This is a genomic window from Mucilaginibacter calamicampi (genome assembly GCF_042676765.1).
Lineage (GTDB): Bacteria > Bacteroidota > Bacteroidia > Sphingobacteriales > Sphingobacteriaceae > Mucilaginibacter > Mucilaginibacter calamicampi.
On sequence record NZ_JBHTHU010000021.1, the window covers coordinates 288,358 to 346,028 of the forward strand.

General features: G+C 42.0%; 39 protein-coding genes and 1 tRNA gene (1 of these 40 running past the window's edge). 26 read left to right on the forward strand and 14 right to left on the reverse strand.

Annotated elements, in window-relative coordinates; genetic code table 11:
* The 5 genes from ACFQZS_RS17045 to ACFQZS_RS17065 all read left to right on the forward strand — a co-directional run.
* Positions 1-321, forward strand: the 3' portion of a protein-coding gene (locus tag ACFQZS_RS17045) for an RNA polymerase sigma factor (RefSeq protein WP_377102167.1). It extends 315 nt beyond the left edge of the window; 321 of the gene's 636 nt are visible here — the last part of the coding sequence; its start codon lies off the left edge, out of view; its stop codon occupies positions 319-321.
* A 45-nt stretch (positions 322-366) separates the two neighbouring features.
* Positions 367-1,557, forward strand: coding sequence for a FecR family protein (locus tag ACFQZS_RS17050; RefSeq protein ID WP_377102168.1), 1,191 nt, complete (start codon positions 367-369; stop codon positions 1,555-1,557).
* Positions 1,558-1,766: 209 nt separating this feature from the next.
* Entirely contained in the window at positions 1,767-4,988 is a 3,222-nt protein-coding gene (locus ACFQZS_RS17055) for a TonB-dependent receptor (RefSeq protein WP_377102170.1), read from the forward strand.
* Between the two features lie 29 nt (positions 4,989-5,017).
* Positions 5,018-6,658 (forward strand): RagB/SusD family nutrient uptake outer membrane protein, encoded by a 1,641-nt coding sequence (locus tag ACFQZS_RS17060; RefSeq protein WP_377102171.1) that lies wholly within the window; start codon positions 5,018-5,020, stop codon positions 6,656-6,658.
* A gap of 29 nt (positions 6,659-6,687) precedes the next feature.
* The gene (locus ACFQZS_RS17065) at positions 6,688-7,872 is read left to right on the forward strand and encodes a CehA/McbA family metallohydrolase (RefSeq protein ID WP_377102172.1); all 1,185 of its coding nucleotides are present in this window, start codon (positions 6,688-6,690) and stop codon (positions 7,870-7,872) included.
* Between the two features lie 214 nt (positions 7,873-8,086).
* Here ACFQZS_RS17065 and ACFQZS_RS17070 read toward each other — a convergent pair whose 3' ends face one another.
* The 8 genes from ACFQZS_RS17070 to ACFQZS_RS17105 form a co-directional block, all read right to left on the reverse strand.
* A complete protein-coding gene (locus ACFQZS_RS17070) occupies positions 8,087-9,124 on the reverse strand; it encodes a DUF5627 domain-containing protein (protein ID WP_377102173.1) in 1,038 nt (345 codons plus the stop codon).
* Between the two features lie 24 nt (positions 9,125-9,148).
* Entirely contained in the window at positions 9,149-10,942 is a 1,794-nt protein-coding gene (locus tag ACFQZS_RS17075) for a RagB/SusD family nutrient uptake outer membrane protein (protein WP_377102174.1), read from the reverse strand.
* A 23-nt stretch (positions 10,943-10,965) separates the two neighbouring features.
* A complete protein-coding gene (locus ACFQZS_RS17080; RefSeq protein ID WP_377102175.1) occupies positions 10,966-13,812 on the reverse strand; it encodes a SusC/RagA family TonB-linked outer membrane protein in 2,847 nt (948 codons plus the stop codon).
* Between the two features lie 19 nt (positions 13,813-13,831).
* The gene (locus ACFQZS_RS17085) at positions 13,832-15,706 is read right to left on the reverse strand and encodes a RagB/SusD family nutrient uptake outer membrane protein (RefSeq protein WP_377102176.1); all 1,875 of its coding nucleotides are present in this window, start codon (positions 15,704-15,706) and stop codon (positions 13,832-13,834) included.
* Between the two features lie 23 nt (positions 15,707-15,729).
* On the reverse strand, positions 15,730-18,822 hold the full coding sequence (locus tag ACFQZS_RS17090; protein ID WP_377102177.1) for a SusC/RagA family TonB-linked outer membrane protein: 3,093 nt from the start codon (positions 18,820-18,822) through the stop codon (positions 15,730-15,732).
* Positions 18,823-19,886: 1,064 nt separating this feature from the next.
* Complete coding sequence (locus ACFQZS_RS17095) at positions 19,887-23,966, reverse strand: hybrid sensor histidine kinase/response regulator transcription factor (RefSeq protein ID WP_377102178.1); 4,080 nt, start codon at positions 23,964-23,966, stop codon at positions 19,887-19,889.
* A 308-nt stretch (positions 23,967-24,274) separates the two neighbouring features.
* Entirely contained in the window at positions 24,275-25,573 is a 1,299-nt protein-coding gene (locus ACFQZS_RS17100; protein WP_377102179.1) for a DEAD/DEAH box helicase, read from the reverse strand.
* A gap of 120 nt (positions 25,574-25,693) precedes the next feature.
* Complete coding sequence (locus ACFQZS_RS17105) at positions 25,694-28,117, reverse strand: glycoside hydrolase family 95 protein (protein WP_377102180.1); 2,424 nt, start codon at positions 28,115-28,117, stop codon at positions 25,694-25,696.
* Positions 28,118-28,513: 396 nt separating this feature from the next.
* Here ACFQZS_RS17105 and ACFQZS_RS17110 point away from each other — a divergent pair, with 396 nt between their 5' ends.
* From ACFQZS_RS17110 to ACFQZS_RS17130, 5 genes are all read left to right on the forward strand, one after another.
* Positions 28,514-29,812 carry a tyrosine-type recombinase/integrase gene (locus ACFQZS_RS17110; RefSeq protein WP_377102181.1) on the forward strand — a complete coding sequence of 433 codons (1,299 nt, stop codon included), beginning with the start codon at positions 28,514-28,516 and terminating at the stop codon, positions 29,810-29,812.
* Positions 29,813-29,861: 49 nt separating this feature from the next.
* Positions 29,862-33,992 carry an NACHT domain-containing protein gene (locus ACFQZS_RS17115; RefSeq protein WP_377102182.1) on the forward strand — a complete coding sequence of 1,377 codons (4,131 nt, stop codon included), beginning with the start codon at positions 29,862-29,864 and terminating at the stop codon, positions 33,990-33,992.
* Positions 33,993-34,227: 235 nt separating this feature from the next.
* On the forward strand, positions 34,228-34,920 hold the full coding sequence (locus ACFQZS_RS17120) for a recombinase family protein (protein ID WP_377102183.1): 693 nt from the start codon (positions 34,228-34,230) through the stop codon (positions 34,918-34,920).
* 21 nt (positions 34,921-34,941) lie between these two features.
* The gene (locus tag ACFQZS_RS17125) at positions 34,942-36,951 is read left to right on the forward strand and encodes an IPT/TIG domain-containing protein (protein ID WP_377102184.1); all 2,010 of its coding nucleotides are present in this window, start codon (positions 34,942-34,944) and stop codon (positions 36,949-36,951) included.
* 3 nt (positions 36,952-36,954) lie between these two features.
* Entirely contained in the window at positions 36,955-37,281 is a 327-nt protein-coding gene (locus ACFQZS_RS17130) for a DUF4907 domain-containing protein (protein WP_377102185.1), read from the forward strand.
* A gap of 140 nt (positions 37,282-37,421) precedes the next feature.
* Here ACFQZS_RS17130 and ACFQZS_RS17135 read toward each other — a convergent pair whose 3' ends face one another.
* Positions 37,422-38,723 (reverse strand): DUF6538 domain-containing protein, encoded by a 1,302-nt coding sequence (locus ACFQZS_RS17135; protein WP_377102186.1) that lies wholly within the window; start codon positions 38,721-38,723, stop codon positions 37,422-37,424.
* Between the two features lie 333 nt (positions 38,724-39,056).
* Between ACFQZS_RS17135 and ACFQZS_RS17140 the strand changes: the two genes are divergently transcribed.
* Positions 39,057-39,314, forward strand: a complete 258-nt coding sequence (locus ACFQZS_RS17140) for a helix-turn-helix domain-containing protein (RefSeq protein ID WP_377102187.1) — start codon at positions 39,057-39,059, stop codon at positions 39,312-39,314.
* A 121-nt stretch (positions 39,315-39,435) separates the two neighbouring features.
* Here ACFQZS_RS17140 and ACFQZS_RS17145 read toward each other — a convergent pair whose 3' ends face one another.
* Positions 39,436-39,705, reverse strand: a complete 270-nt coding sequence (locus tag ACFQZS_RS17145) for a helix-turn-helix domain-containing protein (RefSeq protein WP_377102188.1) — start codon at positions 39,703-39,705, stop codon at positions 39,436-39,438.
* Between the two features lie 280 nt (positions 39,706-39,985).
* Here ACFQZS_RS17145 and ACFQZS_RS17150 point away from each other — a divergent pair, with 280 nt between their 5' ends.
* The 6 genes from ACFQZS_RS17150 to ACFQZS_RS17175 all read left to right on the forward strand — a co-directional run bounded on the left by ACFQZS_RS17150 (position 39,986) and on the right by ACFQZS_RS17175 (position 44,955).
* A complete protein-coding gene (locus ACFQZS_RS17150) occupies positions 39,986-40,231 on the forward strand; it encodes a hypothetical protein (RefSeq protein WP_377102189.1) in 246 nt (81 codons plus the stop codon).
* Positions 40,232-40,348: 117 nt separating this feature from the next.
* Positions 40,349-40,579 (forward strand): hypothetical protein, encoded by a 231-nt coding sequence (locus ACFQZS_RS17155; protein WP_377102190.1) that lies wholly within the window; start codon positions 40,349-40,351, stop codon positions 40,577-40,579.
* 74 nt (positions 40,580-40,653) lie between these two features.
* Positions 40,654-40,884, forward strand: coding sequence for a hypothetical protein (locus tag ACFQZS_RS17160; RefSeq protein WP_377102191.1), 231 nt, complete (start codon positions 40,654-40,656; stop codon positions 40,882-40,884).
* A 90-nt stretch (positions 40,885-40,974) separates the two neighbouring features.
* Positions 40,975-41,205, forward strand: coding sequence for a hypothetical protein (locus tag ACFQZS_RS17165; RefSeq protein ID WP_377102192.1), 231 nt, complete (start codon positions 40,975-40,977; stop codon positions 41,203-41,205).
* 101 nt (positions 41,206-41,306) lie between these two features.
* Complete coding sequence (locus ACFQZS_RS17170) at positions 41,307-42,512, forward strand: HlyD family secretion protein (protein ID WP_377102193.1); 1,206 nt, start codon at positions 41,307-41,309, stop codon at positions 42,510-42,512.
* A gap of 1 nt (position 42,513) precedes the next feature.
* Entirely contained in the window at positions 42,514-44,955 is a 2,442-nt protein-coding gene (locus ACFQZS_RS17175) for a peptidase domain-containing ABC transporter (protein WP_377102194.1), read from the forward strand.
* 26 nt (positions 44,956-44,981) lie between these two features.
* Here the strand turns inward: ACFQZS_RS17175 and ACFQZS_RS17180 are convergent, their stop codons facing one another.
* Entirely contained in the window at positions 44,982-46,421 is a 1,440-nt protein-coding gene (locus ACFQZS_RS17180; protein ID WP_377102195.1) for a TolC family protein, read from the reverse strand.
* A 266-nt stretch (positions 46,422-46,687) separates the two neighbouring features.
* Between ACFQZS_RS17180 and ACFQZS_RS17185 the strand changes: the two genes are divergently transcribed.
* Genes ACFQZS_RS17185 through ACFQZS_RS17205 form a run of 5 tightly spaced genes read left to right on the forward strand, consistent with a single transcriptional unit; the run spans position 46,688 to position 49,203 of the window.
* A complete protein-coding gene (locus ACFQZS_RS17185; RefSeq protein WP_377102196.1) occupies positions 46,688-46,894 on the forward strand; it encodes a DUF3606 domain-containing protein in 207 nt (68 codons plus the stop codon).
* A 35-nt stretch (positions 46,895-46,929) separates the two neighbouring features.
* Positions 46,930-48,225, forward strand: a complete 1,296-nt coding sequence (locus tag ACFQZS_RS17190; protein ID WP_377102197.1) for a L,D-transpeptidase family protein — start codon at positions 46,930-46,932, stop codon at positions 48,223-48,225.
* Positions 48,225-48,413 (forward strand): hypothetical protein, encoded by a 189-nt coding sequence (locus ACFQZS_RS17195; RefSeq protein ID WP_377102198.1) that lies wholly within the window; start codon positions 48,225-48,227, stop codon positions 48,411-48,413. Before ACFQZS_RS17190 ends, ACFQZS_RS17195 begins: the two co-directional genes overlap by 1 nt.
* A 4-nt stretch (positions 48,414-48,417) precedes the next feature.
* Entirely contained in the window at positions 48,418-48,819 is a 402-nt protein-coding gene (locus tag ACFQZS_RS17200) for a DUF5655 domain-containing protein (RefSeq protein WP_377102199.1), read from the forward strand.
* A 21-nt stretch (positions 48,820-48,840) separates the two neighbouring features.
* On the forward strand, positions 48,841-49,203 hold the full coding sequence (locus tag ACFQZS_RS17205) for a response regulator (protein ID WP_377102200.1): 363 nt from the start codon (positions 48,841-48,843) through the stop codon (positions 49,201-49,203).
* Between the two features lie 85 nt (positions 49,204-49,288).
* On the opposite strand, the gene ACFQZS_RS17210 is transcribed toward ACFQZS_RS17205, so the two are convergent.
* Positions 49,289-53,005 (reverse strand): ATP-binding protein, encoded by a 3,717-nt coding sequence (locus ACFQZS_RS17210; protein ID WP_377102201.1) that lies wholly within the window; start codon positions 53,003-53,005, stop codon positions 49,289-49,291.
* A 243-nt stretch (positions 53,006-53,248) separates the two neighbouring features.
* Between ACFQZS_RS17210 and ACFQZS_RS17215 the strand changes: the two genes are divergently transcribed.
* Positions 53,249-53,527: a hypothetical protein gene (locus tag ACFQZS_RS17215; RefSeq protein ID WP_377102202.1), complete on the forward strand. Its 279-nt coding sequence runs from the start codon at positions 53,249-53,251 to the stop codon at positions 53,525-53,527.
* Positions 53,528-53,559: 32 nt separating this feature from the next.
* Here ACFQZS_RS17215 and ACFQZS_RS17220 read toward each other — a convergent pair whose 3' ends face one another.
* The gene (locus tag ACFQZS_RS17220; RefSeq protein ID WP_377102203.1) at positions 53,560-53,736 is read right to left on the reverse strand and encodes a hypothetical protein; all 177 of its coding nucleotides are present in this window, start codon (positions 53,734-53,736) and stop codon (positions 53,560-53,562) included.
* Between the two features lie 531 nt (positions 53,737-54,267).
* Here ACFQZS_RS17220 and ACFQZS_RS17225 point away from each other — a divergent pair.
* Positions 54,268-54,732 carry a CHC2 zinc finger domain-containing protein gene (locus ACFQZS_RS17225; RefSeq protein ID WP_377102263.1) on the forward strand — a complete coding sequence of 155 codons (465 nt, stop codon included), beginning with the start codon at positions 54,268-54,270 and terminating at the stop codon, positions 54,730-54,732.
* 332 nt (positions 54,733-55,064) lie between these two features.
* Here ACFQZS_RS17225 and ACFQZS_RS17230 read toward each other — a convergent pair.
* A tRNA-Met gene (locus ACFQZS_RS17230) sits at positions 55,065-55,137 on the reverse strand.
* 142 nt (positions 55,138-55,279) lie between these two features.
* Here ACFQZS_RS17230 and era point away from each other — a divergent pair.
* The gene (gene era, locus ACFQZS_RS17235; RefSeq protein WP_377102204.1) at positions 55,280-56,158 is read left to right on the forward strand and encodes a GTPase Era; all 879 of its coding nucleotides are present in this window, start codon (positions 55,280-55,282) and stop codon (positions 56,156-56,158) included.
* A 118-nt stretch (positions 56,159-56,276) separates the two neighbouring features.
* Entirely contained in the window at positions 56,277-57,578 is a 1,302-nt protein-coding gene (gene der / locus ACFQZS_RS17240; RefSeq protein ID WP_377102205.1) for a ribosome biogenesis GTPase Der, read from the forward strand.
* The last annotated feature ends 93 nt before the right edge of the window (positions 57,579-57,671 follow it).

Sequence of the window (57,671 nt, forward strand, 5' to 3'; positions counted from 1 at the left end):
CCGGAAATGCCCGTTTACCCTTCAGTAGAAGCAGAATATATCAGGCAAACTACTCAGCAACAGGTAACGCAGATACTGCAAGGCTATATTGATCAATTATCTGATAGCCAGGCAAAGATCGTCTATCAGAAATTCTACCTTGACCTTACTTACGAGCAGATCTCCCTGCTGAACGATATTTCTGTAAAAACGGCGTATAATACGATATATAACGCGGTCGAAAAGTTAAGAAAGCTAATCGGTCAGGATTATGCGCAGATGCTTTCGGCAGCTGTTTCTCTTTTTACAATTCTTTTTTTCATTTTTTTTAAAAAAGCATAGGAAAAATAGAGGGCAACCTGCTCTATTGTCCAAAGCTTGTTACTAATGCCGGATAAAGACATTACGCAATTACTTGATCAGGAGAGTTTCTTGAATTATTGTTTCGGCAGAAGCGATAGCGACGTGCGGTACTGGACCAAATGGATAGCAGATCACCCCGATGAGGCGATGCAGGTTGAGGAGCTTAAACGAACCGTCATTATGATGGCCAAAGCTTCTCAGGTAGCCTTGCGGGATAAACATTTTGAAGAGCTTCAGCAAAAAATAGCCGGCTCGCCTGTAATTGTGCCCATGCGGAAAAAAACATTTCGCATATCTGTATGGTCAGCAGCTGCCGCTGTTTTGATAATTGCGGGAGCCGCTCTGCTTTTTTACGCTGAAAAGCAACCAGAACAAAACAATGTCCTCGCTTTAAAAAAAGAAATTAAGCCGGGTGGTAACAAGGCTATTCTCACATTGGCCAACGGGCAGAAGATCAGCTTATCCGACTCAGATAACGGTCAGATAGCCATGCAGTCAAGCATAAAGATCACTAAAACAGCTGAAGGGGAAATAGTTTACGAAACACCTGTTGGGTTAATAGAAAATAGTGAAGCAAAGCCCGAGTATAACACCATAGAGGCACCGGTTGGGGGGCAGTGGCAGGTTATTTTGCCGGATAGATCTAAGGTGTGGCTGAATGCAAAATCGAGCCTTACTTATCCTACATTTTTTACCGGGAACGAACGGAAGGTGCAGCTTAAAGGAGAGGCCTATTTTGAGATAGCCCATAACGAAAATATGCCTTTTAAAGTGGCCGGCAAAACACAAACCGTTGAGGTGCTGGGCACCCATTTTGACATTATGGCCTATGAAGATGAGCAGATAGCCAGAACAACGCTGTTGGAAGGCTCCGTAAAAATTGCGGATAGTGGCAAGTCGCGCGTGCTGGTTCCCGGCGAGCAGGCGCTGGTTGGCCATGGAGCCATAAGGGTGACTAATAACATTGACCTGGAAGATGTGATGGCCTGGAAAAACGGCTATTTTAAGTTTAATGAAAGCCTGGAAAGCATTATGCGAAAAATTGCCCGCTGGTATGATGTGCAGGTGGTATACGCAGGCAATGTAGATCCTTCTATAAAATTCGGTGGGAAGATATCCCGCTATAAAAATCTTTCATCTGCCTTAAAAATAATGGAATTAACCGGAAACGTTCACTTTATAGTTGAGGGAAGGAGGGTTACCGTTATGCAATAACCTCACCCTGGCAAACGGTAGCTCAAAAAAAAAGCCAGAGGTGCTTGGAACCACCGCTGGCAAATGTTTGGGGCCTACCACCTGTTTTAAAACGGGAAAAATAAGCGCGAACAATATTTTTCGATAAACCCTAATAACAAATGTACAAAACTTTTTTACAAGTGAGGCGCGGTGTTTCTTACCACGTCCTAAAAAAATGCCTGTTAATTATGAAACTCACTATCATCATACTAACAACGGCCATCCTGCATGTAAGTGCCGCCACTTACGCACAAAAAATTACACTCAATAAAACCAAAGGCTCTCTTGAACAGGTATTTGATGATATTCGTAACCAGAGCGGTTATGATTTTTTTTATAACCTGAGGCTTATCAACAGCGCCAAGCCAGTTACGGTAAATGTAAAGAACGTGGACCTGAAGGACGCGCTTACAGAAATTTTCAGCGATCAGCCATTAACATATACAATTACAACTGAAGATAAGGCGGTAGTTGTGAAAGAAAGAATAACACCGGTGGCCCAACGTGCCATTACCGGAAAGGTTACTGACGAGAAAGGCAGCCCGCTGGCAGGCGTTGTGGTAAAATGTAAAGCCAATAATGCGGCAGCATCTACCAATGTTAACGGCGAGTTCAGCATTATGGTCTCTGATGAAAACGCGGTACTGGTATTTACCTACATTGGTTTTAACAGCCGCGAAATAAAGGCAGTCAACAAAATGACTGTGGTTATGCAGGAGGAGGTATCTCAATTGAATGAGGTAGTAGTTGTGGGTTATGGTACACAAAAGCGTGCCGACCTTACCGGTGCCTTAAGTTCGGTATCAAACGAAAAGATTGTAGCTACGCACTTTAGTAACGGTATACAGGCATTGGCCGGCCAAATTCCCGGTGTAGACGTTTCTACGGCCAGCACCAAGCCCGGCGGAGGATTTGATATCTCTATCCGCGGACAGAACACCATTAAATCGGGTACAGATTTAAGCGGTATCAACCCACCCCTTTACGTGTTAGACGGGATCTATGTTAACTCTATTAACGATATTTCGCCTACTGACATTGAGCGAATTGACGTATTGAAAGATGCTTCGTCTACCGCCATTTATGGTTCGCGCGGTGCTAATGGCGTAATCATTGTTACCACCCGCAAAGGCAAGCAAGGCAAAAACTCGGTAGAGTATATCGGCTCGGGCACGGTAAACGCAGTAATGAATCTTCCGCGTTTCACTACTGCCGACGAGTGGGTGCAATATCGTATAGACAGAAGCAAAGGCCAAAACTATACCAACCCTGCCTATCAACCTAACCTGGCAACCGTGTTGGGTGCGGCGGCATACGCTAACTACCTGGCGGGCAAATCAATTAGCTGGCCGGATGAGATATTGAAGAAAGCGTACATACAATCGCATGCCGTAAGTTTGAATGGCAGCGCCGAAAAGCTTACTTACAGCCTGGGTGCGGCAATCAACTCAGACAACGGTGAAATTAAAGGCGACGGTTACACCCGCTACAATTTAAGCGCGGCGCTTAATAAACAGATAAACAATACATTTAAGGTAGGTACTAATATATATTCTGCTTACGAAATAACGACAGGAGCAAGCCCCGAAACTTTTCGTACCATCTATCGCCTTAACCCCTTAACAGATAAGTACAATGCAGATGGAACGTTAAAGTTTTATCCGGACGGTATAACAACCATAACCAATCCGTTTTTAGAACAGGAAAACAGGCACACGCAAACCAACAACACGCATGTTTTTGGTAACATGTACCTTGAAGCGAAACCGCTGAGCTGGTTAAAGTTTACTACCACCTTTGCACCCGATATTAACCATTCGGAATATGCTTCGTACATCGGTTCTATGACCAAAACCGGCGCAGGAGCGCTGGCCAACAGCAGTGCCCAATACCAGGCAGGCCGCACGGTAAAATATACCTGGGATAACTTGTTGCAAGCTGATAAAACCTGGGGCGACCATTCTGTAAACCTGTTGCTGGGCGCATCTCAATACAAATCAGCTATCATGACTTCGGCCGAGGTAGCAAGAGCATTTCCAACAGATGCATACGATTGGTATAACCTTGGCGCGGGCACCATGTCAACCATGTCTACTAATTATATACAGGAACAGTTGAGTTCATTTTTTGGACGTGTTAATTACGACTACAAAGGACGTTACCTTTTAACTGCTACAGGGCGTACAGACGGTAGTTCCAAACTGGCAGAAGGGCATAAGTGGGCATTCTTCCCATCTGCAGCCGTTGCCTGGAGAATTTCAGAAGAGAAGTTTTTGAAAGACAAAACCGCAATATCTAACTTAAAACTGCGCTTTAGCTATGGTGTATCCGGCAATAACGGCGTATCGGCTTATAGCAGCTATCCAACAGTAAGCAATGCCAGGTATCTTTTTGGCTCTACAAGCGTAGCCAACACCTCGGCTATAACGCGCTTTGCAAATAAAAACCTTACATGGGAGCGAACCAGCGAGTTTAACCTGGGTTTAGACTTTGAACTTTATAAGGGGCGCATTAGCGGAACGGTAGATGTGTACAACCGCCGCACCAACGGCATTATCATGAACCGCGTTATGTCTGTACTTAACGGGTTTACCAGCCTGACAGATAATGTGGGTTCGGTTAATAACAAAGGTATTGAGTTTTCCCTGAACACTATCAATATCAAAACCGGCAGTTTTACATGGAATACATCACTCAATGTAACATCTAACAGCAACAAAATTATAAGCCTTTCTGACGGTTCAACCCGCGACGAGGCTAACGGCTGGTTTGTTGGGCAGCCGGTGGGCGTTGTGTGGACATACGACCAGGTGGGCTATTGGGGCGAAAACGAAGCGGCTGAAGCTAAACGTTATGGATTGGCACCGGGTAGCATAAAGGTGCGTGACATTGACGGAAGCGGAACGATAAACAATGCCGATAAGGTATTTAAAGGATCGCTTTTCCCTAAATGGACCGGGGGTATCACCAATAGTTTTACTTACAAAAACGTAGATCTTGCGTTCACGGTGACCACCCGCCAGGGACAATATTCCTATTCGCAGTTCCATGGATCATATTCGATGACGGACAACGAGAATTTCAACATACTGAAGCTTAACTACTGGACGCCGCAAAACACCGGCGGTAACTGGGTGCGTCCCGGCGTACCTTCCGGCCCGATGGAGGTGCTATACTTTCAGAAAACGCCGTATGTAAGGGTAGGCTACATTAACGCCGGCTACAACTTCCCTAAGGCCATGATAGGCAAAGTAGGGTTGAGCAAGTTGCGCGTATTCGCTTCGTGCCAAAACCCTTTCATCTTTACTGATTATGCAGGTTGGGACCCGGAAATAGCAGGCAAAGACACGCAAACCTATGGCTATCCTATGACACGCAGGTTTATGTTAGGACTTAATCTGGCGTTTTAATTCATCAAGAATCACACATATTAATAATCATGAAAAAATTAAGCACTTATATAGCGGCGATTTTGGTACTTACCCTCGCGCACTCATGTAAGCTGGAGGAAGTTAACCCGTCGTCGGTAACGAGTGACAAGTACTTCGTAACGCAAAACTCGTACGAGGAGTTGGTGAACGAAACATACAGATATTTGCGCCCTCTGCTGCAAAACACCGGACATATGTGGTACGGAACAGACATGTACGACAGGACCGGCGTGGTAGATGACACCCAAATGCCTATTAACGATTACACGGTGTTTACAGGCAATGAGAGCCAGAGCTGGTGGACAGACAATTACAATCTGATCACTAAAGCCAATACCGCACTGTCTCGTGGCGCGGCTATACAAAATAGTATCGACCCTAAAATTTATGCTACCCGCACGGGCGAATTGCTGGCATTACGCGCTTATGCCTATTTTAACCTGGTTGAATCTTTTGGCGATGTGCCATTGCTAACCAGCGAGGTTACCGAAGCTACCTACAATTTTACCCGCGCGCCTGAAGCAGATGTGTATAAACAAATGGTAGGCGACCTGAACCAGGCAATTACCCAACTTCCGGCAGATCCGAGTGACTACGGACGCGTAGCCCAGGCTATGGCCCAGCACCTGTTGGGCAAGGTGTTGCTTACACGCAGCTATAAATCGTACGCGCAGGCAACAGATCTGGCAGGTGCTGTTAGCGCCCTGCAGGTAGCTATGGGCAAATCAACCCTTACTACATGGGAAACACTCTTTGGCGACCAATATGCGGTTGGCAATAAAGAAGTGATCTTTGCGGTGCGCTATTCTGCTACCGATGCGAACAACAAAAATGGTAACAATCTTTATCAGCAGTTTAAGTTTTGGACTGACAGATTTGCGGGAGGAGCCCTTACAGCGCCATACTGGAGGCAGGATGCTTCATATCAGCCTAGTTCCTACCAGTTCAACCTTTATTCTGCCAATGACTTTAGGGCAAGCGAGCGGTTTTTGCAGAGAAACATTGTAGCTGCCACCAATTACGCGGCAGGAGCCAATGGAGCCATTAAAACCGGCGACCGGATTATGTACCTGCCCCGTGAGGCAATGACCGCAGATCAGATCACTGCATACAAGGCAGCCAATAAGCCTGTGTATTACGTAGTGAACCCGGATCAGTATCATCAATTTTTTGGATCGAATGTAGTATATCCTATCATTTGGAAATTTTACGACCCAACGGTAGTAGTTTATACCAACGGGGGGGTTGACCCACAAGGGCATCGGGATACCTACATCTTCCGTCGCGCCGAAACCATGATGCTGCTGGCCGAAGCATATGTTAAACAAGGGCAGGGAGCGCAGGCTACAGCACTGATAAACGAGTTGCGCCAACGAGCTAAACTGACAGGAAGTGACCTGTTAACCGGAAATGCCACCATAGCAGATGTGCTTGACGAATCTGCCCGCGAACTGTTTGGTGAATCAAACAGATGGATGGATCTGAAACGCACCGGAACGCTGGCCGACCGCGCTGTGAAATACAATGCCTTTACTGCTCACAACCATGCAACCGCCCTTGATGCTAAGTATTTGGTACGCCCCATCCCCGTAACAGAGATTGTGCGTAGCCCTACGCTGACCCAAAACCCTGGCTATCCTGGTAAATAATTATATAACCACTTAAACATTAAATCAATATGTACAAAAATATTCGAATCTTATTTGCAATGCTGGTTATGATCAGCGTTAGCAACATGGTATCAGCACAACAAAAAATAGCCAAAGACCATATTAACCCCTGGATCAAGCCATTGGGAGCATTGCCTCCGGTTGCCAACCTAACTGAGGGCATATGGCTGAAAGGCGATCTGCATGTTCATTCCAGCTACAGTTCTGAAGGTGGCTACGATCCTAACCGCCATCCGGTTGCCAAAATACTTGCCTTCGCTAAATCAGTGGGTTTTGGTTTTATTGCTATTACCGACCATGATAATCATGTTTTGGGCAATGTAGAGCATAATACCTGGGCCGACCCTGCATTTAAATCAACTGATTCTTTATTGCTGCTTTACGGTGCAGAATGGACCACCACCCGTGGCCATGCCAATACATTTTCGGCAAAGCCATACAATCATCAAAAGTTTTATGATGTGCGCGACCAGCGCGATGCTAACATCATAGCTGTAAAAAAGGAACTGGGTATCTCTGTATACGCTAACCACCCGGCCGGACCAAAAGATCATTTTGGTTTTTCTTATGATCTGGTTGATGGGATGGAAGTATGGAACTCTTGTTTATGGACCAAAAACGCTAATTCTAATTTAATTTGGGAAGACATGCTGGCATCGGGCCGCAGAGTAACTGCCAGAGGGGGTAGTGATACGCATTCGCCAAGTGATGTAAATTATATTGGTACGCCAACCACCTGGGTGTTTGCAAAAAACCGCACTACGCAAGCTGTTATTGATGCGCTTAACAATGGCCGCGTTTCTGTTAGTGCTAACCCTTATGCGCCACGCGTGGAGTTCTTTGCCGACATTAATCAGGACGACAAGATGGATATGATGATGGGTGATAACGCTAAATCAACCGGTAAGCCTATTAAATTCCGCGTTCAGTTAACCGGAAACTTAGTGGCAGACAGTGTTTATACTGTTAATGTAATTAAAGATGGCCGCAAATTTGGCAGCTATAAGGTGACTGCCAAAAACCCGACAGCAGAGTTTACCGATACACCGAAGCTGGTTGACCGCATGTATTACCGCCTTATAGTTGAAGGCCCGTCTACCAATTATCCGCAGGTTCCAAAATCTGCGCAAGTAACCGGTAATATGGTTGCGCTGTCAAATCCTATATATTTTAATTTTGATCCCCAATTTTAGTACCGCCTGAGGTAAGGAGGTCTTAGGAAAAAGGGTTGCGCTTAATTGCGCAGCCCTTTTTTTATTGTTGTCCATTTAACCCAAACCGGTCCATAACCAGCGGGTTGCGACTGAAACTCACGTTTGCAGAAATATAGTAATCTGTAAACAAAAAAGGTCTGGCTTTATGGGCCGGACCTTTTATCATAAATGGTGATGTTAAGTAATGTAATACTTATTTAAGTACCACATCAAAATACTCAGCCTTTATACCCCTGTCACGAACTATAAGGGTATCCTTAGTAGCGTATTTTACGTTCAGGTTTTTAAAGTTAACCGTGTAGTCTAAGTATATAGCGCTGCGGTCTGTTCCTCCGATGCTATTTTTTTCGCCCTTTGAAACGAACTTACCTGTACCCGCAATATCAAAACTGGTGGGATTATCACCTGCTACTGTACAAGTTCCATTATCGGCAAAAGTTAGCACTAAGTTGAACGGTACATTGGTGCCCGCACTGTTCTTAATTGATAGTGGCAGGGTAGCAGTTTTTAACGAAGCGGTTGTGATATTAACTGCCTGGTTATTTTCCACGTACGGCGTGTGCCTGATTACTGTAGAAGGTGTTCCGGTTACCGGGGTAATTTGATCAACGCCTTTCCTTAAATAATCACCGTGCCACGGGTTAACGTATTTAACGCCATAAAGTACATAATCTTTAGGCGCTGTTATCCAATCCGTAGCCTTAACCCGTGATGGTGTTACAACACCCTTGGCACCCCTTAAAATTGAATCAGCGCCCGTTACTTTTGTCATTACCAGCGGTATAACATAGTTTGCTTTTAAAGCCAACGGATCAGCAAAAAAGGCATCGGTCAACTGTACCTCAACACCACCCAGCAGGCTTCCGGCTGGAATTTTTATCTGATTAGATGTTAACTGATAATATTGGGTAGGCATAGCCAGAATTTTAGGGCCGTTGTTGTTGAAATAAAGATTATTCAACAACGTTTCGTCCACATTCACGTTTACCAATACATCTTTTTTATTGTCGTACACGCCGCCTATTGTGGCCTTAATAGAAACCTTACGCTGGTTATCCAAAGAATTATCAACAAATTGATCTTCTCCCAGCTCTACGGTGCGCATTGGGTACTGGCTTGCAAAATAAACGGCGGAGTAAGTAAAATCGGGGTATACTACCGGAGCATTTTTGCACGATGCCAGCAAGCCCGCTGAAGCTGCCAGTCCTATAATTATTTTATTAATTTTCATGTTTTTTAATTTAAACTCTTTTAACTATTTCCAATTCGCGTTTTGTAACAGCGTATTATATTTTAAAATCTCAGAATTTGGAATAGGCCCGTAGTACATATAATTCTGGTAAGCACGGGTCTCTACGCTATTCAGCGGAGTATAAACCGTTCCGTTCACATCCATGCCACGTACAGTCTCATTCAGTTTAGTAATGTCTACTTTCCAGCGACGAAGATCCCAGAAACGGAAGCTTTCAAAACATAATTCTAAACGGCGCTCGTTACGTATCAGCTCCCTCATTTTGCCTTGATCTCCTTTTACTTCTTCCAAATAAGGATCAGAGTTTATACCAAGCGCTCTTTTACGAATGGCCTTGATAACATCATACGCTGAATAAGCTTGTGTACCAACGCCAGTAGGGCCATAGGCTTCATTAGCAGCTTCGGCATAGGCAAGGTACATTTCGGTGTAACGCATGCGGGGGGTATAGTGTGTTTTTCCGTTTGCTCCAACCGAATTACGATTAACATCCATACGCAGGCGTTTTTTCATATAATAGCCTGTGCGTGTAGAAAAACCCGGCCTTTCATTAATGCCGTCACCGGTACCTGCGGTTGTACCCGTCTTAATAACGGTATTGCTTACACCGGCTGTGCTGCCGTTGTATATTATATATTTTGCAAACCTTGGGTCTCTGCCGGCGTATGGCGCGGCGGCATTGTAACCAGAGGCTGCATTATCAATAGGGTATCCATTGGCCATAGGGAAAGCGTCTACCAGATTTTGAGACGGATTCATAAAGCCCGCGCCTGTAGCGTTTGCACCGTTTATTGACGTTGGGAAATTCTGGTTTTCCTGGGTAGCGTCATTAGTTACAATATTCTCTCTCCAGATGATCTCAGGCGGATTGTTACCGCTTGCTAAATTGTCAATTTCTGACGCGTTAGCATAATAAGTAACACCGGTGGCCGGCAATGCAGCTACGCCCCCTTTATAGTTAATTATGGCGGCAGCATAACCGGCAGCATCTGCCCAGGTTGCCGGGTTAGCGCTGTTTTGAAAAGCCGGGCTGGCAGCTAATAAAGCTGTTCTGGTTCTTATGGTCTTAGCAATCAATCCGTTGAATAATTGACGGCCATATTGCCCCATTACGCGGTTATAAGTATCAAAATTTGATGTATACTTTTTATACCGATCAGGAATTTGTGATGCGTTGGCTATATCATTGTACTCAACCGGAAGATAAAGCTCAGCACTATCCAAATCTTTATAAACCTGTTTAACGCAAGCATCAAAGCTGGCGCGGGGCACATTAAACTGAGCGTCAATTGTTTGATACTGAGTAATAATAGGCACACCTAGCAACTGCCCGTTAGCGGCAACTCCGCCGTGGTTGCGTAGCAAATAATACATAAAAAGGCCGCGCAAGCCAAAAGCTTCGCCCCGCATTCTCAGGTTAAAAAGCTTCGCTGCCTCAGGGTCTGCTGCCCATTTAACCTTATTTGAATTTTCAAGAAACAAATTAAGATACTGCATCGCTTCATAACACTGGTTCCATGTAGAAGCCGGGTTGTTTTGAGACGACCACGACCCTGTGGCCAGTTGCAAATAACCGTTACTTAATTGGTTTGTCACCGCGTCATCCGTGGCATATTCCGAGTTATCGTAATAGCCGGGGATATTCCTGTAAGCCGTAACTAAAAAACCCTGAGCAAAGTTTACATCTGTATACATCTGATCGAGTGATTTTAAATCCTCCGGCTCCGGGTTCAGGATTTTTTTGCAGCCTGCAAAAAGCATAACTGCTAATCCAAGAAACATGATCTTTATTTTCATATAATTTTAGCTAATAATCGTAATTAAAAAGAACCTTTAACGCCTAAGTTAAAAAAGCGGGTTTGGGGTGGTATACCTACGTTGGTCTCCATATACTTGCGCTCTTTTGATATAACAAGCAGGTCATCACCCTGAACATACACGCTCAAACCATGAACAAACGAATTCTTAAACATCTTGTCATCAAAGCTGTAAGTAAATTGAACACGGCTTAGATTAAAGCGGTTTACGTTATACATCCAAAAAGTAGAGTTCTGGAAATTGTTAGAGCTGTTTGTACTTGTAAGGCGCGGATAAGTGGCTGTAGCTTTGGTTGCCTCTGTCCAGCGTCCCAAAACAATGTCAGAATATTTAGTGTTACCACCAACCCAGTAACTGGAGTTGTTTTTATAGCCAACAGCACCATTTATACCTGAGCCTAATACAAACATTGTTAAGCGTTTATATTTAACTGTCAGGTTCACTCCGTACGAAAATGGAGATAATGCAAAACCGTTATGCCCTAAATTTACCTGATCCTTCGCGTCAATTACTCCATCTTTGTTAATGTCGCGATACTTAATGTCGCCTGGCGCAACTGTTCCGCCAAATGTTTGCCTTGCAGAATTTGCTATATCAGCCTGGCTTTGGAAAAAGCCTTCGCTTATATATCCAAAATTGGCATCAATAGGTAAACCGGTTCTTGCCTGGTAGCTTTCTGCAGGTGTTTCATCCCTGCGTAATACTTTGGAATTGTAGAACATCCCGGTAACGCCTAATGAGTATTGTACTTCCCCTACCTTTTCATTCAGGTTAATTGCAAAATCAAATCCTTTACGTTGCTCCTTACCATAGTTTATCCATGGACGGAAATCACCCGAACCGGCAAAGTAAGAAGGATAAATGGAAGCTCCGCGGGCAAGCAGGCCGTCTGTAGTTTGCGAAAAGTAATTAAGGTCCAGGCTAATTTTGTTTTTAAACAACGATGCGTCTAATCCAAACGACAACTCATTACGTTGTACAAAGGTTAAATTACGGTTGTCTGCCTGGCCCACAAGTGTTGTACGCCCACCGGCCAAACCATCGCGCCAGGTGTAAAAACCACCAAGCGTAGCATTGTTACTAAAATAACCCTGGTACAAGAATTGGTCAACGGCACCCGTAGTACCTGGCCTTGTGCCCGTAACGTCCAGATCTTGTTTAACAGAAGAGTATGAACTTTTGATCTTCATGTCGCTGATAAACGGCAGATTATCTTTAATGAAATCTTCGTCGCTTATGCGCCATGCGGCAGTAACGGTTGGCGAAAAGCCATTACGTTTTTCTGGTGGCAGTTTTGCAGAATGTACCAGCGCTCCGGAAAAGTCAAGGTAATATCTCCTTTTATAATTGTAACCGGCCTGAACACCAAGATTTGTATTTTTAATAGGCTGGTATCCGCCACCAACATCAGCGGAAAGCTGCGTTGTGTAACCCCAGCCTACTAATGCCGCGGTAACATTATGATCAGTTGCAAAGGTACGATCATAGCCAAACTGCGCTTTTAAAGACACCGTTTGAGAATACGAAGCTGCGCCAATTGCCTCGGTTGTTGAGTTTCTGTCAGCACCGAATTTTGTTAAATTGGTAATTACATCTTTTCCATTAACGGTGGTCCAGGTGGGCTGGTAAGTTGCGTAAGGCAGTGTGTAGGTTTCGGTATATAATGTGGTATAATCTAAACTACCTGTAGTTTTGAAAGTTAGACCTGGCAAAACCGAACTTAAGTCTGCCTGTAAACCTAAGTTATACATAAATGTATTTGACTTGGTTTTAATGTAACCGGCCGCCAACATGTCTGATAACACGTTAGTTTGGTTGGAGCTTGTTCCGCCAAGTAAATACTGCCCGTCAATAACATGATTACTGCCTTGTACAATTGTTTGCAGTGCCGCATTGTTAGGATCTAACATATTTATTGGGATAAGCGGCGAATACTTGTTAAAATTGGGTGCAAGTGTTGATGTTGCGTTCCAGTAGTTTCCGCGTCCTACATAATTGTTGGTACTAACAGCCGCTGCGTCAACGGTTGCAGTTAACTTTTTAGAAATTTTAACGTCCACATTTCCCCTGATGTTGAATTGTAAGTTGGCGTTATTTTTCTGTTCGCCGTATTTAAGCAGGTCATTATTATAGGCCACGCCAAAATTTGTGTAATACCGGGCAGCGTCGTTACCACCAGATACCTCCATAGTAACGTCAGACTTGTTGTACATTTTTTTAAGATAGTCAGAGCCCAGTAAATTAATGTCGGCATACCTGTAAGGGTTTGTGCCTGCACGGGTGGCATTAATTTCATCTGCTGTGTAAGCAGGAGCAATCTTATCGTTAGCTAATGCCTCATTGTAAAACGTCTTGTAATCGGCCGCGTTAAGGTATGTTGGATAAGATTTGGGTACATACACACCGGTATTAGCGCGTACATCAATCTGTAGCGGGTTAATACTGCCTCGTTTTGTAGTTATCATTACAACGCCTTTAGAAGCGCTGCTGCCGTAAAGTACAACGGCGCTGGCTCCTTTTAGCACTGATATAGACTGTACCTCAGTCATCCGTATATCCGAAGCACGACGAGGGATACCATCAACCAAAATTAATGGTGCCTGGCCCCAAACATTTCCGTTATACCCTGCAATAAAGCTTCCTAAATTGTCTAAGCTGTTAGTGCTGTAACTTTTCTTTAGTATCTCGGTTACGTTTACCGATGCAGCGGGAACAATCAGATCCTTTTTTGCAACCGATCGAAACGCAACGTTTACCAAAGTATCTGTGTTTTCTTGTGCATATGCTGTTGATAATCCTGATAGTAAAACAACCAGGAGAGTACAGCATTTTCTTATGTTTTTTCTCATTACTTTTTAGAATTTTTAGTTACCAACCCGGATTTTGCTTAAACTCGCTGTACATGTTTATATCTGATTGCAGGAAAGGGAACCAATAATGCCTTTGAACCAATTGTCTTTCAAACAGTACGGTTTCTCTGTAATTATTAACCTTAGCATTCCGGGGGTCTGCATATACTTGCGCGTTGGGAAGTGCTCTATCGAATTCAATCGCTTTTTTGTAGGTATACGGGCGTTCTGTTAAAAGCAACCAACGGCGCAGATCTACAAAACGATGACCCTCAAACGCTAACTCTACGGCACGCTCACGTCTTACTTCACTTAAAAAATCGGTGGTAGTGCCTAAAAATTTCGCAGCTACATTGGCAACGCCGGCTCTTTGGCGAATTTTATTTACAGCATCAACCGCTGTAAGCGCGTAGCCTGTGGCAGTGCTTTGAGGCGTACCATAACCGGTTGCAGTAGCTTCGGCGTATAGCAGGTATACATCAGATAAGCGCATCAGGCTTAAAACAAACGTGTTGTTTTCCCTGTAGCCGTCAAACTCATTCATCAGTTTGGCTACTATTTTTGAATTCAGGTATCCTGTCCAAACCTTATTGTTGCCATCAGCTGTTCTGAAAAGGCCACCGGTGAAAAGACTGGCATACTGGCGGAATTCGTTGTTGCCTACAGCTCCACCATTTTGCACACATTTTTCGCCGTCAATCATAATATCATTGTAAAAACGGGGGTCGCGGTTTCTCCATGGATATGAAGGATCATAGCCGCTTTCAGGATCTGCCTTTTCCGGATCAACAATAGGTAGGCCGTTAGCCATGCCGTAATTATCTACGTAATTAGCAGTAGGGTAACATTTTATACCTGTTGTTTGAATAACAAGCGGACGGTAATCATTTACCTGATTGTAACGGAAACGGCCGGTTGCGCCGGAAAGACCCTCCAGCATAATTGCCTCTTTCAGACCCGGAATTTTGCCGCCCGCGTTCCAGGTATTAAATAACTCGCGGTATTGCGAAAATGGTGCTAAAGAGTAGCGGCCTGTTGATTCGATAATTTGAAGTGCCTGGGCCAGCGCGTCAGCAGCCTTTTTGCAATAAGCGGCATTATAAGTGGCGCTGCCTGTAGATGACCTGTTCATTAAAGGACTGCCTGCCCACAGGTAATTTTTACCCATATAGGCAAGTGCCATTATTTTGTTGATACGGGTATTATTGTTACCAAGTGTTGTTTTACCGGCAGTGGTAGCGTCCCAGTCAACCGGCAATAGATCAGCTGCCTTTTGCATATCGGCTGCCACTTTATCAGCGCAAGCCTGGTAGCTAAGACGAGGAACTTTGACGATCTGATCTGCCGGATAAACCTGATCCAGATAAGGTAAACCACCCCAATATTCCATTAGGCAATGGTGGAAAAATGCTCTAAAAAAGTATAATTGACCGGCAATCAGGTTTTTTTCTTCCGGGGTTGCGTCAATCATTTTGTCAAGGTTGGCCAGGCCCAGATTGGCCTTGCGGATACCATACCATGATAAGCCCCAAAGCTGTCCTTTATTTCCGGAGTCAGTATTACCCGCGCCGGCGGCGTTGGTGCCAAACATACTATATAAGGTGTTTGACCAGCCCGGATAATTACCCTGATCAACCTGGTACATCATCAATCTGGTTTCACCAACTGTCCAAAATTCTTCTTCGCCAAGGTTCCAGGAGTTGTGGAACTGAGCAGTGCTATTCTGCGGAATGCAATTATACAATTCTTCAGTAAAGCCTTGAAAGTTTTGAAAGTTTTTGTACGGATCTGTTGGTAAAATATCGGCAAGCGGAGACCGCTCAAGATATTTTTTGCAAGAATTAAGCGTGCCGGTACCTAACACAATGGTTACCAGCAACACAATTTTTTTCATGTTATTTTTCATCTTTAAACAGTTTATAATGTTATATCAAGACCCAGGTTGAAACGCTTTAAAGTGGGATATGCTCCACTGGAAGAATCATTATTCGCAGAGGAGAAGTTAGACTCACGGTCATCTGGCATTTTAGTCCACAAAAGCAAGTTATTTCCGTTTACAAATAACCTACAGCTCTTCAACCCTAACTTTTTAACAGCGTTGCCAGGAAGCATGTAGCCTATTTCAACATTTTTTAAACGAACGTATGATCCGTCATAAGCGTAACGGGTACCGGTTGCACCAAACGCATCAAGAACACTCCAGCGGGGCGGAGGTACCTGGCCGCCACCATCTTGCTGAAAATAGAAAGGCTTCTCAACAAACAACACGTTACTCTTTCCTTGAAAATTAGGGAAGTTGATTGTACGTGTAACATTGTTTACCGCGTAGAACTGGGCAAAAAAGGTAAAGCTTTTCCATTCAAAGCCTATAGTTGCATTATAGGTATTTTGCGGATTACCTGTATAGCCGAAAGGTGCCTGATCCTTCGCATCAATCACACCATCGGCGTTAAAATCGGCAATATTATAGTCGCCGGGTAACTTGTTTTGGTTATTGGCCGAGCGGGTTGTGCTGCCAAGCAGGTCATCCCAGCTTTTAAGGAAGCCGTTATCAATGTAAGACCGGTTTTGACCGATTGCATAACCCTGCTGTTTCTGGTAAGAAGGGGTCAAAGCAGGATCATCACGGAAAATGGTTAAATTGGTAGCATGCGTCACTGCTGTGTTTAGATAAACACGAATACCGTTTGCAAACCTGTGGTTCAACCTTACTTCAATTTCGTAACCCTTACTGGTAGATTCGCCCAGGTTGGCACTTGGTGTGCTTCCGCCATAACCAAAAAATGATGGGATAGCGCGGCCTGAGGCAATCATAATCCTGGTTCTTCTGTCGCTAAACACATCTACGCTACCGGAAATATCACCTCCAAGGAAACCAAAATCAAGCGCTATGTTGCGTTTCTCAGCGGTTTCCCACGAAAGATTTGGATTACCGATAACACCTTGGCTATATATTGTGTATGGGGTATTGGCTACAGGGCTGCCCATTTGGGTGTTACCGCCATAGTTGTAGGAATCGCGAAACGTAAAACGACCATTGGTAGGAACGTTGTCATCCCCAATTCTTCCCCAGGAGCCTCTTAGCTTTAACTGATCTATGAAAGTTAGTTTTTCCATAAATTTTTCTTTGCTGATTACCCAACCGGCAGATAGCGACGGGAAGAAAGCAAAGCGATAATCAGGACCGAACTTCTCAGAACCGTTGTAAGCGCCATTGGCTTCAAAAAGATACTTTTGTTTATAATTATAGGTGGTACGGAAAACCCAATCTTCGCGGTAGGTTGGAAAGTTACCTCCGTTTGCAGTGCGCTGGCGCTGCACAACTGCTAAGCCTGTTACGTTATGATCGCCAAAGTTGCGGTTGTAATTAATGTGAAACTGATAGTTTATATTACGATAAACGTTGCGGGTATCCACAGCACCGCCATTAGATGACCAGGCAATAGCATCGTTAAAATCAAACTGCGTGCCTGTGTTTCTTGGCTGCTCGTATGATACCAGGCCGTTAGTAGGATTAATCCACTCGCGCTGGGCAGGGTTAAACTGGTCGTTTATACCCCGGTTGTTTTCAAGGAACGTATTGTCTAAAGAAAGGCTGCCCCTCAAGCTAAGTCCTTTGGTTACCATATCCAGTTGTTGCGTCAATACAAAATCTGTAGTTAACTGTGTTGTAGTACGTTTCTCAACACCTGAGTAGGCCAGCCAAAACGCCGCGTTAGGCTGATCTTGAGTAGATAACGGGTAATAACCATAAGTTCCGTCCTGATATACAGGTTTAAATGAATCAGGAGCTGTACGGTAAGCCGACGACCAGTAAGACCCATCACCGTTAGCCAAACCATAAGGCACCTGGCGCACACCGTTAGATCCAAACAAGTTGGTAGAAAACTTAGTGGTTTTGGTTAGGTTAAAATCAAGGTTACTACGAACGTTAAACCTATTATAACCAAATTGCGACTGATAGCCCCTGTTATTTTGGAAGGTTTTAAATAAGTCGGCTTCCTGGGTTACGTCAACACCGGCAAAATAGGTTACCAATTTTGAACCGCCGGAAACGTTAATAGAGTTATTGTAAGATTGAGCGCTGTTTTTAAATAATTCTTTCTCCCAGTCTACATTTGGATAACGATCTGCCTCATAAGCATTGGCAGGATAGCGGTATTTGTTTACCATATCCATAGGAGTATATCCCGCCCATGTGTTTAAATCGGCGATAGATTCCCTTTCAATAATTTTATTCTTCAAAACCAAACCATCATACGAGTCGTATTTTGCGGGCAGTTTTGACGCAATTTTAGTTGTAGTGTTTGACCTGATAGAAACCTGAGCCTTACCTTCAACGCCGCGTTTGGTGGTAATTAATATTACGCCATTGGCGCCACGTACACCGTAAACTGCCGTAGCCGACGCGTCTTTAAGTACAGACACGGTTTCAACTGAAGATATATCTATAGCGTTTATAGATCTTTCAATCCCATCCACCAAAATAAGTGGAGCGCTATTGTTCCATGATGTTACCCCACGAATTACGATCTGCGGATCTTCTGAACCGGGCTGCCCTGAAGAAGAAGTTGTTACAAGGCCCGGTAAGTTTCCGGTTAAGGCCATGCCAAGGTTGGTAACGCCGCCTGTACGTTGCAGATCTTTACCGGTGGTTTGGGCAATAGCGCCAACTACGCTGGCTTTCTTTTGTTGCCCGTAACCAACAATCACAACTTCATCCATCTCTTTGGAGTCTAATTCCAATTCGATAGTATTTGAGATGTTAGCTAATGCGGTAAACTCCCGCGTTTTCATGCCAAAAGAGGTAATGGTGAGCACGGTATTATTAGCAGGTACAGACAATGTGAATTTCCCGTCTTTGTCTGTGGCTGTTTTGCTATTGTTGTCACCTTTTGCAATTATCATTGCCCCTATAATCGGATCTCCGTTTTTTTCTGTAACTGTACCTCTCACCGTAACGCGGGTTTGGGCGTGCGTTACAGATGAGTTAAAAACCAGAAGCAGCACCAGAAGACAGATTTTGGGAATTATTTTTTTTATATTTTTAATTATTATCATTTTTTCTTGAGAATAAATAAGTAACGACTTCTTATAATTGGTTTGGGAGGAGGTTTATGGAACCGGTTGTGTATAATAAATGTTGATCCTCAACAAAACGGCTTATCCATTAACCACACTTTTCCCTGTGTTTTTGTAAAACTTATATTTTCATGTGTTTTCGTTTTAAAGGGGGATAGTTTACGTGGTGTTGCTTACCGGGTAATAATGAACAGGCCGTTCATTTATTAGCATCAAGTATTTGGTAAGAAAATTTGAAAGTAAAGTATACCCTATATGACTTAAATTTTTGTGATTAAAAAACAGAATAATGCTCTTCAGGCGCTATCATCGGATAGCGGAGGCAAACGCGTTACGTTGGTGCTTTCATGGCACTTGAGTTATTGGTTTATAATTATTGGTTTGGTTCAAAAACTGCACGTTGTGCAGAGATGCCTGGCATCAAACTGTTTAGTTTTTCGAACAGGGTAAATCTATAGCAGTAGCTAATAAATAAATTGTCTGTGTGTCAAAAAGTATAGCATAAATGTCTATTTGACAATTAATTTAGCATGGCCTCGATTTGTGATTTAATTATTTGATTTTCAGCAAATTATGTTTTACTAAAATAACCGAGACCTATAGCAATAAAGTTTTTTTTGTATAAAAGGATAGTACTGGGAGGTTATAATAGGCAAGTTATTTTGGTGTTGGGATGCAAAAAAATTACCCGTGTAAAAACACCAATTCTAACAAAAGCAAGGTAGATGCTAAAAGGTAAATCGCTCTACTACATCGATTTAGTATGCCGGGAACCCGACTCATATAAAGCATCGTTTTAAAGGTAATAGCGGTATTGAAGATATAATCGCCACGGTGAGTATATCAGGCCTGATTAAATTTTAGAAATGCACGATGCCAATAATAACCCTTCAGTGAGAGCATGTTCGGCAAGTGTATACGGTATTTCGCCGGTATGTGAAATTGTAAATTATTTATAATGCCAGATCTTTAACTCCTAAGAAAGGAAAAAGCTATTCAGCTGAGGGACTCTTATTTTCCCGTTTCAGCTGAATATATTCACTGGGCTTCATATTAAATTGCGTTTTAAAAGCCCTTGCAAAATAGTTTGGTGTAGAAAAGCCCACTGCATAACTTACCTGAGACACGGTCATATCGCTCTTTTCCAGTAAAATTACGGCTTTATCAAGCCTTACCGAGCGCACAAAATCTACCGGAGTTTTTCCGGTTAGTTCCAGTATTTTTGTATAGAGCGATCCACGGCTCATAACCAGTTTACGACTTAAGCCTTCAATAGATAACTGCGAATTGGTCAGATTTTCCTCGATATACTGAACCACCTTGCTCATTAGCTTCTCGTTGTTAGATTCGATCTTCGTCTCAGGAGCTAACAGATTGATCTGTTTACTGTAAGTAGTTTTCAATCTTTCGTTCAACTCCAGTAAATTTCGAATCTTGGCATTCAGAATATCCATATTAAATGGCTTGGTAATGTAGTCGTTTGCCCCAATTTCAAGGCCCAGCAACTGATTTTCCTCGCCTGTTAGAGCCGTTAACAATAAAACCGGAATATGACTGGTTCTTTTGTCTGATTTTATTTTGCGGCACAGATCTATACCGCTAACCTGGGGCATGCTTATATCGCTTATTACCAGCTGCGGATGCGAAAACAAAACTTTTTGCCAGCCATCTTTGCCGTTAGTAGCTTCCTCAACACGGTAACTTGTTTTTAAATTATCTTTAAGGTATAATCTAAAATCGTCATTATCTTCAACTAAAAGGATATTTGCCAGTTGCTCATACGGAACTTCTTCGGTCAATTTTGTTGCGGGTAAATTCTCCGGGTTATCAAGCTCATCGTCTGCTATGTCTTCATCGTTATATTCGTCGTCAATGCATTTCAATGGCAGGCAGATGGTAAAGGTTGAACCTTCTTTTTCAACGCTCTCAACGCTAATGGTTCCACCGTGCAACTTCACAAATTCTCTTGTTAGCGATAAGCCGATACCGCTACCTTTGTTTAGTATGGCCGAACTTACATCAGACTGAAAAAAACGGTCGAATATTTTTTCTTTGTCCTCCTCTGCAATGCCAATGCCTGTATCAGTTAACTGGATGATTAGCCCGTTGGCGTGTTCATCTTTTTTGATGGATAACGTTACTTCTCCGCCGCTCAAAGTAAACTTGAATGCGTTTGACAGGAGGTTAAAAAGAATGCGCTCAATTTTTTCGTGATCAAAACTGGCAAAATAAAATTTCAGGGAACTATGTATCTCAAAATTAATAAGTCTTCTTTCTGACAGATCCTTGAACGATTCTACAACATCCAGGGTAAACGCTATAAAGTCTCCAACGGTGGGGTTTAAGCGCAGCTCTTTATCTTCCATGTTTCGAAAATCAAGCAGCTGATTTACAAGGTTTAGCAGGCGCCTGGCATTTCTTCTAATCATACCTAATTGGTCTGCCTTGGGCGTGCTGGTCTCTATATGTAATAATTGATCAACCGGACCCATAATGAGCGAGATAGGGGTGCGAAATTCATGACTCAAATTGGTGAGCAATTTTATTCTCATTTGATCAAAACTATGGCGTTGTTCTGCTTCCCGGCGTTCCTGTGCTATTGTTTGCCGTTCCTGCTCAAGGGCGAACTTTGTTTCCAGTTTTTCTATTGCACGGTACCGGCTATACAAAAGTATTAAGGCTACCAACAAAATATAAAACGCATACGCATAATAGGTTTTCCAGAATGGAGGGCGCACATTTACAATTATTGACGTTGTCGGGCTTGTCCAACTGCCGTTCTCGCTAACCGCTTTTACATAAAAAGTATATTGCCCGGGGTCAAGGTTGGTATAACTAACGGTATTATTATCTCCTATATTTATCCAATCTCTGTCAAACTTATCAAGCTTATACAAATACTTACTTTCATGCGGCGAAGTAAAATCGAGTGCTATAAAACTTAATGAAAAGTTTTGGCGCTGATCAATGTCGATCTCTTTTGCTATCGAAATGTGTTCTTTGATTTCAGCATCTGGCGATGGAACAACATTTTTGTTTGAAATGCGAAGTTGCGTTAAAACCACCCGCGGAATTTTTTTGCTGAAGCTAAAATGTTCAGGGTTGCCGTAATTGAAACCATTGGTACCCCCAAATAACAGTGTGCCGTTTGCTAATTTTAAACCGGCACCCAACACAAACGGACTGCGCTGTAAGCCATTGTGATGGGTATAGTTGGTGAATTTATTAAGTTTACGGTCAAAACTACTGATCCCTTTATTGGTACTTACCCAAATCTTGCCAGAATTATCCTCCAGTATTTTATAGATCACCTCGTCGGCCAGGCCATCTTTTTCCTTATAGACAAAAAAGTCCTTTTTTTTATCGTCGAAGCGCGCTAACCCACCCTCGCTCAGTCCTACCCAAAATATTCCGTCGGCACCAACACATATGGTGTTAATGGAGTTTTTCGGCAGTTCGCTATTGAAGCTGTTCAAAGCAACGGCCTTACCCTTAAACGGGTTATAAATTACCATGCCGGCACCGCTTGATCCTATTAAAATATTACCCGCCCTGTCTTCCTCAATAGCACGGATGTAGCCGTTAAGCGGAATGAAGTGCGAGCCGGTTTCGTGCTTACTGTAACGATAAAATATTTTAGTAGACGGATTATACATATTCACACCTTGTCCGTTGGTGCCAAGCCAAACGTTCCCCCTGCTATCGCGCTTTATGCAAAATATATCATTACCACTAAGGTTTTGAGGGCCGGTACCTTTGGTTATGTGCCTGCTTTGTCCGGTATTGGTATCGTAAATGAATAAGCCATGCAGAAAAGTTCCGATCCATATTTCTGATCCAACCCTTTCCATCGCTAATATCGCTTCCTTAGTACTATTGCCGAAAAGTGGCAAATGAGTAAACAGGCCGGTTTTAAAATCATAAAAATTTAATCCTCCACCGTCTGTTCCAACGTAAACCCCGTTACTGTCAACTGCTGCAAATGATGTCACCACATCAGCGCTAAGCCCTCTAAGATCAAAGTGGTTACTCTGACGGAGGTCAAAAAAAGCAAGATTTTTATCGTACTTATTAACACCGCAACGGTAGGTGCCAACCCAAAATATGTTATCCCGATCAATAAGAATAGTCTTCACTGCCTTGCCTATCAGACTATAATTATTCCGCGGATCCCGCTCAATACGCCTAACGGTTCCACTTGCCGGATTCAGAATATCAAGCCCTTCTTCCGTGCCAATCCATATGTCCCCGCCGGGTTCTGCTGCTAAAGCGTAAACTAAATTGCTGCTTAAACTGCCGTTATCGTCAGCCCTATGTTTATAGTTTTTGAAGCTGTTACTGCCGGGAACAACCATGCTAACGCCATTATATGTACCTACCCATATGTTGCCTTTTTTATCTTGCGCGATAGATGATATTGAATTATCTCCGGGCTCAGAGGTATTTGCATAGGCGTAGGGTTTAAAAGTCTGCGTTTTAGAGTTATATAGATATAGGCCTGTTTTATTGCCCACCCAAAGCTGCTTTTTATTGTCTCTGAAAACGCATTGCACCTCCTTAGAAACTGCCAGTTTATCGGTGGCGTTTTTTGCTTTGAACCAGGAGAATTTCAAGGTAGTTGGATCCAGTACAACTACTCCGTCTAATGTTCCTAACCACAACTTATCATCAGGCCCCAGGGTGATTGAAAAAATAAGCAGGCCTACAATACGTCGGTTTACAAAACAGTCCAATTTCCGATCATACATCGCCATACCGACGCTGGTTCCAATCCACAAATTCCCGTTTTTATCCTCGCAAAGCGCGTGTACGTCGTTGGATAGTAAACTACTGGTATCATTTTCGGCGTGGCGGTATACGGTAAATTCCTTACCATCAAAGCGGTTTAATCCGCCGTCTGTACCATACCACATGTAACCATATTTATCTTTAAAAATGGTATTTACAATATTTGAAGATAGGCCATCATTGCTGGCTAAGTTGATGAAATTCAATTCGCGCTCCTGGGCAAAGCCGGTACGCAGCAGCATACAGAAAAAGATAACGAAATAAAAGAAAACATGCTTCAGCATGTTAAAAAAATACTTCTTAACCACTTTTGTATCAGAAAATAAAAATTTTGTATAACGGCATCAATATAGGGCGCGTGTTGTCAATTGCATTTTACCGCATATAACCACAGCTAAACAAAACTACCATATTTGTTTGAAAGCGCGTCTTATGTCAAATACTTTCTTATCGCAAACGATGTATCTGGGTATAAAGCGCTAATATGGTTATGATAACGAGGAACAGTTTGCTTTACGGATAGGAGCGTATACCGGCTTGTGGTTAAGGCCCGCAGATGTATAAGCGGATAGCCCGCGCAGGCAACGCTATACTAATGCTTCTTTTTCTTATTCATTTTAGCCTTCTCGCTGGCCTTTAAATTGTAGTTTTTGGCATTGCTTGCCTTCTTTTCATGAAATGCGGCTCCGGGAGCAACATCATCTGCTTTAGCTTTGGCGGCTTTCTTTTCGGCAGTATCGGCGCTGCGTTCTTTTTCAATAAGCAGCTCCTGGGGCAATTCTGCCAGGGGCATTTTTTGACCGGTAGCCTGCTCAATTTTTTTAACCGCGCTTAGTTCAAGGTCTGTAGCGAAGGTAATGGCCATGGTATCAGTTTCAACATCAGGCAAATGATTAATTACACGGTTGATGTAGGTTTCTTTTTCAACGGGTAATTCAAAATGGATGAGGAATGGGACATCAGCCACATCAAGCTGCTGTTCTGTATCGTTTACCACAATAAGTACCCGGGTAGCTGCATTTTTAAAATCATGCAGCGATGTAAAGCCATCCATATCAAAAAACCAGGGGTTTAACAAAGCCACCGTACTTTTACCGCCCTGCAGACTTTTGTACAATTTCTCGGCAGTAGGGCGGGTGTTTACAAATACCACTACCTTGGTAAACAGGTCCTCATCCTGCATAAACAGGTTAAGCAGGTTTACTTTGGTGCCAAAATTAGGCAGCACATATAATATCTGCGGATGCATATCAAACTGCGGCTCGCCAATTTCTTCCACCTCAACTGTGGCCGGTTGCTTCATAAAAGGCGCTATCATTTTGTTTAAGCGCTCATGCAGTACTTCGGTAAAAACAAGGTGCTGGCATTTGGGTATGCTATCAGCCAGTTCGGTAACGGGTAGTTGCAGGCCTTGTTTAACAACCATTTCGGCATCGTCAATAACCAGCAGTTCTATCTTATTTACATCAAGGCCCAATTTAAGGTAAATGGCACGCGCCCTATCAGGTGTTGCTACCACAATATCGGCACCATCCGCCATGGCATTCATCTGGGCTTCTGTACCGGGGGTAGCATATAACCCGACTATAGACAGGCTTGTGTTTTTGTTAAGCTGATTGATCTTAGCAATAACATCTTCTACCTTTTCTTTATCAGGTACCAGTATCAAAACCTTGGGCACACCATCGGGCGTGTAGTTAAACTTATTGAGCGCGGCTAATATATAGGTAGTGGTTTTGCCGCAACCTTCGGGGCCAATAGCTATTACATCCTGACCGCCTGCAATACGCGCCAATGTTTTTTGCTGAATTTCTTTAGGGCCTGCAAAGCCTGCTTCGTTCAAAGCTTGTACTAAACTTTTTTTCAGCTTTAGTTTATCTAACCACGCCATATCTTGTGTTTTAAAAATTACAGTTATGCAATTCGCGGTAGCAAACCTACACATAAACCCACAAAAAAAGTCCCTGATTTTCATCATGGGGCCGAGAGCCCGCCAGGAAATAAGCCTAATTTATTTTATTACTTGCAGGTTGGTGTTAATCTTGTATGTATGGTTAGGCCGGGTGGAAAGGTTTAGATCCTTCCCTTGGTAATTTAATACGCAATTCCCTCCGTTTTTAGACAGTAGTTCTGTTTTCAGCAATCTTCCGTTCTTCCACACCATCGTTATCTCGAACCCTCCCCGTGCGCGCACTCCTTTTACCGTTCCATTTTTCCATGCATCTGGCAAAGCGGGTAAAAGCATAATACGTTCACCATCGCTCTGTAACAACATTTCCACAACGCCCGCAGCACCACCAAAGTTACCATCAATCTGAAAAGGAGGGTGTGCATCAAGCAAGTTAGGGTATGTGCCTCCACCCGCTGTGTAATTTATGTTTTTAGCACCATCAGGTGGTACAAACCTGAGCAACTCGCGAAACATTTTATAAGCATGGTTGCCGTCTTTTAACCTTGCCCACAAGTTAATGCGCCAGCCCTTTGACCATCCGGTGGTTTCATCTCCTCTTGTCTGTAGGGTTTTTTCGGCTGCGGCTGCCAAATCGGGCGTTTTTTCCCGCGTTATCTGGTGGCCGGGATATAAACCATATAAATGTGTTTGATGCCTGTGTTTGGGATCAGGTTCCTCCCAATCGTAATACCACTCTTGTAAATTCCCTTTCTTTCCTATCTGGTAAGGGTAAAGCTGCTTCATTGCTGCTTTTATACTGTCTCTAAAAGGCAAGTCGATCTTCAGTTCTTCTGAGGCAGCAATCGTTTGTTTAAAACACTCCCGTATCATAGCCATATCGGCAGTTGAACCGTATAAGGTTGAACCCTTTACACCATCATTCGTTTTAAATGAATTCTCCGGAGAAGTAGACGGTGCGGTGACAAGGAAACCTTGTTTATCTTTCACCAGCCAGTCTAAACAGAACAAAGCAGCACCTTTCATTAACGGATAAGCATAGCTTTTTAAAAAAGCTTTATCTCGGGTGTATTGATAATGATCCCATAAGTGAGTTACAACCCACGCGCCGCTCATGTTCCAGTTAGCCCAATTGGGCTCGCCCTTACCAAACTCACCAACCGGATTGCTCGTTGCCCATATGTCTGAATTATGGGCTGATGCCCAACCACGATTAATACCGTAGAACGTGCTGGCAGTACTCTTGCCTGTTTTTGCTACATTGCCTATAAAAGTCAAGAAAGGCATATGCATTTCTGATAGATTGGCAGATTCAGCCATCCAGTAGTTCTCTTCCACATTGATATTCATTGTATAATTAGAACTCCATGGTGGTCTGATATAGGGATTCCATATGCCCTGTAGGTTAGCAGGTACCCCATTTATGCGGGAACTTGAGATTAAGAGATAACGGCCATACTGAAAATACAATGCTTCCAGGTTCTTGTCATCCGCTCCCGTACTGTAAGCGTTTAAACGTTCAGGCGTAGGCTTATCTATTACGGCACCTCCATCCAGATCCAGATCAACCCGTTTAAAATAACGTTGGTAGTCTGTAACGTGACGTTTATAAAGAATGCTGTAATCTTTTAGGGCGGCATCATCCAACTGCTTTTGGGCAATAGCTTTGTTGTCTAACCCGTTTTTGGCAGGGTCTTTATCAAATCCGTTAAAGCTGGTAGCGGTACTAACATATAGTATCACCTCATCTGCATTACTTACAATAAGAGAAGTATCTGAGACAGCCACAACGCCACCTTTATTTTTTACGCGTATATCAGAAGAAAATCTTGTGCCTCTTTTTTCATCAAAGCGAATGGGGTCAATTTCACGCCAATAATCGGGGGCGACATGATAAGGCGTGTAACCGTTAACAATCAGCGTTTTGTTTGCCTTAGCAGTGACATACTTTAACTGACTTTTAAAGGATATTGTAAAACTTAAAGCACCTTTACGGCTTGCGGTCATCTTTATAACCATCACTTTGTCAGGATTTGACACGAAGTACTGACGCGCGAAATGCGTTCCGTTCTGGTCATAGCTTAGTTTTGATACAGCGTTGTTGATATCCAATTGCCGCTTATAGTTCGCGACTTCGCCTGTCTGCTTGAAATTAATAGATAATGTCCCAAGTGGCATATATGATTCAGAGAATTTACCTTGCAAGGTTCTGTTAAGACGATCAGCCTGACGGTAATCTTCCTTAAATAAAGCTTCGCGTATACCAGGGAGATTCTTGTAAGCTTCGGGATTTATATCTGCCTTTACGGGTTCGCCAGACCAAAGAGTGGCGTCGTTTAAATAAATCTGATCGGTGCTTACTCCTCCAAACACTGTAGCGCCTGTTTTACCATTACCAAGAAGAATTGCTTCTTCAAAATGTTCGGCAGGTTTATCAAACCAAAGAACGTTACGGCTTTGCCCAAAGCTAAGCGTGGACGTAAGACAAAAAATAATAAGGTAGGCGGATGAAAGGAGTTTTTTCATAATTGGATAAGGCTAAGTTAAGAATGAAATTGATATAAAACATCCCACGCTTGCTCAAAACCGTAGTGAAGTAGGGCAGTTTTTGTATGCCTATGGCTAATTGCTTGGTGGCTTTCCAAAAAATCCAAATCCACAAAAAAAGCCCCTGATTTTCATCAGAGGCTTTACTGGGTAGCGGGAGCAGGACTCGAACCTACGACCTTCGGGTTATGAGCTTGAAAATAAAGCATTATTTTGACTTATAATAGCCATAATATGCTGTTTTTTGCCTCAAAATGCGTCTTGTGATGCAACCTGATACCATGTGATTACGGCCAAACCGTTAACACAGCGTTAACAGAATTCCGATCTTGCCCTTGGTGAAAACAGAAATTTTTTCATCAAAAATAATTAAAAATGGCAACTATCAAAATCGTTACCTGGAGCCGCGCCGATAAGGACGGTAACTATCCAATTGGCTTTAAAATTTCAAATAATGGTAAGCCAACTTACATCTTTGAAGGACACACGTTACCAAGCCGGGATCTGTGGGACGCAAAGAAACAACAAATCAAAAATACTAGGGCTGTACCCAACGCAGCACGTCTAACAAATTACTTAACCAAAAGACTTTCCGAACTTAGGGACAAAGCCATTCAACTTCAAACAGATCAAACTGTAACTCACGTAACCGAGATCAAATATGCTTATAAACAAGCCCATGAACCAATTCCGGAGCCTATACATAGTTATTTTAATACCGTAGCAGATCAATATTTGGAAGAGCAAAAAGCTTGTGGCAATCGCGAAGCTTATTTGTCTGACCGAGGGCGATTAAACAGATTTTACGAGTTTGCCAAAAACGAGAAGCTAACTTTTCCTGACGTTACCGTGGACTTTTTACGGCGATATCAAATCTTTCTGAAACAAGTGCGTAAGCAGGGGAAAGACATAACGATCCCTGGTAAGCCGTTAAGCGAGCACACAATTGTCAACCACCTTATGATTGTTCGTACAATTTATAATCGAGCAATCACGGCCAAGCTGGCAAGTAAAGATGATTATCCTTTCGGTGGTGAGGGTAAAATATCAATCAAAAAACCAGAATCCTCAAAAATTGGATTAGATGAAACCGAGATTCAAAATTTGGAATCAGTTGACCTTTCTGAACTACCCCCAATTTACAATGATGCGCGCAATATTTGGCTTACTGAATACATGTTTGCTGGTATGCGCGTGACCGATTGTTTGCTGCTAAAATGGACGGATTTTCAAAATGGGAGATTGTATTATCAGATGTCAAAAAATGGCGAACATGGCTCTGTTAAAGTACCGGCAAAAGCAATCTCTATTATTGAACAGTACAAAAGATACGCTACCGACAAAGAGTTCAATAAGCATAGTTTAATATTTCCATACCTTATGGATTTGCCGACACTGGACGACAGATTTCAGTTACGCCGAAGGGTCGCTTTTACTGTAAGCCGCCTTAACAAAGCCATGAAAAAAATTATGGAGATGATTGGCAGCACAAAAAACGCTTCGCAACATAAGGCCAGGCATTCTTTCGCTCAACGGGCTGAAATAATGGAGATACATCCGAAAGTGCTTCAGAAAATGTACCGTCACGAAAGTATTTTGACGACTATGAAATATCAATCAACCTTTTCACATGATAAAATAGATGCTGCAATGGATGCGGTAATTGGAAATTAACCTAGCGTCGCGATATTCTGCTGGGCTTCAAAATCTCTATATTTACTGGATGAATAAAAATGGACTAACTTGGAAAAAACTGAAATGGGAAGATTTTCAAAAAGTTAGTTTATTTTTATTGCAGAAAGATCTCAGTAACTCGGCCATCGAGGAGTACCTTAGGCAAGGTCATTTTCAAGCAGGTATAGACCTTTACCATTTCGAGCAGTCCACAGGTAAATATGTTTGTATACAATGCAAGCACACAGATATTACACTATCAAAATTAAAGGTAGCACTGTCGTTTTTTCTTTCTGGTGAGTTTGCAGATAAGAGTGAAGCATTTATAATAACTACTACCACTTTACTTCAAAATACAAAAATCCAGACCTGGATATCAGAACAAAAAATCACTTTGCGAGAGCAAAAAGGAATTGCATTTGATGTCTTGGATAGAGAACGTTTGAATGATCGTTTGGTGTGGCAATTTCGGATAGTGGAGAAATATTTTGGCATTAAGGAAGCAGTAGATCATTGTTTTCAGCCTTCATTCGAAATGCCTGAGATTACACCAATACCTGAATTTATTGGAAGGGATATTCAAAAATTTAATGAAGTTACCACTGAAGACAAGTGGCACGGTAATGATTCACCGCATACAACTATAACTTTAACAGATTTACTTTCTGCGCCTTTAGAAAAGGGAATCTGTGTGATTGGTGAAGCTTATGAAGGTAAAAGCAGTCTCTTTAAACAAACAGCTTGGGAGTTGAATAGCCTTGATTTAGGTCTAAGAGCATTACTGTTAGATTTGAAATTTTGTTCCGTAGTACCAATCGCAAACCTATTGGATACGAATTTCGGCACATGGATGGAAATTCCGGCCAAGAACCTAATACTTTTAATAGATGGCTTAGATGAAGTTCCAGCAGAACAATTCCATACGGTTACGGGCAACATTCGTGATTTTCAAAAAAAGCACCCAGCGATCCGTTTAGCCCTATCGTGTCGAAAAATTTTTTACAGGTATCAAAATCTTGATACCGAGTTAAGCAGCTTTGACTCATTTGAACTTGCTGAGTTGCATATGCGTCAGATCTTCGATTACATGGAACCGCGTTTAGGTGGGCGGCAAAGGGCACTTGACTTTTATGCTGAAATGAATGGGCTGGGTATTGCAGATTTGCTTGGTATACCGTTTTATCTAATCAATTTAACCAAATGGTTCAGCGACGCTAAGATACAAATGCCGAAAAATAAGATGGCTATCGCTGATCGTTTTGTAGACGAATCCTTACAAATTTCGTCCACCCGCAAGCTAAGAATGGGCTTAAGCCTCGAGAGATTCCGGGTGAAGTATAGAAATGCGTTGCAACAATTGGCATTATTGTTACAAATAAGAGGTTTAAATGCCTGCAACGAAGAAGACTTGCAACAATTTTTTTCACAGGAAGATATCGACTTATTGACCCATAGCTCAATTTTAAACATAAAAAGCGAACAATGGTCGTTTATAAATGCGTTGTTTCAGGAGCAATTGGCAGCTTTGGCATTACTCAAATTAGATGGATCTACTGTGATAGATTTGGTTACTGTAGGAGATAGAATAAAAAAGGTAAGTAGAAAGTGGATACAAACGTTGGCTACTTATTTGTCTCTACTATCTGAAACGAATGTTCACCGAAACAGAATTGTAGATGTCATTGAGGCGGATAATATAGAATTACTTGCATTAAGTGAAGGGAGTAAATTTAGTCAGGCGTTTCGATTAGAAGTATTACAAAAAATATTACATAGAACCATAAAATATCAGGCGCGATTGGTGGCAATTGATGAGTCAGACTTGGCAAGTTTCGCTGGAAATCAAGATTTGGTGGTAGATGAATTGCTCGGGGTTTTAAGAAGTAATAGCGTGATGATTGCGAAAATTGTAGCGTGCCGTGTTTTACGGCACTTACATTTAGCATCCAGCCAAGCGGATCGCTACACCGCAGTTGCGAAGGAGCTATTAGTTGATATGAGCAATGCGGATTTGGGACGTTTATTACTTGAGGCCGTGGCATTTTATAAGCACGGAGATGAAGATTTTTTGGGTATACTATTAAAAAATCCTCTCCTCAAAACCTCACACCAGTTTAGGCAAGGCCTTTACCAATTTCTTGCGACGCATAAACTGATTGACCAGTATTATGAATTATTGTTGAACGGATTTGAACCACTTGAACGATACAATTCTCACACATCGCACTTTGGTTCAGAAAAAAGGCTACTTGACCTTTTACTTACCTCTCGTAAGCGTAGTGTTATTACTCAATTATTAGATTTTACGCAAGGCGAATTATTTCGACGGCAATTCCGAGACGATAAGGATGGAACAAAACAATTTTATCAATCTCTAACCGAGGTTTGTGCAGAGATTTATAAAAGTGATCCCTTAATAATTTTTCCTGTTGTCAGGTATCTGATTAATACTGGACGGCTTCATTATGATAGAGATCCAAATGAAATGTCTGGCTTTTTAACCTTGACACAAACTCATGCGTTCGGCCTGAAAATTGCTTTACTTACCGCAGATAAAAACGGACTCCAGGCGTATGCTTTCTCTCGTTCGTTGAATTCATCCTGTTTTAGCGACTTATTGTATGCAGTAGAAGAAGGATATATCGACCGTGCTGATTTCAAGATTTTTTGTAACGGGCTTTATTACAGTGGGCGTTCTGACGAGGCTTTAGAACTCGAAAAATTAGGAGAGCAAGCTTTTAATTTTTTTGAAATCCCAAACCCCAATGCCAATGCATGGCAAAAAGCAGAAGAACGTAAGCGTAAAAATGATCTTCATTTTATTAGTTCTAGAACAAATTTCCGGGAAGGAATTATGCGATTATTTAAAATTGCCGGAAGAACCATAATTAAAACAGATGCACTATATAAGAGATTTGATGAAGACAATCTAAAGAACAAGATTGCGTCTAGTTATTTAACTCAGTTTGTAAGCCTACAGGCCGAAGAGAAGGTAGTGTCGCTTGAAGTTTGCCTGCAAGCAGTGGATGATGATATATATTTCAAAGGGTGGAGAGGTGGGCAACTCCTTAAAGGATATCTAAAACGTTATTATCCGGAAGCGATAGAGGAGATGCTAAAAAACTATTATGATGGAGAAATAGTGGAATTTCCGTTCACTGAAATTAATACAGTAAGCTCAGAGCATTTACTTTATCAGGCTGGCCAGTTGATGAAAATATGGGCCGAATATCGATGGCCGACTAACGATGAAATAATCTTAGAGTTTTCTAGGATCAATGTAGAAAATTACGGTGGAATTCGTCATGCAGAGATCAACAGGGGCACGTCGGTGAATGCGCTGCTAATAAAACATTTTGCTCATAAACCTCAACTGCTCAAACATAAAGTATTACAAAATCTTGAAAGCGGGTTGGTGGATTATAGAGCAATAGGAACACAGTTTGAAATTTGTAGAGAACTAACAATCCTGGAATCGCTGCCGTACATTTTGGATGCTATCAAAAATAAGAAGTGTTATACTAACCACCTAGACGATTACATGTCCTTATATATCTTGTTAGGGGGTGAACACTCCGAGTTATTGCCAATTTTTGAAAGTATTACGGAACTGAACGATTATTTATTCATGTTCATGATAAAACTGCTGGCACAAGTATATCCCGATATCGTAATAAAGAGGTTGTGCGAATGTTTGAATTCACCTGATACCGATTTTGCTCGAAAGATTGAAGCTGCGCAGTGGCTATCGAATTTGGGGAATAAACAGGGCTTTTTTTTCCTTATCGGTCAATTTAAAGCTGGTAAGGCCGCACCATTTGATATTCAAGGTAAAGTGTCATACTGGAACGTAGATACACAATGGGGATTAAAACAGCTAAGTCCACTGATGTATTTATTACTTGATGAAGAAACTGAAACAATTCGTTTTCATCACTCACCCAGAAATTTAATGTTGGAGATATTAAGTGGATTTGCCTCAAAAAGCGAATCTGATTTAAACTTAGTGGTATCATTTATGGAATCATCCGCAGACAAATTATCAAAAACTTACCCGGAAAATTCGGGGCACTTATTGTGGCATGCCGAACAGATGAGTGAAAGATTTAGGCAAATTAATAACACAAATCACACCAATTCCTACATTAGAACGCTATTTGAACATGTCAATAACGCTTAGTTTTCATGTTATAAGCTTAACTGCTAAACAATAGTAATAAGCAAAGGAAATTTAGCGACTACATAAATAAATAGCTCCAAAAATTTGTTCATGAGTAAACGATCATTAACTCACGAACAAAAAAGATATTTCACCCTCAAAATCCCCTTCCCCGACCCTTCAATTTCAGGCACTTCCATTCCGAGCTAAGCGCTTTTTAACCCTTTTCTGTTCAAATATAAACGATCGTTTACTTATGAACAGAAAATGGGACAAGATGAAGCATGCAATCGCGTATTACCGGGTTTCCACATGCAAGCAAGGTAGAAGTGGATTAGGATTGGAAGCACAGCAGACCGCAGTAAAACAGTACTGCAAGGAAAATGATTTTGCAATTCTCGCGGAAATTGTCGAAGTACGGTCTACGCGCAAACACCGTAAGGGGCTATTCAAGGCACTTGATCTGTGTACGCAAAAAAAAGCAACGTTAATCGTTGCTAAGCTTGACCGACTTGGCAGGGATGTTGAAGAGATCGCCGGAATCGTAAAATCGAAGGTTGAAATTAAAGTAGTAGATAATCCCCATGCGGACCGCTTTACCATTCATATTCTGGCAGCTGTTGCCCAGGAACAAAGGCAACGGATTAGCGATACAACCAAGGAGGCGTTATGTGCTGCCAAGAAAAGGGGAATGAAGCTTGGAAAAAACGGTAAAGCCCTCGCAGAAACTAATAAAAGGGCGGCAATCGATTTTGCTTACAAGCTGGATCCGCTGATTAGACAATTAAGATGCAGAGGTATCAAGACTGTAAGGCAAATTTCCAAAGCATTAAATAAAAAGAGAGTGCCGACTTTCCGCGGAGTCGGCAAATGGCATCCAAGCACAGTCGCGACACTTATTAACAGGCTAAAGAAAAACACAATCATTCACTACCCGCACACCGCGTAGTTGTGCCTCAATATTTACGAAATGAGAAAACTTGTACTAATAACCATGTGTATGCTTTGCATGCTCGGTTGCAAAAAGAGTGAAAAACCACAACCTGCCCAACCTCCAATGATTAGCAGTTTTTCGCCAATGGACGCGCAGGTCGGTGAAACAATCAAGATATCCGGTACAAATTTCGGGACCGATATTAATGCGGTTTTCGTTAATATCGGGAGTTCAGCAAATGCCAAGCCGAATTCTGTTACTGATACTGAGATTTGGATTAACATACCTCCAGATGCAAAATCAGGGTATATACAAGTAACCTCTAAAGGCAATGCTGCAACCAGTAGCCAACAATTTACTCTTACAGATGCCACTACCCCCAGGCATACGATTTCTGCATTTTCACCAACTTCCGCAAAGGTGGGTGAAAACGTGACGATCACAGGCACCGGCTTTGGAACAAGCAAAGATCTGGTTTCTATCAAGTTTGGCGCATCTGTCGATGTACACCCGCAAACAATTTCGGCAACCCAAATAACTGTGGTTGTTCCGGCAGATGCTGCATCCGGAAATATAAAAGTTGCGGTAAATGGGAGTTCTTATCTGTCTTCGACAGGGACATTCACACTTAAGGTCCCGCAAGTCGTTATTGCCGAGTTTTATCCGACAACCGCAACATTAGGAGATACCGTAATACTTAAAGGGACATTCGGCACCGACCTTGCAAATCACCGGATATATTTCAATGGTGCCGACATGGTACACCCATTTAAATACACTGACAAAGAATTACAGGTAGTGGTGCCGTCAAAGGCAACAACCGGAAAAATTAAAGTTTACAGCAACTATTATCTGGAAACAGCGGAAAGTAAAACTGACATTATCATTTTGCCGATCACGGGTGTTTACCAAATTAAGCAGACCTCTGCACGGCTAGGAGAGACCGTTTTAATAAATGGTGATTTCGATAACGTAGACAAAGCGAAGATCACTGTTCTGTTCTTTGGTTCTGCTACACCAGTTCATCCTTATAGAGTGTCCGGCAGCTACATCTATGTGAAAATCCCTGACGACGCCAGAACCGGCAAAATAAAGGTCACTCGAGACGGTTACGGCACCGGCACCAGCGCATCTTCATTTATGATCGCAACTCCGCTGCCCGCCGTTCCCTCGGGTACATGGACGGTGCGGCCAGAAATGCCCATAATTCCAGGTAGGCAGGGAGCCATTGCGTTCGTGATTGGCAAAAAGGCATACATTGGTATGGGAACGACCAATGCGCCGTTTGATGACCACGCTGAATCAGATATGTGGGAGTATGACCAGAAATACGACGCATGGACACAGGTTGCAAGTTATGCTGGAGGTGGGCGCGTATTCGCTACAGCATTTGCTATAGGCAGCAAAGGCTATGTAGGTACAGGGGAAGACAACGCGGTAGCAGTGACAAAAGATTTTTGGGAGTACGACTCTTCATTAAATACATGGACAAGGAAAGCAGATTTACCGGCAACCGCACGTGCACATGCCACAGCATTCACAGTTGATAATAAAGGATACATCGCTACTGGGTTAAACGGCAATACAATGATGAGCGACGTTTACCAATATACGCCGGCAATTAATAGCTGGCTAAAAGTAGCGTCGATTCCGACCACTCGATACGCACCTTACTCTTTTGTAATCAGTGATAAAGCGTATGTTGGAGGCGGTAACATAAACGACCTGTATATGTATGATTACTCAAATAATACATGGACTGCAAAGGCCGCGATCACTGGGTATGATTACTTAATCGGCAATTCTAGTTTCGCAGTAGGCGGCAAAGCATATATCGGGCTGGGTTTTAAAGGCTCTACAACGACAAAGAAAGTATTCTGCTATAATCCTGCATCAAATAGCTGGCAACAAATTGCTGATTTTGGTGGGGATGCTCGAACCTTTGGAGTTGGATTTGCGCTTGGCGATATTGGCTATTTCGGTTTAGGTGGCGGATCATCAAACTATGGTGTGGTTTACAAAGATTTATGGGCCTATAAACCGTAAAGAATGAAGACTTATTATTTTTTATTTGCTTGCAGTTTATCATCATTGCTTGGTAGCTGCCAATCGAGAGAGAGTGGTAATGACCAGTTAAGCCGCTACACTGCGAAAATCTATCTGGTTGATTCAACCGGCTATGGCTATGACATATACCTCGATACTAAAATGATCATTCATCAACCAATGATTCCAGGTGTTCTAGGACGTAGCGGATTCAGGACAAGAGCAAATGCGCAGGACGTTGCTAATTTGATTATATCGAAGTTGGAAAAGGCGATCATGCCGCCCAGCGTTTCTCAACGAGAACTTGACAGTTTAAATATTGAACTGTGATAGTTGAATTGGCAGACTGTAAATTTCAATGTTTATCGCGTAAGGATTGGTGCCGAAACAGCAAAGAGCCTGAATTTTTGATAATCCCATAAACCATATTGCGGATCATATTCCCGAAATATGACGTAATGGGTATTTGACTATTTGTCGGCTTCTTCTTTTTTCAACTGAATTTTTTTCATCCAGGCGAAGCTATGTTCCAAAGTTGCACCGGTGCCATATTTGGTTCGGCCTTTAAAAGCGTGGCCCATCAAATCCGTTTGGATGCGATCCGGACAATCGGCATTAGTGAGACGATCCTGAAAACTATGCCTCAGTGAATAAGGACTATGTCGCGGTGAGGGTTGTAAGTTGTTCTCACGCAAGAATTTTCCAATTGCAGAACTTGCACTGTCAGAGTTTTTTACTATGTGAGAAAATCCCTTGGGATATGCTTTAAACGCATCTAAAGCAAATCCTACAAGTGGCATTACGCGGGAACGATGCTTGTTCTTCAATTTATCTTTATCACGCGACACGATCCTTATATGCGGTATCTTATGATCGATGGAAATATCTTCCGGTAAGATGCCAATTTGTTCATCTACATGAACACCTGTTTCGGCAAAGACTTGGATCATTTTTTTGAAATGATCAGATAAACCCGCCATTTTTTCATCATTCAGAAGGGTATTAACGATGAAGTCAGATGTGTAAGGCAGACGCGGCTCGTAATCGTCTTCAAACATCAATTTCGAGAATAAGTACTGCTTTTCTTGTTTAATATTGAGATTATCACAAACGGTTTCTATGATCGATTTAACCTGACTTATGCTTTTGTTAGCAGTTCCGGTTTTGACTTTTTTCTCACCGCTGATGCGGTCTATCCACCAATTTTTGTAAGTAAGGAAATCCTGGCGCGTAACGTCTTGAACGGCTTTATTGCCTATAAGATTAATGAACGAGTTTATGGCGTTCAGGCGAGGGTTTTTCCATCTCCTGTATTGTCTTTCACACTTCTTGATTTTTTCTTCTTTTGTCAAATCAAGAAATTTGGGAAACAGATCAGCAAGCATAATTTGCGGTTCTGCAACCGTTCCCAATAAAGCTTCCACATGATGTTTATTAAGTTTTTGATCGGCCAAAAAAAGGACCCGCTGAATCAGTTGTTCAACTGTTCCAGACAGAAGCTCGAGTTTATCAAGATATTGAAACCCTAACAACGATGCGCGTTTATTCGCCTGTACAAATGCCTCATGTGCTTCAAATTGGCCTGTAGCCTTAAGACTTTTCCAATATTCTATGAGCTTTGTATTTTCGAGGCCGGCAAGTCTTATCGCTTCTTTCTTACAGCGGGTTTTTAAGGAAGATCTGACAAACCTACGAGAATCATACGCCTTAAATTCAGTTGGAACCCGGCGGTGAAAATACCAAACCTGGTTGCGGCAAACGACGTTTAGCACAGACAAGTATCCCTTTTTGTATCGCAAGATTTTGAAACTTGCGGGATACTACGCGACTGTAACGTCGGTGGTCGGCATTTTATTGGAAAATCAACGATTAAGATCGTTGTTTACTGTTTTAACATCCATTAAAATGGCTCCTCGAGCAAGAAGCGGCTATCCCTAGTTTTAAAACCTTACGTGGTTGAAAACATTAGAAATTCAATAGACAGTTTTGATTTGTTGTATCGCAACTAGTATCTCGTTTCCTTTTGTTACTCTAATTGAAGGATAGACATTAAGCAAGAACAAAATATATCGGCAGTATTTTTGCTCATCAGATTAGAAAAACCTATGTCTTTAACTTTACACGTAATCGAAAATATTCGTAAGTACAGAGAATCGCGCCGGTATACCCAAGAGTATATGGGTTACACACTTGGAGTAGGTCAGAATGCTTACAGCAAGCTTGAATTGGGCAAGACGAAGCTAACACTTGAACAGCTCTTTTCTATTTCTTACACATTGAATGTAGAACCAGCGCTGCTAATGAGAAAAACAGATAAGAAGTTACCGAAGCGACGTTACAAAACACAAAACGATCAAATGTAGGTTTACTACTTAGTGTAAATTAGAGCGAAAAACCTTTATCCATTTCGCTATTTAAACCTATTGATCAACGTAACGCTAAATATTTTTTTGCTGAATAAGCTGAATACTTTGTCCGTGGTCCTCACGTAGATACTATCAAAGCGAGTTTTTGTGCTGGTATTTTCTCCAACGTTGCAACATCCAGTTCAACGATATCTGCCAGGCTCACTTCTAAAATAACGGCGATGGCCATTACTCTTGATAGTGATATGTTAGTGTATCCTAATTCGATCTTACTGTAGGCATTTTGAGAAATGCCTAGTTTCAGAGCCAAATATTCTTGTGAATAATTCCGGAATTCTCTGATCGTCCGGATGTTTGAAAACACTTTTTTTAACACTGCCTCTGTCATTTTAATTATTATAATTTCTCCATGCGATGTTTTATTAACTACGAAAAAAATAAATAAAGGGTTTTTAGCTTCTAATATAAATGAACCGTGCGCGAAATAACATCTAAACTTAACGTTTTGTTATAATTTATTTCACACCTCTCAGTAATATGGTATTCCTGCCGGTTGTTGTTCAAATTGATCATTTTGAGGTTGTTGGCATGGTGTTAGTTTATGTACTGTCACAAGGGATCGCCGAAAACCTTACAACAGAGTAGGCAAAATTTTAATTAGAGAAACCATGAAAATGCAAGAATTGAACAACGCTGAGTTACAGGAAGTAAACGGCGGATCTATTTTTGGAGGTAATGATTCTTCATCAAGTAGCGAAAGTGGATTAATTGGAAATTTAGGAGTTGGTAATTTATTATCATTCCAAAGTGCAAGCCGGGATGGTGACGAAAGTAGCGCCTCTTCCTTCTCATTAGGAAATGGCATTACAGCCAGTTTGGGCGGTATATTAAACCAGCTTTCAAGCAGTAATTAAAATTTTATCACAAAGACAGGAGCGGTTTAACCGCTCCTGTTTATTTAAGCAACCAACGGGGAATGCCGAAAACCCACGAAAAGAGTAGGCAATGTTAAACATCTATAAAAATAAATTATGAAAACTAAAAAATTAACCGCAAAAGAGTTAGAAGAAACTAACGGCGGATCGTCATCATCAAGTAACACACAAAGTGGATTAGCCGGTGCAGTAGGTATTGGCAACTTAGCTTCATTATCAAGCTCAAGCCAGGATGGCGACGAGTCTAGCTCAACAAGCACTTCATTAGGTAACGGCATCAATGCTGACCTGGGCGGTATCTTAAACAAAGGTTTAAGCAACGACTAATTTTATAATTACAGGACCACGCCGAAAATCCTTAACAGAGTAGGCAAACATCTATACTATAAATAAAAAACATCATGGAACCAAAAAAATTAAGCCAAGAGGAAATCGAGGCGACAAACGGCGGTAGCGATTCAAATTCATCAGGCGTATCAGGATTAACCGGTAACCTGGGTATAGGCAATTTAGCTTCATTATCAAATTCAAGCCAGGACGGCGACGAATCAAGCTCATCAGACCTGTCATTAGGTAACGATATTGGCGGTGATCTGGGCGGTATCCTACGTGGCGATTCAAGCAAATCATAATCAAAGCCGTTAGCGGCTCAAATAAGATTTCAAAATAAGGGGATGGTCTTGCTGTCCCCTTATTTGGTTAACAATATTTAATACAATGCTATGGCAGTCAAAAATAAAAAACAGAATCTCCGTCAGCTGGATGCTGCGGAATCGACCGAAATTAATGGCGGCACCACTAATAGCGCATCCATTAATATGAGCAGTAGTACAGACTCATTATTATCAATAGAATTTAACTGGCAGCAGGGCGACAGCTCAAAAAGCTACAAGGTAGAAGCAGGCAAGGATGTGGACGTAAATTTAAACGTTTACGGCAACGGCACCCAATAGGCTGATACCTATATTATAAAATAAAAATGGGAGAGTATTTGCTGTCCCATTTTTTGTAAAACAGTTTAGCTGATTTTGCTATTTAACATCAGGTATTTATCATGGACGAAAACGACAAAATATTTCCGGCAGAATTTCTCTCGCAAACTGCCGAATATCATTTTAATCAGAATAACCCCAAAACCAACATTATTTATAAAATAGTATTGGGCTTTGTTATTGTGGCCATATTCTCCATGTTTTTTATCAAGATCAACATTAATGTTAAAAGCCTCGGCACTATCAAATCATCTACCGAACATAATGAAGTTAAGGCCCTTGTATCCGGCCGTATTGATTCAATTGGGCTTGCAGAAAACGCGCATGTAGTTAAAGGGCAGATATTGGTAAAGTTAAGTGATGCTGCCATCAGTCAGCAAGACATTGCTGCCAAAAGCCAGCAAAGCGAGTTTTTAGCACAGCGGGCCGATTTGGACATATTGGCTGAAATAGCAAAAACGCAAAAATGGGATCAATCACCCGAGTTAACATCTGAGCTTTATAGCCAACAGTATGTATTACTGCAGCAAAGGGCACGAGATGCAAAAGCAACATTAGTAGTAGCCACACGCAACGACAACAGATATAGCTACCTGTATCGCGCAAGGGCAGTTTCAGCTGCCGAGTACGACGCTCAGCATCTGATCTATCAGAATGCTAAAAGTGCTTTACAATTGATCTACGATGAACAGGGAGCACGATGGCAGGCCGAATTAAATACGTTAAAAACCCGGATGCGCAGTTTGGTGTCAGAGGGCGAATCCATTAAAGAGCAAATGGATTATTATACGCTTAGAGCGCCTGTAAGCGGAACCGTACAAAACCTTAAAGGTGTACAGGCGGGCAGTGTGATTGCTGCCAATGAAATTATAGCAGAAATATCCCCCGAAACAGGATTGATTGCCGAAGTGTATGTGTTACCAAAGGATGTTGGTTTAATTAACACCGGCATAAAGGTAAATTTTCAGGTTGATGCTTTTAATTACAATCAATGGGGTTTGGTAACCGGTAAAGTGTTGACTGTATCCAATGATATTTTTACCAATGAAGGGCAGCAACCCTATTTTAAAGTACGATGCAAACTGGATAACAATTCGCTGAAGTTAAAAAATGGCTATGTAGGGCGATTAAAAAAAGGGATGACACTACAGGCTAATTTTTATGTTACCCGACGCACATTGTTCCAGTTAATGTATGATAAAACTAATGATTGGCTTAACCCGGCACAATTAGATAAAGACAAAACCAAAACCACCGCACAATTATAGTATGGCAACTTTCGACGAAATTTTTGACAAGACAGTAGCGCTGTACACAAAGGCTAAAAACAAACTTGCTGCGTGGTTGCAGCCACTTGCTGAGAAAATACACGCTCACCCTTTGTACATCAAGTGGAAAGCGTCAACTGCACAAAGGGAATTACAGGAGCGCATACAAATACGCCAGCACGACATAATGGACTGCGGCGCGGCATGTTTGGCTTCGGTATCGGCCTTTTATAAATTAAATATGCCTATTGCATTAATAAGGCAGTATGCATCAACTGATAAAAAAGGGACCAACATACTCGGGTTGATAGAAGCCTGCGATAAGTTAGGTTTTTCTGCAAAAGGTGTAAAAGGTGATTTTGATAACCTGTTTGAAATACCTGTGCCAACCATTGCTCACGTAGTTTTAAATAATCACTTGCAGCATTACGTAGTAATATACAGCGTTACTAAAGACTACATAGAAGTTATGGACCCGGGCGATGGCCGCATGCATCAGCTACCGCATGATGATTTTAAAAAAATATGGACAGGTGTTTTGTTATTATTAGCCCCGAATAATGATTTTGTAGCCGGTGATAAAAAAATATCGGTTGAAAAAAGGTTCTTTTATCTGTTAAAACCACATAAAGCCATGCTGTTGCAGGTTTTGCTGGGTGCAATAATATACACTGTACTGGGTTTATCAACCGCCATATTCCTGCAAAAAATTATTGATAATGTACTGCCTGAAGATAACCGCAACCTGCTTAATTTGATGGGCATAACCATGGTGGTTATAATTGTATTGCAAATATTCATCAACTATTCCCGTACACTCATCACTTTAAAAACCGGGCAGCAAATTGATGCGCGTTTGATTTTAGGTTACTACAAGCACTTGTTACGCTTACCGCAATCTTTTTTTGATAGCATGCGTGTGGGCGAAATTATATCAAGGATCAACGATGCGGTAAAGATCAGGTCGTTTATCAACGAGGTGTTGGTAATGTTCGCGGTAAACGTGTTCATACTGCTTTTCTCGTTCATGCTGATGTTTACCTACTACTGGAAACTCGCGTTGATAATGTTGGTTATAGTGCCCCTATTTGCCTTGATATATAAAATATCAGACAGGTTGAACCGCGAAACTCAACGCAAACTGATGGAAAACGCTGCAGACCTGCAAACCCAATTAGTAGAGTCTGTAAATGCCATACCTACCATTAAACGCTTCGGGCTTGAGGATTTTGCCAACTTTAAAACTGAAACAAGGTTCATCACCATGTTAAAAACGGTTTTTAAATCGGCTACCAACAGCTTATTGGTGGGCAACATGAGTTCGTTTGTGTCAAGCTCATTCACCGTAATTTTGCTGTGGACAGGATCAACTTTTGTACTGGATAAGATCATCACTCCCGGCGAGTTGTTATCGTTTTATTCCATAATTGGCTATTTCATGGGCCCAGTTGCCAGCTTGATAGGTATGAATAAAACCCTTCAAGATGCACGTATTGCTGCCGATCGTTTGTTTGAGATAATGGATATGGAGCAGGAGCCAAACGCGAACCGGACAGAGTTGACGCCGGACATGATAGGCGAGATAAGATTTAAGGATGTGCATTTTAGGTATGGTACCCGCGCCACGGTTTTTGAAGGGATGAACCTCAAAATTCCAAAAGGAAAAATTACTGCTATTGTAGGCGAAAGCGGATCAGGTAAAACAACTCTGTTATCGTTAATGCAAAATATTTATCCGTTGATGTCTGGTTCAATTTTTATTGGTGAGTATGATATTAAATACATCACCAATGAAAGTTTGCGTAATATGGTTGGTGTAGTGCCTCAGGATGTACACCTGTTTGCCGGAAACGTAACCGAGAACATAGCAGTAGGCTATGCTGAGCCTGATATAAAACGTGTGCTGAAAATTTGCCATGATCTGGAAATAACAGATTTTATTGAGCGCCTGCCGAATGGCTTTGATACTTTCCTTGGCGAGAACGGAACTAACCTTTCTGGCGGGCAACGCCAGCGTTTGGCTATCGCCAGGGCGCTTTACCGTAACCCTGAAATATTGATATTAGATGAAGCAACTTCATCGCTTGACTCTGAATCTGAACAGCACGTTCAAAACGCTATCGCTTTGTTAAGAGAACAGCAAAAAACCATTATTATAATTGCTCACCGTTTAAGCACAATAATGAATGCCGATAAAATAGCCGTCTTCCGCACAGGTACGCTAATTGAAGAAGGTAATCATAACGACCTGATGGAACAAAAAGGCCAGTACTTTAACATGTGGCAAAAGCAATTCCCGCCAGAGAAATCCGTAGTAGAAAAAGGTAAAGCAATGATTGGGAAGCAAACATCAAAGGATAAAAAGCAACCATCTGACAATGATCCAAGTAAAGAATCGTCATCGCAGAAAAAACAATCACCAAAAAAGCCGACTAAAGTTTAGTCGGCTTCTTTTAAGTCCTTTTTTGATTAAAAGGATATCTGATTTCCCAGGTAATAATCAATCAGTTTGTTTTTGAATATAACATCGTATTTGGATTGGATCATGGTAAACTCAGCTATATTAACGCTGGTTAACGCTATATTCAGATCTTGGCTATCTGCCAACCCAACACTATATCGTTGCTGAATAACTTTAAAAGCGTCAGCAGCTGCTTTATATTTCACCTGATTGGCCTTGTACTTCTTATTTGTTGCCTGCACGTCCCACACCGCTTCTGAAACTACTTTGCTTAAATTTAATTTAGCAAGCTCTTCCTCGGCCAATGCGGTTTGATAGCGGATCTTTGCTTTGCGAATGCCAATGCGCGATGAAGAACCGTTTATAAGCGGGATAACCATTGTAAAGCCTATTACCTGATTAAAATTTCTTTTAATTTGCTCTCCAAAGGCAACGCTTTGCGTAAGAAATGTTGGGGCCACAACCGTAGCATTAGTGTTTTGAACTATACCTATCGGAACCGCCCCTGTAATTTGCGTAGTTACTGCATTGCGTAAGTTATCAGAATAACTGGTGCTTAAACCAGCGCCGAAGGACAAAGTTGGGTATGCTGTGCCACGCGCTATAGCAACTGCCTTCTCTGATGCCTGCCGTTTATTTATGGCCAATAGTATGTCAGGATACTGCTCTAAACTTTTTAAGTAGATCTCTTCAGAGTTTACTCCTGTATTTAATTCCACCGACTCTTTTGCATTTGGCTCAACTATCTCGTAAGCTTCCGGCGAGCGGCGTTCCATTAGTTGCGCCAGGATTAATGTCGCACGTTCAATTTCGTTCTGAGCATTAACCACGTTTGATTCTGAATTTGCTAACTGTGCCTGCGCCTGGGATAGATCAGCCAGTGTTTTTTGGCCTACTTTAAAAAACTTTTGCTGCCGCTCTAATTCTTGCTGGGCTATCGTCAACTGCCTTTTGGATGCCTTTAACAGATCGCGATTGCTGAGTAATTGCAGATAAGTAGTCAATACAGTAAGTGTCAGATCATTTTTGATCTTTTTTACATTGTTGAGGTTAGCTTCTAACAGATACTTATTTTGCTTAATGGCATTGAGTTTTTGAAACCCCTGAAAAAGCGTTACACTGGCAAATAAGTTTCCTTGTGCCAGGTTAACGGCAGCATCAGCAAACTCATTTGTGGTAGGGTCGAGACTACGGCCATATAGCCTGAACCCTGCAACACTACCATTTAAAGTAGGATACAAAGCGTTTTTAGCGAGTTTGAGATTTTCTTTATCATAATCAGCATCAAACTGTGCTATCCTGATCTGCACATTATTTTGAATAGTGCTATCAATAGCCTGTTTGAGGGTGATTTTTTGTTGCGAATAAGAACTTATGGTTCCGTATAAAATAAAAAATCCTAATAATCCCGTCTTTCGGATATAAGGTTGCAGTATAGTTGTAATCATAGCAGCTTGTTGTAAAAAGTTAAATGTGCTTACGTGATAAAGCCGCTGGTGAAAAAATAACTTTGGTTACAATGCTTTTGTTTATAAAGTGATTGATATAGTTACAACTGAAGCGAATAAGAAAATGTATCGCGTTTTAAAACAATATCGGAGCGATCTTATTTGAGACTTACACATAAAAAATGTAATGCCATTATGGTTTAGTCGTATTAAAACTTTTAATATTAGCGGGTGTTCTTACAGTAGACAATTAAACGGGTAATAGCATGGATAATACTTTGAAAACAGGGGCACCTGATAGCAAAACAATTAACTTGAAAGAAGAGTACGAAGTAAAATACTGGAAGAAAGAGCTCAACGCTAGCAAAGAAGATTTGGAAGAGGCGGTAGAAGCGGTTGGTAAATCAGTAGAGAAGGTTAGGGAGTTTTTAAATACTAAGGATCTAGATGCAAAATATCCGCCTTTAACTTAAGTCCAACAATATTTGCTTCCGGCTGTTTAAAGGGAATGAAAAAATATATCGCCATATTGTTTCTGGGGACAGGTTTATTAGCAGCATGTAACGAGCCTCAGGAAAAAAAGGAAGTAACTGAAAAGCAAGAGACTAAAAAGGATACAGTGACGGTTGAAAGGCAAACACCGACCCAAACGGCATTGACCTTACCTATACTGGATGCCCTGTTTTTTGAAAAAGATTTTTCCGCTTCGCTAAAATCTCAGTTGAATTTGACTGCGGCACAGATCGCAAAATTAAAATCGGCGGCACACGCTTCAGTGGAAGATTTGACGGAAGACGGTTCAACAAATAGTGGCTCTTTACGTACAGCCACGCAACAATACGAAGAAAGAATTAACGAGATAATTGGTGCTGATAAAGCGCAGCAATTGCTCAGTCTTATTAACAGTCGATACAGTCAAGGCTTGGATGGTCTGGCACCGACTCAACCCAATTTTGTTCCGAAAGACACTCGTATAGTAGTAAACGCACCGGCATTTCGTATGGATGTATTCCAGGACGGTAAACTGCTGAAAAGCTATAAAGTAGGTATCGGTTATCCTGAGTTTCCGTTGCCTACTGGTATGCGCCGAGCGGACACCATCATTTTCAGACCGAGTTGGATACCGCCTGATGAGCCTTGGGTGCGTGGCAAATTCGCGCCGGGCCGTAAGGTGTCGGGTGCTGACGAAGATAATCCATTAGGTGTGATTAAAATTCCGATCGGATTGCCGTCGCTAATTCATGGTGGTAAGCCGGAAGAAAAAATTGGGAATTTTGCTTCGCATGGTTGCGTGGGCTTAATGAACAGCCAGGTAAAGGACTTTGCCCCTTTATTGATTAGAATTGGTGGCGCTCAGGAAAGCGAGACCGAGATCGCTGCTTTGATCAAACAGACCAAAACAAAGTCGATCAGGTTAACGAATCCCGTACCGGTAGACCTGCGTTATGAAACCATCGTTGCCCAAGGCGACAGTCTGCATATTTACCGGGATGTTTACGAACGCGGAACCAATACACCGGAAAATGCCAAAGCTGTGCTGGCGGTATATGGCATTAATTACGAGCAGTTGAATACCCAAGAAAAAGCAGGTCTGGATGCAGCTTTAAATGAAATGAATACCGACCCTAAAGGAAATCCAATCGCAGAAAATGGGGAAGGTGGAAAGGATGGAGTGGCTGCAAGTAAGATCGCCCGTTCTAAGCAAGGCAAAGTAACTTCGAAGATCAAGGGTGATAAAGAACGTGTCGTGGCTATTGCGGCTTTGGGTGGAAAAGGCTACCCGGCACCAATCATGAACAAATAATGAAAAGAAAATCAAAAACTGAATACGTTTTAAGCGATATTTCATTCGATGATTTTATGGCGCACCCTGATGCGGTAAGTAAAACCGAACGGTCAGTCGTCGAACTTGCCGAGGAAGCAAAACTGACCGCCAGGGCATTAAAGATGCAAGATCACCAATTGAAAAAGGCAAGGCGTAAAAACAGATAACGACATGAGCTGGACTTGTCCCAATTGTGACCGGGAACTGCCGTGGAAGGAATACCGGCATTATTGTGCGCGGGTAAGCCTGGACAGTCTGTTTGAAGAGCGATCAACCGAGTTGGTGCTGGCTTTTGATAAAATACTGGCAGAGGTAGCGGATTGGCCAAAGGTACTGGTCGGAGTTACCCCAAATTGTATTGTCTTTACAAGAAGGGTGGGCTTTTTGATCCTTCGGCCTATGAAAAAAGAGTTGGACCTAAAGTTTTATTCAGCAATAGCGCATCCCGAAAAGCCTGTCCTTAAAAGCGTTGCGTCCGGCAAAAAATTCGAAAACCATATTCGCATTAGTTCGGCAGATGATGTCAAGCCGAGTTTATTTGTTTATATCCGGGAATCTTACGATCTCCAATAGAATAATTGCTATTTTTCCCCTGTGAAAAAAGGCACTATACTGTTGATTGATGATGATCCCGATATACTCTCGGGGATCACTATTATTTTACAGGAAGCCGGTTATGTAGTTCGTCAGGGCCATGACGTAACAGCGGTTTTTGAAATAGAAAAAGATCCTCCTGATCTGTTACTAATCGATAACTGGTTGGAGGGTAAGACGGGTAGGGATATTTGTTATCAGTTGAAGACGGGGCCGAAAACCCAACATATACCCGTGATATTGATCTCGGCTACCCGCAATCTGGCGGAAACGGCGGCAAGCTGCCTAGCTGATGACTACATCGACAAACCGTTTGAAATTGAAGAACTCTTAAGTAAAGTGGAGTTAATTATGAACAACTAAATATAATCTGCGTAAGCTGAAACTTGATTATAGCTTACCCGACACAGGCATTTTTATTTGCTCTTCTTGTTTTTCAACTAAGTAATTACTGCTCTATTTTTGAAGCCATTAATGGCAGAGTAAAGTGAAATGTCGATCCAACACCCATTTCGCTTTCCGCCCAAATACGACCGTGGTGACGTTCAATGATCTCGGCACTTAGATAAAGGCCGATGCCAAATCCCGCAATTTGCTGTGTATCCTTGCTTTGCACCCTGTAATAGCGGTCAAACAACTTTTGCAGATCATGCGCTTTAATGCCCATACCTTCATCACGCACAGTCACGGTCACATGTTTGTTATTAACGGAGGCATTAACATCAATTCTTTTACCTTTTGGAGAGTATTTAACTGCGTTACTAAACAAGTTAGATAATACCGAACTGATTTTATCTCGGTCGGCATTTAAAACTATTTCTCCGATCGGATTAAAAATAACTTCATGACTGCCGTTATCCAAGTCGCTTTCATTTATCATTTCCCCAATCAATTTATTCAAATCGAAATCGTTTTTTTGCAAGGCGATTTTGCCGGAGTCTAATCTTGAAACGTTGAGGAAACCATTGATAAGGCTGGTCATTTTTTTAACTTGGGAACCGATCTTATCCAGCCTTTCTTTGGCAAATGCATCGTTGGTTTTTTTGGCATGCAGATTTAAAATCTGGGTATGCCCGCTTAACGAAGTAAGCGGTGTTTTCAACTCATGGCTAACCATGCCAATAAAATCATTCTTACGAAGCTCATCCTCTTTGCTCTCTGTAATATCCAGAATAGTGCCGATAACCCCAACCACTTCTCCGCTAGTATCCAGTTCTACCTTTCCGGTCGAGTTAAGCCATTTTCTTTTGGTGCCATCATAAGGCTGTATTTGGTAATCTTCACTGAACCGGCTTTTGGTTTCCACTGCTGTTAACACTGCCTGCAAAAAACGGTCCCTATGCTCAGGAACTATTACGCTTAACGTTTTATCGAATGAAAGTTCTTCATCAGCAGGAATACCGTGAATATTGCGGGCAATCTCAGATACAAACAGATTATCTGTACCCCAGTCGGTTCGCCATGTACCAAGGTTTGCTGCTTCCATTGATAGTTTAAGCGTATCGGTAACTTTCTCCAATTCTAATCGGGCAGATACCTGTTCGGTAACATCGGCTGCCACGGCCATCATGCCTGTTATCTGATGTTCTTCGTTGTGTAAGGCTTCGATCGTAAGATGGATATAGCTCAATTCCTCTTTACCAAACTTACTAAGCGTAACTGGAATTTCTCCGGAAATAAAACGTTCGCCGGTTTTGAATACCCCATCCATTATCTGGCCAAAGCCCTGTTCTTTCAATTCTGGTACTACCTCTAGTATAGGTCTACCGAAAGAATGTCCGGCATCGATACCCCAATAATCCAACATACGCGTATTGGCAAATTCAATGATATGCCACGGCGTACGGTAAATGGCTATGGCTACCGGCGCTTCCGTAAGCAAATTCCTTAGCTGTTGTTCTGCATGATTACGCGTTTTGCTGATCTTGATTTGCGCCCGTATTTTTGTAAGTAATTCGGCAGCCGAAAAGGGTTTCACTAAATAATCATCTGCTCCTGCTTCCAAACCATCTATACGGGCCTCTTCACCGGCCCTGGCCGAAAGAAATATTACAGGAATCCTAATCGTATTCGCCGATTTCCGCAGGTTTTCAAGCATGGCTTTTCCATCCATTACCGGCATCATAATGTCGCTTAATACCAAATCGGGCTGCTCATCATAAATCTTTTGCAATGCATCAGCACCGTTTACTGCAACGGTAATTGAAAAGTATGGTTCAAGCAAACGTATCAGGTAAGCTCGCATATCGGCATTATCGTCTACGATTAAGATTCGCGTATCCTTAGTAATGGAAAAATCCTGATGCGTCGTGATATCTCCGGTAGATTTTGCATTATCGCTGTTTTGCGTCTCCGCTTCATCCTGCAATAAGCTGAAAGCTTCCTGAATAAAAGCTCCTTTTAAAGCTGTTGAATCCGTTTCCTTGGCAATGTCAAGTACATGTTCCTGCGGTAAATGAGCTTTGCCAACGGGAATGGAAACTGTAAACGTGCTGCCGATACCCTCCGTGCTTATTACGCCGATATCGCCACCATGTAAATGTACGAGCTCATGAACAAGTGATAATCCTATCCCTGTACCCTCATGCGTACGGCCAGCCGTATTTTCCACCCGGTGAAAGCGCTCAAACATATTCGGCAATTCTTTTTCGGGAATTCCCACGCCCGTGTCTGAAACTTTTAAAATAGCTTGTTTACCTTCCTGATTTAGCGATATGGTAATCGTTCCTTTTAAAGTGTATTTAAAAGCATTGGAAAGAAGGTTCAAAACAATCTTTTCCCACATTTGGCGGTCGACGTAAGCGGAATGTTGCAGATCCTGCACTTGTACAATAAGTTCCATTCCCGCTTTTTCTATAATTGAACGAAAGCTGCTTGCCAGATCGGCGGTTAATTCAGCGAGGTCGATCTGTTGATAAGCAGCCTGAGCACGCCCAGCTTCTACTCGACTGTAATCCAGTAGATTATTTACTAACTTTAACAGACGTAAAGCATTGCGATGCGTAGATTCAACGTGCACTTTAATATCTGCGCTTAATGAACTGCGGCCAAGCAGATCTTCAAGCGGACCAAGCATAAGGGTGAGGGGAGTGCGAAATTCATGACTTACATTGCTGAAAAAAGCGGTTTTTGATCGGTCTATAGCCGCTAAAGCTTCAGCACGCTTTTGTTCCTGCTCATACGCATAGACATTAGATACTGCGGTATTATAAGTATTAGCTAACTGATCATAAAAATTTAAATAATCCTGATCAAGTGCCCGGCAAACACTAACACCTGCAATCATAAAGCCATAAGGCTCTTCCTGACCAGATAATTTTATTGGTATAACAACTGCCGAATGTGGCGCATTGTCATAAGGTTGACAAGTGAAGCCACCAAACCGACTTTCCAATTCAGTCACTATTTCAATTTCGCCTGATGCCAGGCTATTGGCCAAAGGCCAGTTGTTTTCGTTATTAAGGATAATTTCTGAAGGTGCTAATTGCGTATCCGATGCTACACCAGCTGCGCTGATCAGCGTAGCCTTACCTTCATTATATTTATAAAAAAGTAAAAATGGAATGTCCAGATTATAGTCTGCATATTTATCTTCTGTCATGCCGCCGATCTCTTCAACCGATTTAGCCTTATTAATAACCGCACTTAACTCGCGTAGTACCTGAATTCGCCTACCACTCAGCATTTTAACAGTTGTTTCTGTTATCGGGTGAAATATGCCGCCTACACCGCCTGATTCATCCCTTATTGGTGCAAATGAGAAAGTCATCCAGGCTTCTTCCAGATAGCCGTAACGGTCCAGAAACATCCGCTGGTCATTTATGTAAGTACCTTCGCCATGCTCGCCCCGTGTGAAGGCATCGCCCACCACAGGTAATGCCGTTTCCCAACAAATTCGAAAATTCATACCCATTGATTCCGGATGCTTGGCACCGCAGATAGGGCGATAACTATCGTTATAAATTTGTATGGTCTCAGGCCCCCAAGCAATAAGAATTGGAAATGTGGAAGACAGGCAAAGGCTAACAGATGTGCGTAGACTTTGGGGCCAGTTTTCAATAGGGCCTAATGCTGTTTGCGACCAATCAAGTGAACGGATCAGTTTACCCATTTCACCACCGCCGGACAGGAACTGCTCCGTGCTTTCTTTTTCCAATGTTTTCATAAACGCCAATGGGCTTAAGCAGTAAAGTTAGAAAATATCCTGAAAGGGAAAATTGTGGCTATCGTATCCGAAGTGCCCAAATCCATTGAATTAGCTATTTAAAAATTTAATCATCGATTGGGTAGAATAACACCGAAACCCAAAGGAGAATGATGGCATATCAGGTAATGACACAGGTGAAGGAAACGGTAATTACGGCTAAAGACATTCGTGTACACGTCAGAGAAACGGCGGTTGAGTGCAATGGGTAGCCGTTATTGCATCGATACTTTATATCGAATAAAAGGCGGGTTTGTGCCTGAAAAAATATTCGTGTTTCAAACTGAAAGCATGGGTCTGGAAGTGCTTAAAAAGGCGGTGGACTTCTACTTTACAACCCTGCTTGAAACCGAACTGTACGTTAAGGAGGTTCCGCAGGATTCCGCACTTTTTGAACAGGAATCCTTGCGATTATTCGGATTAAGTGAAGAAGAAGCGATTAGTGGATCAGTTAATGTTGCTCATAGATGCTGGACAAAGTAAATTTGGTGAAAGTAACTTCGATCTGAAAATCACTAGTTATTGGGGTGATTTGCAATTTCTAACGCGACTTTCATTAAATCCTGTTTTTTCTCTGCTTCTATTAGCTCTTTATCTACGCGTTCAAAAAAAATTAAATAGTCGGGGCCAAATTTCTCCACAAGTTTCGCCGAGATGTAATGTGCTTTGCGCAAATCTGTAATCGATACCATGGTTCACCTCTCATTGTTCAGTAATCGGCGATATGTTTAGCAGGAAAATTCACGGACGATGCTGTCGCAGTAATTTTATCAATGATAAAAAATCATTTTTATCGCGGTTAAAATACGGCGGTATGATTATACATATTACATCATTGATAAACACATAATTAGTTTGTAACTACAGGTTGATTCGGTTATCACTGCCCGCGTTGGAACGACAAATGAACTTAGCAAAGGATAGCAAAAATGAATTGTGATGATGATCCCTGGATAAATCGAAAACAAGCATATCGACGAACCGGTTTTTCTCCGGCGTCATACGCCACGTGGGATTGTAAAAAAATATATGATTTAAAACCGCAGGTACGCCGGGGACTGGTTGTATACCGTCAGTCGGTAATCGATGCACACTACCTAAGCCGCCGTATCAGGCAGCCAAAAACAGCAGCAATCTAATTTCTCTCACCAGTTTATTTAAAGGAACGCCCTATGAACATATAGCAGGCGAAAGCCATTGCCATTGCCGAAATTTTAGCAAAACTGGAACTCCATCCGGTTAAAGAAACGGAGACTGATGCAACGTATTTTTCTCCCTTTCGAAATGAAAAAACACCAAGCTTCCATGTAAACAAGCTAAAAAACTTATGGTTTGATCACGGGGAGGGGATCGGCGGCAATGCCGTCGATCTGGTGATACAAATTCTAAAAGCATCGGGCCATCGATATAGCCCAAAAGATGCTTTGCGATGGTTTCGTAATACTAATCTCGACCCGGCACTTCCAATACCGCGCGATATTGTTCGTGATAAACAAAGCAAATGGCGGGTGCTCGATACTTTCAATCTCATAGACCATTTTCTGATCCGATATTTAGAAACGCGCGGTATCGATATCAAAATAGCAAAAATGTATGTGAATGAAATCTATAACTATACAAAAGTTCTTCGACCTGATCGAAATCATTCATCTCTTCCGTGGGAATGTATGATTGATTTAGAGAAATAGGATCATTTACTCGAAACCGTATGTCGGTTTGTTCCCGACATACGACAGCCAGTTACTCAGAGCGGAAACGGCACGTGTACTCTATTTAGAGAATTTATTTTAAGCTCCGTAGATTCAGTATTCCCATTTCATTGCTTTTAGAATTATTGAACTTTAAATGATATGAATTAGTGCCGTAGCTGAGCTTTTAAATAAATTTGAGAACCATAAAGATTATTAATACTTTTTGTATATTTAAGAAAACCAAAGGCAAGTTTTGGAAAATCGTTAACACAGCGTTAACAGAAAAAACAAAGGCCCTTAGCAGTTAAGCTAAAGGCCTGATTCTCAGGTAGCGGGAGCAGGACTCGAACCTACGACCTTCGGGTTATGAGCCCGACGAGCTACCAACTGCTCCATCCCGCACTATTGTTAGCTTTTTTTACCGGTACATTACCCCGAAAAGCCTTTCCCAATTGTCAAAATGCAATTTACATTCCGTTTAAATTGGACTGCAAAGATATAATTCGTTTCTTTGCAGTCCAAATAATATTTTAATTATTTTAATATGGGTCATAAGGCAGGTTTTGTAAGCATAATTGGTAAACCAAACGCGGGTAAGTCAACGCTGATGAATTTGCTGGTGGGCGAAAAAATGTCCATCATCACCCATAAGGCACAAACAACCCGTCACCGTATTTTGGGTATAGTGAATGATGAAGATCATCAGATCGTTTTCTCAGATACACCCGGTGTTATTAAGCCGCACTATGCTTTGCAGGAAAGCATGATGCACCAGGTGGAAGGCTCTATTGTTGATGCCGACCTGATTTTGCTGGTAACAGATATACACGAAGAGTACGACGAAACCGACGTGCTGAAAAAGCTGGAAGGCAGTTTAGCGCCGGTGGCCATACTGGTTAACAAGATAGACCAAAGTGATGAAGAGGCGGTAAAAAAGAAAATAGATTTTTGGCAGGAGAAACTGAAACCGGTAGCCGTTTTTGCCATATCTGCCCTTCACGATCATAACATTACTGCTGTTATGGATTTTGTTAGGGAGCACCTGCCCGAGCATGCCCCATATTACGAGAAGGACGCGTTGACAGACCGTAACGATCGTTTTTTTGCATCAGAAATGATACGGGCGCAGTTATTAAAACAGTATAAAAAAGAGATCCCGTATAGCTGTGAGGTAGTTGTTACCGCTTTTATTGAGGGCGAAAAGCTTTACCGCATAAGCGCCGAGATAATTGTTGAACGCGATTCGCAAAAGAATATAATAATAGGCGAGGGGGGTAAAATGCTGAAGATAGTAGGCACCTACGCCCGCAAGGATATGGAGGAGTTTTTTCAGCGCAAAGTATTCCTCGAAACATTCGTAAAGGTTATACCTGACTGGCGCGACACAAAAAACTACCTGAAGAAATTTGGGTACATTAATTAATTTACGATTTACGGATTACGATTTTAGATTTAGCCAAAACGTAGTTCGTAAATTTGCAGGATTACGGCTTAGCATTTTAAAGCAATCGTAAATCGTAATTCTAAAATCTAAAATCAGCATGAGTAACATAGTAGCCATAGTTGGCCGCCCCAACGTAGGCAAATCAACTTTATATAACCGACTGACCGAAAGCCGCAAGGCTATTGTTGATGACTTTAGCGGCGTAACCCGAGACAGGCATTATGGTGTAGCTGAGTGGACGGATCATCCGTTCACGGTTATTGATACTGGCGGTTACGTGGCCAACTCTGATGATGTTTTTGAAGCCGCTATACGCGAACAGGTGGTAATCGCTGTTGAAGAGGCATCCATTATTTTGTTTGTGGTTGATGTTACTACAGGTATTACAGACCTGGACGATGAGATTGCTGTACTATTACGCCGCAGCAAAAAACCTGTTTTTGTTGTGGTTAATAAGGTAGATAATCATAACCAACAAGCAGATGCAACTGTATTTTACGGTTTCGGTTTAGGCGAGATCTACAATATCTCATCCATGACCGGCTCGGGCACAGGCGAGTTACTGGACGAAGTGGTTAAGCACTTTGAAGATGTTCCGCTGGAAGATAGTACCCGCCCTAAATACGCTATTGTCGGCAGGCCAAATGTGGGTAAATCATCTATCATCAACTCGCTTATAGGTTCGCAACGTAATATAGTTACGCCTGTTGCCGGTACCACGCGCGATAGCATCCACATACACTACAACCAGTACGGGCATGATTTTATGCTGATTGATACTGCCGGGATGCGTAAAAAGACCAAGGTAAAAGAGAACATAGAGTTTTACTCGGTTATGCGTACCATAAAGGCCCTGGAAGAAGCTGATGTGATCATATTGATGATTGATGCTGTTGAAGGCTTTGAAGCGCAGGATATGAATATCTTTCACCTGGCCGAGAAGAACAAAAAAGGCATTGTGATAGTAGTAAACAAGTGGGACCTGATTGAAAAAAACAATAAAACAATCAAGGTTTTTGAGGAAATGATCCGCGAAAAAACAGCTCCGTTCACTGATGTGCCTATTGTATTTACTTCGGTAACAGAGAAGCAGCGTGTTTTAAAGGTAATTGATGTAGCCAACCAGGTTTACGCCAACCGTGCACGCAAAATAACAACCTCAAAACTGAATGATGTAATGCTGCCGATTATAGAAAACTATCCGCCGCCATCATTAAAAGGTAAATACGTTAAAATAAAATATATAACGCAGATAGCAGGCTCATCGCCCATGTTCGCGTTCTTCTGTAACCTGCCGCAGTATATCAAGGAGCCTTATTATCGCTTTATTGAAAATAAGCTTCGCGAAAACTTTGAGCTGAGCGGCGCGCCGGTACAGGTGTGGTTTAGGCAGAAGTAGCCTAAATGTCTGAACTAAGATTTGTAAGATTTTAAGATGGTAGGATTTATAAAATCTAAAGAAAAAATCTTGTAATCAGCTAATCCTAAAAAT

Bases quoted from the DNA above. Each gene is read 5' to 3' on its own strand.
- ACFQZS_RS17050 (WP_377102168.1), top strand. From the start codon at position 367: ATGCCGGATAAAGACATTACGCAATTACTTGATCAGGAGAGTTTCTTG.
- ACFQZS_RS17055 (WP_377102170.1), top strand. From the start codon at position 1,767: ATGAAACTCACTATCATCATACTAACAACGGCCATCCTGCATGTAAGT.
- ACFQZS_RS17060 (WP_377102171.1), top strand. From the start codon at position 5,018: ATGAAAAAATTAAGCACTTATATAGCGGCGATTTTGGTACTTACCCTC.
- ACFQZS_RS17065 (WP_377102172.1), top strand. From the start codon at position 6,688: ATGTACAAAAATATTCGAATCTTATTTGCAATGCTGGTTATGATCAGC.
- ACFQZS_RS17070 (WP_377102173.1), bottom strand. From the start codon at position 9,124: ATGAAAATTAATAAAATAATTATAGGACTGGCAGCTTCAGCGGGCTTG.
- ACFQZS_RS17075 (WP_377102174.1), bottom strand. From the start codon at position 10,942: ATGAAAATAAAGATCATGTTTCTTGGATTAGCAGTTATGCTTTTTGCA.
- ACFQZS_RS17080 (WP_377102175.1), bottom strand. From the start codon at position 13,812: ATGAGAAAAAACATAAGAAAATGCTGTACTCTCCTGGTTGTTTTACTA.
- ACFQZS_RS17085 (WP_377102176.1), bottom strand. From the start codon at position 15,706: ATGAAAAAAATTGTGTTGCTGGTAACCATTGTGTTAGGTACCGGCACG.
- ACFQZS_RS17095 (WP_377102178.1), bottom strand. From the start codon at position 23,966: ATGCTGAAGCATGTTTTCTTTTATTTCGTTATCTTTTTCTGTATGCTG.
- ACFQZS_RS17100 (WP_377102179.1), bottom strand. From the start codon at position 25,573: ATGGCGTGGTTAGATAAACTAAAGCTGAAAAAAAGTTTAGTACAAGCT.
- ACFQZS_RS17105 (WP_377102180.1), bottom strand. From the start codon at position 28,117: ATGAAAAAACTCCTTTCATCCGCCTACCTTATTATTTTTTGTCTTACG.
- ACFQZS_RS17110 (WP_377102181.1), top strand. From the start codon at position 28,514: ATGGCAACTATCAAAATCGTTACCTGGAGCCGCGCCGATAAGGACGGT.
- ACFQZS_RS17115 (WP_377102182.1), top strand. From the start codon at position 29,862: ATGAATAAAAATGGACTAACTTGGAAAAAACTGAAATGGGAAGATTTT.
- ACFQZS_RS17120 (WP_377102183.1), top strand. From the start codon at position 34,228: ATGAACAGAAAATGGGACAAGATGAAGCATGCAATCGCGTATTACCGG.
- ACFQZS_RS17125 (WP_377102184.1), top strand. From the start codon at position 34,942: ATGAGAAAACTTGTACTAATAACCATGTGTATGCTTTGCATGCTCGGT.
- ACFQZS_RS17130 (WP_377102185.1), top strand. From the start codon at position 36,955: ATGAAGACTTATTATTTTTTATTTGCTTGCAGTTTATCATCATTGCTT.
- ACFQZS_RS17140 (WP_377102187.1), top strand. From the start codon at position 39,057: ATGTCTTTAACTTTACACGTAATCGAAAATATTCGTAAGTACAGAGAA.
- ACFQZS_RS17145 (WP_377102188.1), bottom strand. From the start codon at position 39,705: ATGACAGAGGCAGTGTTAAAAAAAGTGTTTTCAAACATCCGGACGATC.
- ACFQZS_RS17150 (WP_377102189.1), top strand. From the start codon at position 39,986: ATGAAAATGCAAGAATTGAACAACGCTGAGTTACAGGAAGTAAACGGC.
- ACFQZS_RS17155 (WP_377102190.1), top strand. From the start codon at position 40,349: ATGAAAACTAAAAAATTAACCGCAAAAGAGTTAGAAGAAACTAACGGC.
- ACFQZS_RS17160 (WP_377102191.1), top strand. From the start codon at position 40,654: ATGGAACCAAAAAAATTAAGCCAAGAGGAAATCGAGGCGACAAACGGC.
- ACFQZS_RS17165 (WP_377102192.1), top strand. From the start codon at position 40,975: ATGGCAGTCAAAAATAAAAAACAGAATCTCCGTCAGCTGGATGCTGCG.
- ACFQZS_RS17170 (WP_377102193.1), top strand. From the start codon at position 41,307: ATGGACGAAAACGACAAAATATTTCCGGCAGAATTTCTCTCGCAAACT.
- ACFQZS_RS17175 (WP_377102194.1), top strand. From the start codon at position 42,514: ATGGCAACTTTCGACGAAATTTTTGACAAGACAGTAGCGCTGTACACA.
- ACFQZS_RS17180 (WP_377102195.1), bottom strand. From the start codon at position 46,421: ATGATTACAACTATACTGCAACCTTATATCCGAAAGACGGGATTATTA.
- ACFQZS_RS17185 (WP_377102196.1), top strand. From the start codon at position 46,688: ATGGATAATACTTTGAAAACAGGGGCACCTGATAGCAAAACAATTAAC.
- ACFQZS_RS17190 (WP_377102197.1), top strand. From the start codon at position 46,930: ATGAAAAAATATATCGCCATATTGTTTCTGGGGACAGGTTTATTAGCA.
- ACFQZS_RS17195 (WP_377102198.1), top strand. From the start codon at position 48,225: ATGAAAAGAAAATCAAAAACTGAATACGTTTTAAGCGATATTTCATTC.
- ACFQZS_RS17200 (WP_377102199.1), top strand. From the start codon at position 48,418: ATGAGCTGGACTTGTCCCAATTGTGACCGGGAACTGCCGTGGAAGGAA.
- ACFQZS_RS17210 (WP_377102201.1), bottom strand. From the start codon at position 53,005: ATGAAAACATTGGAAAAAGAAAGCACGGAGCAGTTCCTGTCCGGCGGT.
- ACFQZS_RS17215 (WP_377102202.1), top strand. From the start codon at position 53,249: ATGGGTAGCCGTTATTGCATCGATACTTTATATCGAATAAAAGGCGGG.
- ACFQZS_RS17220 (WP_377102203.1), bottom strand. From the start codon at position 53,736: ATGGTATCGATTACAGATTTGCGCAAAGCACATTACATCTCGGCGAAA.
- era (WP_377102204.1), top strand. From the start codon at position 55,280: ATGGGTCATAAGGCAGGTTTTGTAAGCATAATTGGTAAACCAAACGCG.
- der (WP_377102205.1), top strand. From the start codon at position 56,277: ATGAGTAACATAGTAGCCATAGTTGGCCGCCCCAACGTAGGCAAATCA.